The 57,066-nt window shown below is 68.0% G+C and carries 48 protein-coding genes and 1 pseudogene (1 of these 49 only partly in view); 20 read left to right on the forward strand and 29 right to left on the reverse strand.

Going from position 1 to position 57,066, the window contains the following annotated elements:
- Positions 1-42 precede the first annotated feature (42 nt).
- From Q8O26_RS00520 to Q8O26_RS00540, 5 genes are all read right to left on the reverse strand, one after another.
- Positions 43-543 carry a twin-arginine translocation pathway signal gene (locus Q8O26_RS00520; protein WP_371134407.1) on the reverse strand — a complete coding sequence of 167 codons (501 nt, stop codon included), beginning with the start codon at positions 541-543 and terminating at the stop codon, positions 43-45.
- A 318-nt stretch (positions 544-861) separates the two neighbouring features.
- Complete coding sequence (locus tag Q8O26_RS00525) at positions 862-1,824, reverse strand: tripartite tricarboxylate transporter substrate binding protein (protein WP_305572418.1); 963 nt, start codon at positions 1,822-1,824, stop codon at positions 862-864.
- Between the two features lie 77 nt (positions 1,825-1,901).
- Positions 1,902-2,951 (reverse strand): Ldh family oxidoreductase, encoded by a 1,050-nt coding sequence (locus tag Q8O26_RS00530; protein ID WP_305572420.1) that lies wholly within the window; start codon positions 2,949-2,951, stop codon positions 1,902-1,904.
- Position 2,952: 1 nt separating this feature from the next.
- On the reverse strand, positions 2,953-3,834 hold the full coding sequence (locus tag Q8O26_RS00535; protein ID WP_305572422.1) for an alpha/beta hydrolase: 882 nt from the start codon (positions 3,832-3,834) through the stop codon (positions 2,953-2,955).
- Positions 3,835-3,894: 60 nt separating this feature from the next.
- Entirely contained in the window at positions 3,895-4,797 is a 903-nt protein-coding gene (locus Q8O26_RS00540; protein ID WP_305572424.1) for a VOC family protein, read from the reverse strand.
- A 302-nt stretch (positions 4,798-5,099) separates the two neighbouring features.
- Here Q8O26_RS00540 and Q8O26_RS00545 point away from each other — a divergent pair, with 302 nt between their 5' ends.
- A complete protein-coding gene (locus Q8O26_RS00545) occupies positions 5,100-5,837 on the forward strand; it encodes a GntR family transcriptional regulator (protein WP_305572426.1) in 738 nt (245 codons plus the stop codon).
- 169 nt (positions 5,838-6,006) lie between these two features.
- On the opposite strand, the gene Q8O26_RS00550 is transcribed toward Q8O26_RS00545, so the two are convergent.
- Both Q8O26_RS00550 and Q8O26_RS00555 read right to left on the reverse strand, forming a co-directional pair.
- Positions 6,007-7,611, reverse strand: coding sequence for a PEP/pyruvate-binding domain-containing protein (locus tag Q8O26_RS00550; protein ID WP_305572428.1), 1,605 nt, complete (start codon positions 7,609-7,611; stop codon positions 6,007-6,009).
- Complete coding sequence (locus Q8O26_RS00555) at positions 7,601-9,580, reverse strand: DUF47 family protein (protein WP_305572430.1); 1,980 nt, start codon at positions 9,578-9,580, stop codon at positions 7,601-7,603. The genes Q8O26_RS00550 and Q8O26_RS00555 overlap by 11 nt, the downstream gene beginning before the upstream one ends.
- Before the next feature lie 303 nt (positions 9,581-9,883).
- On the opposite strand from Q8O26_RS00555, the gene Q8O26_RS00560 reads away from it, so the two are divergent.
- Entirely contained in the window at positions 9,884-10,141 is a 258-nt protein-coding gene (locus Q8O26_RS00560; RefSeq protein WP_305572432.1) for a response regulator, read from the forward strand.
- Positions 10,142-10,563: 422 nt separating this feature from the next.
- Here the strand turns inward: Q8O26_RS00560 and Q8O26_RS00565 are convergent, their stop codons facing one another.
- From Q8O26_RS00565 to Q8O26_RS00575, 3 genes are all read right to left on the reverse strand, one after another.
- Positions 10,564-11,121 carry a GNAT family N-acetyltransferase gene (locus tag Q8O26_RS00565; RefSeq protein WP_305572434.1) on the reverse strand — a complete coding sequence of 186 codons (558 nt, stop codon included), beginning with the start codon at positions 11,119-11,121 and terminating at the stop codon, positions 10,564-10,566.
- 12 nt (positions 11,122-11,133) lie between these two features.
- Positions 11,134-13,491, reverse strand: a complete 2,358-nt coding sequence (locus Q8O26_RS00570; RefSeq protein ID WP_305572435.1) for an Orn/Lys/Arg decarboxylase N-terminal domain-containing protein — start codon at positions 13,489-13,491, stop codon at positions 11,134-11,136.
- 223 nt (positions 13,492-13,714) lie between these two features.
- Positions 13,715-15,697, reverse strand: a complete 1,983-nt coding sequence (locus tag Q8O26_RS00575; protein ID WP_305572437.1) for a methyl-accepting chemotaxis protein — start codon at positions 15,695-15,697, stop codon at positions 13,715-13,717.
- Between the two features lie 314 nt (positions 15,698-16,011).
- Between Q8O26_RS00575 and Q8O26_RS00580 the strand changes: the two genes are divergently transcribed.
- The 3 genes from Q8O26_RS00580 (at position 16,012) to Q8O26_RS00590 (ending at position 18,840) form a co-directional block, all read left to right on the forward strand.
- The gene (locus tag Q8O26_RS00580) at positions 16,012-16,989 is read left to right on the forward strand and encodes a tripartite tricarboxylate transporter substrate-binding protein (protein WP_305572439.1); all 978 of its coding nucleotides are present in this window, start codon (positions 16,012-16,014) and stop codon (positions 16,987-16,989) included.
- A gap of 284 nt (positions 16,990-17,273) precedes the next feature.
- Positions 17,274-18,113, forward strand: coding sequence for a sugar phosphate isomerase/epimerase (locus tag Q8O26_RS00585; protein WP_305572441.1), 840 nt, complete (start codon positions 17,274-17,276; stop codon positions 18,111-18,113).
- A gap of 58 nt (positions 18,114-18,171) precedes the next feature.
- Positions 18,172-18,840, forward strand: coding sequence for a TetR/AcrR family transcriptional regulator (locus Q8O26_RS00590; RefSeq protein ID WP_305572443.1), 669 nt, complete (start codon positions 18,172-18,174; stop codon positions 18,838-18,840).
- Positions 18,841-18,849: 9 nt separating this feature from the next.
- Here Q8O26_RS00590 and Q8O26_RS00595 read toward each other — a convergent pair whose 3' ends face one another.
- From Q8O26_RS00595 to Q8O26_RS00610, 4 genes are all read right to left on the reverse strand, one after another.
- On the reverse strand, positions 18,850-19,716 hold the full coding sequence (locus tag Q8O26_RS00595; RefSeq protein ID WP_305572444.1) for a sugar phosphate isomerase/epimerase: 867 nt from the start codon (positions 19,714-19,716) through the stop codon (positions 18,850-18,852).
- Positions 19,717-19,874: 158 nt separating this feature from the next.
- Positions 19,875-21,059, reverse strand: a complete 1,185-nt coding sequence (locus tag Q8O26_RS00600; protein ID WP_305572446.1) for a dihydrodipicolinate synthase family protein — start codon at positions 21,057-21,059, stop codon at positions 19,875-19,877.
- 14 nt (positions 21,060-21,073) lie between these two features.
- The gene (locus tag Q8O26_RS00605; protein ID WP_305572448.1) at positions 21,074-22,222 is read right to left on the reverse strand and encodes a Gfo/Idh/MocA family protein; all 1,149 of its coding nucleotides are present in this window, start codon (positions 22,220-22,222) and stop codon (positions 21,074-21,076) included.
- Complete coding sequence (locus Q8O26_RS00610) at positions 22,219-23,619, reverse strand: enolase (RefSeq protein WP_305572450.1); 1,401 nt, start codon at positions 23,617-23,619, stop codon at positions 22,219-22,221. The genes Q8O26_RS00605 and Q8O26_RS00610 overlap by 4 nt, the downstream gene beginning before the upstream one ends.
- Positions 23,620-23,865: 246 nt before the next feature.
- On the opposite strand from Q8O26_RS00610, the gene Q8O26_RS00615 reads away from it, so the two are divergent.
- On the forward strand, positions 23,866-24,789 hold the full coding sequence (locus Q8O26_RS00615; protein WP_305572452.1) for a metallophosphoesterase: 924 nt from the start codon (positions 23,866-23,868) through the stop codon (positions 24,787-24,789).
- A gap of 161 nt (positions 24,790-24,950) precedes the next feature.
- Here Q8O26_RS00615 and Q8O26_RS00620 read toward each other — a convergent pair whose 3' ends face one another.
- Positions 24,951-27,377 carry a methyl-accepting chemotaxis protein gene (locus Q8O26_RS00620; RefSeq protein ID WP_305572454.1) on the reverse strand — a complete coding sequence of 809 codons (2,427 nt, stop codon included), beginning with the start codon at positions 27,375-27,377 and terminating at the stop codon, positions 24,951-24,953.
- Positions 27,378-27,536: 159 nt separating this feature from the next.
- Here Q8O26_RS00620 and Q8O26_RS00625 point away from each other — a divergent pair, with 159 nt between their 5' ends.
- Positions 27,537-28,412, forward strand: coding sequence for a GGDEF domain-containing protein (locus tag Q8O26_RS00625; RefSeq protein WP_305572456.1), 876 nt, complete (start codon positions 27,537-27,539; stop codon positions 28,410-28,412).
- 69 nt (positions 28,413-28,481) lie between these two features.
- The gene (locus Q8O26_RS00630; protein ID WP_305572458.1) at positions 28,482-29,723 is read left to right on the forward strand and encodes an APC family permease; all 1,242 of its coding nucleotides are present in this window, start codon (positions 28,482-28,484) and stop codon (positions 29,721-29,723) included.
- A 12-nt stretch (positions 29,724-29,735) separates the two neighbouring features.
- On the opposite strand, the gene fabI is transcribed toward Q8O26_RS00630, so the two are convergent.
- From fabI to Q8O26_RS00665, 7 genes and pseudogenes are all read right to left on the reverse strand, one after another.
- Positions 29,736-30,536 carry an enoyl-ACP reductase FabI gene (fabI, locus tag Q8O26_RS00635; RefSeq protein WP_305572535.1) on the reverse strand — a complete coding sequence of 267 codons (801 nt, stop codon included), beginning with the start codon at positions 30,534-30,536 and terminating at the stop codon, positions 29,736-29,738.
- A 66-nt stretch (positions 30,537-30,602) separates the two neighbouring features.
- Positions 30,603-31,031: pseudogene (locus Q8O26_RS00640) on the reverse strand (MaoC/PaaZ C-terminal domain-containing protein); the annotation flags it as partial.
- Positions 31,015-32,805 (reverse strand): alpha/beta hydrolase, encoded by a 1,791-nt coding sequence (locus Q8O26_RS00645; protein WP_305572460.1) that lies wholly within the window; start codon positions 32,803-32,805, stop codon positions 31,015-31,017. The pseudogene Q8O26_RS00640 and the gene Q8O26_RS00645, both read right to left, overlap by 17 nt.
- A 221-nt stretch (positions 32,806-33,026) precedes the next feature.
- Complete coding sequence (locus Q8O26_RS00650; protein ID WP_305572462.1) at positions 33,027-33,314, reverse strand: hypothetical protein; 288 nt, start codon at positions 33,312-33,314, stop codon at positions 33,027-33,029.
- Between the two features lie 188 nt (positions 33,315-33,502).
- Positions 33,503-33,841 carry a hypothetical protein gene (locus tag Q8O26_RS00655; protein ID WP_305572464.1) on the reverse strand — a complete coding sequence of 113 codons (339 nt, stop codon included), beginning with the start codon at positions 33,839-33,841 and terminating at the stop codon, positions 33,503-33,505.
- 346 nt (positions 33,842-34,187) lie between these two features.
- A complete protein-coding gene (locus tag Q8O26_RS00660; RefSeq protein WP_305572466.1) occupies positions 34,188-34,736 on the reverse strand; it encodes a general stress protein in 549 nt (182 codons plus the stop codon).
- Positions 34,737-34,754: 18 nt separating this feature from the next.
- On the reverse strand, positions 34,755-35,132 hold the full coding sequence (locus Q8O26_RS00665) for a hypothetical protein (RefSeq protein WP_305572468.1): 378 nt from the start codon (positions 35,130-35,132) through the stop codon (positions 34,755-34,757).
- A gap of 205 nt (positions 35,133-35,337) precedes the next feature.
- Between Q8O26_RS00665 and Q8O26_RS00670 the strand changes: the two genes are divergently transcribed.
- Both Q8O26_RS00670 and ppsR read left to right on the forward strand, forming a co-directional pair.
- On the forward strand, positions 35,338-35,733 hold the full coding sequence (locus Q8O26_RS00670; RefSeq protein WP_305572470.1) for a VOC family protein: 396 nt from the start codon (positions 35,338-35,340) through the stop codon (positions 35,731-35,733).
- Positions 35,734-36,062: 329 nt separating this feature from the next.
- Entirely contained in the window at positions 36,063-37,424 is a 1,362-nt protein-coding gene (ppsR, locus tag Q8O26_RS00675) for a transcriptional regulator PpsR (protein WP_305572473.1), read from the forward strand.
- 370 nt (positions 37,425-37,794) lie between these two features.
- Here ppsR and Q8O26_RS00680 read toward each other — a convergent pair whose 3' ends face one another.
- The 5 genes from Q8O26_RS00680 to Q8O26_RS00700 all read right to left on the reverse strand — a co-directional run bounded on the left by Q8O26_RS00680 (position 37,795) and on the right by Q8O26_RS00700 (position 42,485).
- The gene (locus Q8O26_RS00680; protein WP_305572475.1) at positions 37,795-38,718 is read right to left on the reverse strand and encodes a dihydrodipicolinate synthase family protein; all 924 of its coding nucleotides are present in this window, start codon (positions 38,716-38,718) and stop codon (positions 37,795-37,797) included.
- Between the two features lie 106 nt (positions 38,719-38,824).
- Entirely contained in the window at positions 38,825-40,021 is a 1,197-nt protein-coding gene (locus tag Q8O26_RS00685; protein WP_371134408.1) for a M20/M25/M40 family metallo-hydrolase, read from the reverse strand.
- A gap of 109 nt (positions 40,022-40,130) precedes the next feature.
- Entirely contained in the window at positions 40,131-40,583 is a 453-nt protein-coding gene (locus Q8O26_RS00690) for a DUF3237 domain-containing protein (RefSeq protein WP_305572477.1), read from the reverse strand.
- 95 nt (positions 40,584-40,678) lie between these two features.
- Positions 40,679-41,626 (reverse strand): NAD(P)/FAD-dependent oxidoreductase, encoded by a 948-nt coding sequence (locus tag Q8O26_RS00695; protein WP_305572479.1) that lies wholly within the window; start codon positions 41,624-41,626, stop codon positions 40,679-40,681.
- A 73-nt stretch (positions 41,627-41,699) separates the two neighbouring features.
- Positions 41,700-42,485: a hypothetical protein gene (locus Q8O26_RS00700; protein ID WP_305572481.1), complete on the reverse strand. Its 786-nt coding sequence runs from the start codon at positions 42,483-42,485 to the stop codon at positions 41,700-41,702.
- Between the two features lie 167 nt (positions 42,486-42,652).
- Between Q8O26_RS00700 and Q8O26_RS00705 the strand changes: the two genes are divergently transcribed.
- The 9 genes from Q8O26_RS00705 (at position 42,653) to Q8O26_RS00745 (ending at position 54,291) form a co-directional block, all read left to right on the forward strand.
- A complete protein-coding gene (locus Q8O26_RS00705; protein WP_305572483.1) occupies positions 42,653-42,994 on the forward strand; it encodes a hypothetical protein in 342 nt (113 codons plus the stop codon).
- A gap of 81 nt (positions 42,995-43,075) precedes the next feature.
- The gene (locus Q8O26_RS00710; protein WP_305572485.1) at positions 43,076-44,515 is read left to right on the forward strand and encodes an amidase; all 1,440 of its coding nucleotides are present in this window, start codon (positions 43,076-43,078) and stop codon (positions 44,513-44,515) included.
- A gap of 149 nt (positions 44,516-44,664) precedes the next feature.
- On the forward strand, positions 44,665-46,269 hold the full coding sequence (locus tag Q8O26_RS00715) for an ABC transporter substrate-binding protein (RefSeq protein WP_305572487.1): 1,605 nt from the start codon (positions 44,665-44,667) through the stop codon (positions 46,267-46,269).
- 69 nt (positions 46,270-46,338) lie between these two features.
- Positions 46,339-47,280 carry an ABC transporter permease gene (locus tag Q8O26_RS00720; RefSeq protein ID WP_305572489.1) on the forward strand — a complete coding sequence of 314 codons (942 nt, stop codon included), beginning with the start codon at positions 46,339-46,341 and terminating at the stop codon, positions 47,278-47,280.
- On the forward strand, positions 47,277-48,215 hold the full coding sequence (locus Q8O26_RS00725) for an ABC transporter permease (protein WP_305572491.1): 939 nt from the start codon (positions 47,277-47,279) through the stop codon (positions 48,213-48,215). Before Q8O26_RS00720 ends, Q8O26_RS00725 begins: the two co-directional genes overlap by 4 nt.
- The gene (locus Q8O26_RS00730; RefSeq protein ID WP_305572493.1) at positions 48,212-49,828 is read left to right on the forward strand and encodes an ABC transporter ATP-binding protein; all 1,617 of its coding nucleotides are present in this window, start codon (positions 48,212-48,214) and stop codon (positions 49,826-49,828) included. The genes Q8O26_RS00725 and Q8O26_RS00730 overlap by 4 nt, the downstream gene beginning before the upstream one ends.
- Before the next feature lie 121 nt (positions 49,829-49,949).
- Positions 49,950-51,659 carry an adenine deaminase gene (gene ade, locus Q8O26_RS00735; RefSeq protein ID WP_305572539.1) on the forward strand — a complete coding sequence of 570 codons (1,710 nt, stop codon included), beginning with the start codon at positions 49,950-49,952 and terminating at the stop codon, positions 51,657-51,659.
- Between the two features lie 98 nt (positions 51,660-51,757).
- Positions 51,758-53,002, forward strand: a complete 1,245-nt coding sequence (locus Q8O26_RS00740) for an MFS transporter (RefSeq protein WP_305572495.1) — start codon at positions 51,758-51,760, stop codon at positions 53,000-53,002.
- 71 nt (positions 53,003-53,073) lie between these two features.
- A complete protein-coding gene (locus Q8O26_RS00745; protein WP_305572496.1) occupies positions 53,074-54,291 on the forward strand; it encodes an acyl-CoA dehydrogenase in 1,218 nt (405 codons plus the stop codon).
- 236 nt (positions 54,292-54,527) lie between these two features.
- On the opposite strand, the gene Q8O26_RS00750 is transcribed toward Q8O26_RS00745, so the two are convergent.
- Both Q8O26_RS00750 and Q8O26_RS00755 read right to left on the reverse strand, forming a co-directional pair.
- Positions 54,528-54,890, reverse strand: coding sequence for a cytochrome c (locus tag Q8O26_RS00750; protein WP_305572498.1), 363 nt, complete (start codon positions 54,888-54,890; stop codon positions 54,528-54,530).
- 67 nt (positions 54,891-54,957) lie between these two features.
- Entirely contained in the window at positions 54,958-55,782 is an 825-nt protein-coding gene (locus Q8O26_RS00755) for an alpha/beta hydrolase (RefSeq protein ID WP_305572500.1), read from the reverse strand.
- A 142-nt stretch (positions 55,783-55,924) separates the two neighbouring features.
- Here Q8O26_RS00755 and Q8O26_RS00760 point away from each other — a divergent pair, with 142 nt between their 5' ends.
- Positions 55,925-57,066: the 5' portion of a cation diffusion facilitator family transporter gene (locus Q8O26_RS00760; protein ID WP_305572502.1), read on the forward strand. Its footprint extends 253 nt past the window's final position; only the first 1,142 of its 1,395 coding nucleotides appear in the window; it begins with the start codon at positions 55,925-55,927; the stop codon falls past the right edge of the window.

A 57,066-nucleotide genomic window follows, 5' to 3' on the forward strand; every position in this document is an offset into this window, starting at 1 on the left:
TGGCAGCCCAGATCAGAACGGCACGGATGGACGGCACAAGGCTCAGACCGGCTGCAGCACGAAATCGACGCTCAGGCTGGTGTCCCGCGCGCTGGCCATGACGGGACGCAGGAAGACGGTCCTGAAGCCGGCGCCCCCATAGGCGAGATGGCCGTGAGGCTGGCCGAAAATCGGAACGATCTGCGGCATCTCCAGGCGGAAGCTGCCGTCAGCGCCGGTCAGGGTCGCACCATGGCTGTGCGGATCGGACTCGCGCCCCTCGGTCGTGTGGGCCCAGATCTGGATACGGATACCGGGCAAAGGGGCGCCGTCGCCTGCGCGGCGCACGCTGCCCCTCATCCAGAAACCGCCACCGCCGATGCGGCTGACCACCGGCGCTCCGGGCATGTAATTGTTGGCGCCGCCGCGCATCGTCGGCGTCGGCGCCAGGCTCTGTGCCCTGGCCGGGACCAGAAGGCCCGACGGATGGGTCAGCAAGGCCGCGCTGGCGATGGCCGTGCTGGTGGCGAGGAAGCGGCGGCGAGTTGATCGGTTTTTCGTCAACGCAGTCTCTCCTGTCGTCGGTTCCGGAGGATGCGTGGCTGCAGGCGCCTGTATAGGTCGGCGCCCGTACCCATCAGCCATCCTGTCTTGCTGAACCATAAGGAGGGCCGGACAGTGGTTGACAAGTCGATCGCGCGGATTTGACCGGAAACGCGTCGGGGGGCGCGGGCGGCTCGAATGCCCGGGAAGGCCCCGGACACCGATAAAGGTCGACCCTGCCATCGCCAGACGTGCCTTTACACCTTTCGGCCCGGGCCGAAAGGTGTACCGAGGGCAAAGGGGCTCGCCTGCGATCGCGAGCCGGTCAGTCCGGAACGGCTACTGGGCCTGCATGCCCGCCTTGGCGGCAACGTCCTTCCACAAGGCGATCTGGGCCGCGACCTTGCGCGTCATCTCCTCGGGAGTGCTGGCGCTCGGGTAGCCGCCGAGGCTGGCGAGCCGGGCGCGAACCTCAGGCGATTCGACGGCCTGCCGGATCGCCGTGTTGAGCCTGTCGACGACGGGGCGCGGCACATTGTTCGGGGCGGCGAAACCGATCCAGGCCATCATCTCCAGGCCCGGCGAGACGCTTTCGGAGAGGGTGGGCACGGTGGGCGTGGCCGGCCAGCGCTGCGGTCCGGTGACGGCGAGCGCCCGCAGCTTTCCCCCCTCGATGGAGGACAGGACGGCGGCGCCGGGGGCGATGATGAAGTCGACCGTGTTGCCGAGAACCCCGGTGATCGAACCGGCGTCGCCCCGATAGGGCACATGGACGAACTTGACGTCGAGGGCGCTCGACATCAGTTCCAGCCCCATGTGGTGGCCCGTTCCGACACCGGCCGTCCCCGCGGTCAGGACACCCGGTTTGGCCCGCGCCTCGCTGACGAGTTCCTGGATCGTCTTGAAGCGGGACGCCTCGTTGACGACGATGAAGAAGGGAAAGTCGGTGACCATCGACAGGAACTGGAAATCGCTCATCGGATCGAAGTTCAGCGTCTTGATCAGCGCCGGCGAAATGGCGTGAGCCGTCGTCAGCAGGACGATCGTGTAGCCGTCCGCCTCCGACCGGGCCGTCGCCTGGGATGCGATGTTGCCGCCGGCGCCGGGGCGCGCCTCGACGACGAGGGTCTGGCCCAGCGTCTTGCGCATCTCCTCGGCCATGATGCGGGCGACGATGTCGGCGTTGCCGCCGGCGGCGAAGCCATGAAGGATGCGGATCGGCCGGTTGGGGAAGTCATTGGCCGCAGCGGGGGTCGCCAGAGCGACGAGGCCCATCAGAAGGGCGGCGAGATGTCTGCGCATCGTTTCCTCCAGGTCAGTTTTTGTCTTTCAGGACCCCGGGGCGGAGGATGATCCGCCCCGGGGCTGGTCGGGATTTTTCAGGCCAGTTGATCAGGCACTTGGACGCCGAGCTTCGCGGCGAGGGCGGCGAGACGTGAGGCCGTACCGTCGGCGACGGGAATGCCGTCGGCAAGCCGGCGCAGGCGCTCGCCATCGCCGCGCTCGCCCGGCAACAGCACTGAGGCTCCGGTCGCAGGCTCCAGGGCCTTGATGGCGGCGGCAAGATCGCTCACGCCTGTTGGAAACTGGTCGGCCGCGCCGAAGGCGGACGGGTCGAGCGCCACGACGATGCCGTTGCCGCCGGGCTCGATCCCGTCGCGAAGGGCCAGGGTGATCAGCGGGTTGCCCACCAGCACGCTCGCCAGGATCTCGATCATCAGGGACAGGCCCGTGCCCTTCGGCCCGGCCATCGGCAAAACCGCCTTGACCTCTGCCGGATCGGTCGTCTCCCGGCCCTCCGCATCGACCGCCCAGCCGAGCGGGATGGCGCGGCCAGCATCCTTCGCAGCGGTGATCTTGCCGGCGGCGACGGCCGCCGTCGACATGTCGAAGATCATCGGGCGGGCGGGGTCGGCCGTCGGCACCGCAATGGCCAGGGGATTGGTCGATACGCCCTCGGACCGGGCACCATGATAGATCATCAACGGCTTCGATGCCGTCATCACCATGGCGGCGAAACCCGCCGCGGCGATCTTCTCGGCATAGACGCCGATCGCGCCGGCATGGGTGATCCGCTTGACGACGCACCAGCCGACGCCGTGATCGCGGGCCTGGGCGATGGCCCTGTCGCTGGCGGCGTTCATCGCCACGGCACCCGGCGCCCGGTCTGCGTCGAGGACGCAGACAGCGCCGCGGCCGGCGACCTGGCGGACGGACGCCGTGGGATTGATCAGCCCCAGCGCGACCATCTCGACGTAGCGGGGGATCCGCAGGACACCGTGGGACTCGACGCCGCGCAGATTGGCCCAGACCAGCATCTCCGCCGTCTGGACGGCATGGTCAGGTGCAAAGCCGCCAGCCTCGAGGAGCGCGCCGGCATAACGCTCCAACGTCGATGCCGCGATGCGCTTTGCCGCGGGCTTTGCCATTTCAGACTCCCAGAGGGCTCGGGATAAACTTGTCGAGCCAGCCCTTCAGAATGGTCTTGGTGCGCGGCGCATCCTGGGGCGACAGGGGAAAATGCGAGGTGCCCGTCACGATGAGGAGTTCCGCCGGCTGCCCCGCCTTCTCGTACATCCGAAGCGACTGCTCGGTCGGCGTGATGGTGTCGTTGGCGGTATGGAAGAACAGGATCGGGCGGGGGGAGATATCGCCGACCACGTCGTCGGCCCGGAAATTGTACATGCTCCAGGCCGTCTCGACCGGGATCTCCATGATCGCCTTGGGCGATAGGTTCTTGCGCAGATGTTCAGGGATGGGCACCGCGTCGAAGCGCGAGATCCACATGCTCTCGCCGGTCTCCTGCTTGTGGCGGCGGCCCTTCTCGAGAAGGCCGGTGAACTTCGCCCAGGCCTCGGGTGTCGGATGCTGGCCGCGGAACTTGCGCTCACCGTCGCCCCAACCGCAGGACGAGATCACGCAGGCAAAACGGCTGTCGATGCCGGCGGCATAGACGGCGACCGCCGCGCCGAAGCTGTGACCGAGGACGCCGATGCGGTCGGGATCGACCTCCTCGCGGGCCTGCAGGAAGGTCAGCGCGTTCTTGGCGTCGGCGACCTGATCGAAGCAGCGGACCTGCGCCCGTTCGCCTTCGCTCTCGCCGCAGCAGCGGAAGTCGAAGCGCAGCGCCACATAGCCCATCTCTTCCAGCATGCGCGCCTGGATCTCGGCATGGGACTCGTCCTTGGAGCCGACGAAGCCGTGCAGGACGATGAAGGCCGGCAACTTCTGGCCGGGTTTACGTCCTTCGGGGACGTGCAGGACGGCGGAGAGCTTCAAGCCATCCGACTGGAACGACAGTCTTTCTTCCATGGGGCGGTCCTCGGGCAGTGCTTGGTTGTTGGCGCGGACGGTGGCGGCGGACTTTCGCCGTCAGCCGAGCTGCGCAAAGGGGAAGTTGAACTCGCGCCATTCGAGTGGCGCCGGCGTGCCCCACACGTTCATCGCGCGCACGTTCCCCGGGCGCTCCAGATTGGTGATGACATTCGCCGTGAAGTTGGCGTCATCGGCGATGATCGACATGCCGCTGGAACACTCGATCATCGCGCCGGCGGGGTCGACGTAATAGGAATATACGTTGTCGCCCGGACGATGGCGACCGGGGCCCCACAGCATCTGCTTGTCGAAGCGGTCCAGCGTGTCGCCGAGCCGGATGAACTGGCTGGCGTCAAGGAATTCGAAGGAAATGTGGTGCACGCCCACCTTGCCCTTCACCAGGCCGAGGATGTGGTGCTGGCGGTTGCCGCCATACATCCAGCTCAGGCTGTCGTTGACCAGCATCTCCGACAGCCGCAGCCCGCCGATGATCTCGAGGTGCCGGCGCGTTGCCACGGGATCGGGGGTCAGGAGATTGATGTGGTCCATCCGGTTGGCGCTGACGCCATAGGTCGGATGGCGGCGCGCCGACAGGTCATCGCGGATCGGGGTGTGGATCTCGAAGCGCAGACCCTCCGGCGTGACGAAGGTGAACCCGGCCGCGAAGCAGGACAGGCTCGGCTCGCGGCTGACGACGGTGCAGCCGGCCGAAGCGACATTGGCTTCGGCGGCGCGGACCGCATCGACCGTCAGGGCCTCGAGCCCGATCGTATGGGCGGAATTCTCGGCGGCGTGGACCAGCACGAGCTCGGCGGCGCGGCCGTTCGAACTCAGCCATGTCTGCCCGTCGCCCCTGTAGGTGACCTTCAGACCGAGGATCTCGGTCGCCTCGCGGACGACGGCGTCGACCACGTTGGTGTTGATCTTCATATGGCCGATGGCGTGCACCAGGTGCGTCATCCGTGCGCCCTCCCGCTGGGTCTATTTGCGATTTTGGTAGCGCAGTCCGAAGCCGGGATCAATGCATTTTCGACTGATAGTCACATTTTCGAAAATCCTTAGAATCGCTCTGTCAGGGCCTGCTTCGGTCACCGTTCCGCCCGCACGCTAACGCCGCGCAGACACCCACATGCACGCGCATTTTCGATATTCCTCGGGATTTGCGCTAAGCTCGCGAAGCTGCGATACAGGGCGCGGTCGCCGCATGCCGCATCGCCTCCGCGATGCCGTGCAGCCCGCCGCTTGGCCCACGGAGCCGTTCGATGGCCGCGAAGTCAGAACCCAGGGGAGCCGAGGAGACACGGGCGGGAGACGTTCTCCACCGTATGCGCCTCGACATCATCAGTTGCGCTCTGAAGCCTGGAACGCGAATGCGTTTCGAGACGCTGAAGGAGCTTTACGCGGTCAGTTTCTCGACCTTGCGGGAAGCCCTGCAGCGCCTCGTCGCCGAAGGCCTGGTCGTCAGCGAGGGGCAGCGCGGCTTCATGGTCGCGCCCCTCTACCTCTCCGATCTCCAGGACCTCACAAACGTCCGTGTGCTCGTCGACCAGGAATGCATCGCACGGTCCATCCTTCATGGGGATGACGATTGGGAAGCGCAGATCATCGCCGCCTTCCACCGCATGGATCGCCTCAAGGCGCGGTTGAACGATCTCTATTTCATGTCGGACGAGTGGGCGGTTCTGCATGGTGATTTTCATCGCTCGCTGGTCAGTGCCTGCCAATCTCCGACGCTGCTCGATTTTCGAGACAAGCTGTTCCAGCGCGCCCATCGCTACCGCCGCATGTCCTGCCAGTTCCGGACGAAGTGGCGGCCGAAGGACGTCGAGCACCGCACATTGATGGAGACGGTCATTGCGCGCGACGCGCCCGCCGCCAAGAACCTGATCGAGCGCCACATTCGCGAAACGACGGAAAACGTCATCCAGAATGCCGGCCAGTTCCTCAGCACGGAACCCACCGCGTTCCCCGGCATCATCAAGAGCATGGCCGCCGAGTAGCGGTGGAGGCGGCGGATACCTGCGCTTGTCCGAAGTCGGTGCCCCCGAGTCTCGGCCTTCCGACGAATACCGGCGCTCACCGTCGCAACTGCTCGACGATGGCGGCATCACGACGGGCTGCGCGCCTCGGGACGATCGGTATCTCGATCCCGCGAGGATCGGCGGCACTTCAGCCGGCGTCCGTCTCGTTCCGCAGGGCCTGGAGTCGCTCCCAAAGACCAGCCGGCGGCACGCGTTCGATGGCCAGCCGGCCGCGATAGATCCGGCCGTCGTTGCCGTCGATCGTCAGCTCCGCGCCTTCCGGAAATGACCAGCCGGCGATCGCGATGGAGCGCGCCGGCTCGTCGATGCTGAGGGCCCCGCAGCCGACGAGGCAGACCTTGCCCAGTTGGCGCGCGACGACGGCGGCGTGGGACGTGCGCGACCCGTTCTGCGTCAGCAGGCCGGCGGCATGATCGAGCGCCGCGATATCGCTGGTCTCCGCGTCCCGGCGCACCAGGATGACGGCCTCGCCTCCCTGCGCCAGGCGAAGCGAGGCCGCCTCGTCGAGCGCGATCCTGCCACTGACCGCGCCGGCCGACGCCGACGCCGCGGTCGCGATGGGAGTGGCGGCCTCCGCCCCCCCGCCGAGCCGCGTGACGGCGAGCCCCTCGGGCGTCAGGTCGCCCGTGCGCCGGAGCGCCGTCTGCCGGTCGATCAGCCCCTCCTCCGCCATGTCGAGCGCGATCCGCGCCGCCGCCTGGGGCGTTCGCTTTCCGTTGCGCGTCTGGAGCAGGAACAGGCGCCCGTCCTGCACGGTGAACTCGAAATCCTGCATGTCGCGAAACGCGATCTCCAGTGCCCGCGTCGCGGCGACGAGGTCGTTCCAGACGCCGGGGGCCACGGCGCCGAGGATCTCGCCGGATCCCGCATTGCGCCGGCCGCTGACCACGTCCTCGCCCTGCGCGTTGAACAGGAAGTCCACCCAGGGGGCCGGCGTTCCGTCGGTCGGATCACGGGTGAAGCCAACGCCGGCGCCCGACAGCCCGCCGGCATTGCCGAAGACCATCTGCTGCACCGTGACTGCGGTTCCGAGCGTATCCGGAAGGCCGCGCATGGTCCGGTACGATGAGGCCCTGGCGCTGGACCAGGACCCGAAGACGGCGGCGATCGCCCGGTCGAGCTGCTCGTAGGGATCCTGCGGGAATGGCGCCCCCGCTTCCCGGCGATAGGTCGCGAGATGACGGCGGGCGAGCTCGCGCAGGGCGAGGTGGTCGAGATCCCGGTCGGCCTGGTCGCCGGCGACGGCGGCGAGATCGGCCTCGAAGGCGGCTGCATCGACACCCGCCACCACCTCCCCGAAGGCCGCAACCAGTCGTCGATAGGCATCCCAGGCCAGCCGCGGGTTGCCGCTGGTGCGGATGATGCCGGCCAGGGTGTGGTCCGACAGTCCGATGTTGAGCAGCGTCTCCATCATGCCCGGCATGGACACAGGGGCCCCGGACCGGACGGAGAGGAGCAGCGGCTTGCGAGGGTCGTTGAAGGCGAGACCCGTGGCGCTCTCCAGCCAAGCCAGATGATCGTGCCAGACCGCGACGGTCGCTTCCGCCGGTACGGCGCAGAACCCGGTGCCGATGACGAAGGCTGGCGGAACGTTCAATCCGAGCTCGGCCATCCGCGCGAGGTTGAAGGCCTTGAAGCCGACGACATCGGCCCCGACGTCCCGTTCGAGGGCCCCATGGCGGGCGATGCGGTGAACCGAACGCGCCGCGTCGCTGCGGAGATCAGCGCTCATGCGCGGCACCCATGGCGATCGGATCGATGCTCGTGAAGACCACGTCGCGCATCAGGTAGCCGGCGCGAAGCAGGGCATCCGACGCGCCCTCGAGGGCGGCCGCGAAATCCGTTACGAGGCTCACCAGATTGGGCTTCCCGCCGTCACGGGCCAGTTGCCGTCTCACGTCGCGGGCGAGGTCGTCGCAGGCCTGCTCGGCCGAGACGACCCGCCAACAGGCCGCGAGGAACGCGTCCTGGTCTTCGACCCGCGCGGTGTCGGAACCGGCGCTGGACAACGAGTCGGCAATGGCGAGGCTGCGGACGTGGTCCTGCGCAGCCTCGAGCACTTTGCCGGCGAGGGCGCCGAGCCGCCCCGTCAGGTCATCCGACCAGTCGCCGGACTGGCTTTCGGCGATCACCGACAGCAGAAACGCCGCCTCCTCCAGATGATCGGCACAGTCGTCGCTGACCGAAGCGAGCTCGAAAAAGGGGCGCAGCCGCGCCGAGGCCGACGCCGCCTCGCGCAGGCCGACCACGATGTCGTCCGCCAGACGTTCCCATCGCTTGGCACGATCGGCGAGTTTGCGCGCCGCCCCCGGGTGCTTCTGGGTGCCGTGGGCCAGGGCGTCGCGCAGCCCTTCGGAGAGCGCATGGCAGAGGGCGGCATGCTCGGCCACCCGTGAGAAGGCGTCGCGGTGGTGAGACAGATGGCGCATCAGCAGCAGGCGCACCTGGTCGGCGACCTGTTGCGGCCGGCGCCGCGCCAGGGCGGCTTCGTGGGCGAGGCCGAAACAATCCAGCAGGAAGAGCCGCGCCCACTCCTCGCCCAGTACATCGTCCAGCCTCTCGCCCATACGGAACTGCTGCCCGCCCGCCGCCTCCATCGCGGCGAAGACCAGCCGGTCCCCGCCCATGGCGAGCCAGCCCATGTGACCCAGCGGCCGCCGTGCCGCTTCGTTCAGCGTCGCCAACGCCACCCGCCGCCGGACCAGGCGTTCCAGCTGCTTGCGGGCGCGGTTCCAGTCGATGAGGAAGACGATGCGGGAGCCGAGATCGGCCAGTCGCCCCACGAGGGCCTCGCGGTCGACGCAGGCGATGCACGCGACCCCGACGACGTAGCTGGCCCCTTGATTGAGGCCTTCGCTCGTCCGCGCGCCGACGCCCGACCACTCGGCGCCCATGTCGGCGAGAAGTTGCTGGAAGAAGGTGAAGCGACGCCGGCGCAGGTCCGAATAGACAAGCGAGATGGTGGTGTCCGCAATCTCGATCACGAGGACATGGGCGTCGTTCGTGCCAATATCGTTCTGAATCAGCAAGCGGTCGCCGTCCCGCGTCGCCGCGGTGTCGAGACCGGGATGGTCGAGCTTCAGGCCCTTCGTCCTGTCGAGCCCCGCCATGAAGGCGGCGATCAGCGGCCGGTCGTCGGGCCCGATATCCCAGACATGGGCCCCCTCGACCGTCTCGGCGGCCTGCGCCGCGGCGAGGCGGTTGAGGGCCTTGTGCAGGTCCATCACGAGGATATGGAGCGTGTCCTCGCCATGGCGGTCGCCGCCGGCGAGATGCTCCACGTCCGCAGCCGTCAGGGTCTCTCCGCGCACGGTGGCGAGACGCTCGCGCCAGCTCTCCATGCGCTTCAGCAGGGCCATGGCGCCGGGCGAGCCCTCGCCGGCCAGCGGACGCGCCATGACGGCGATGTCGGCGGCGAGAAGCTGGCTGATCCGCTCGAGGGACGGGATATGAATCCGGCTGTCGCCAGCCCAGCTCTTGTCCACCGCCTCGAGCAGCCAGGGCGCGTTCATGTGGGCCGCCGCGTATTCGGCCTCGAGGCCTATGCGAGGGCCTTCCGGGCGCAACGCCCGGGCCGCGGCGGCCTGCACGGCCGTTAGGGCGAATTTCAACCTGTCGTTGGCGGCGAGTGCCGATTTCAACAGGGCGGGACCGAGCAGCTTCGCCTTGCCTAGCGCCGCGACCGCATCCGCCTTTTCCATGGACCGAGCCCTCCAGCCGGGCGCCGTGACGGCACCCTCGCCAGCGGCGCTAGGCGGTCCGTGTGACAATCGGATGATGAACCGCCCGCTTCGGCGCTCCGGCCCGCCGGAACTCCGTTCTGCTTGATCTGGCTCAAATTCACCGACTTTGCCGCCGCCTTGGGGGGCTCCTCGCCGGCGTGGCGGCATAGATTGCCACTTAGCTCGTCTAAGCTGGTGAAGCAGCCTCGGGAGTATCCCATGGACCAGACGCAGCCCCCTTCGGCGCCGCTGTTTTAAATATACAGCGAAAGCGCTCTCCCCATGAACTCACCTATACCAATCTTGATCGTCGAGGATGAGACGATTTTGTTGATCGATCTCCAGACGGGCCTCGAAGATGGCGGCTATTCGGTTCTGACCGCGCAGACCGCCGAGGAGGCACTGTCCGTTCTCTCATCCGAACTGGAGAAAATCAGGGCGCTCGTCACAGACATCAATCTCGGTGCGTCCGGCGTCAGTGGGTGGGACATCGCGCAACGGGCCCGCGCGGGAAAACCCGAACTGCCAGTCGTCAAATGACCGGAGCCAGCGCGGACGAATAGGCATCGCGCGGCGTCCCCCAGAGCATTCCGCTAGCGAAGCCACGCGATGGCGCAGATCACCGCCGCCTTATCGAAGCTTCTCAACAAGAGCCCCGACCCGCCCGCACAGACATGACGCGCCGCGGCAGGGCCGCGTCTCCGCCCTCGCGCTCCGCGCCGGTGCGCCGGAGGACCTGGCGCGCTGGGCAGCGGGTGCGGGAGCGATGCAGATCGTCACGCCAGGGCCGCTCCATGACTGGCTGCGACGCGCGGTCCCTGCCCTCGCCGCGCGCGACATAACCGTCTGCGAGTGGCGGCGCGACTGGGACACGGAGATCTGGCCCACGCGACGGCGGGGTTCTTCAAGGTCAAGCAGAAGATCCCCGAAGCCCTGTCGGTGCTCGGTGTCGGCGGGCCCGCCTAGCGCGATAGCGGCAGCGGCGGCGGAGGTGTGGTCGTGCCGGGTCCGAGCGAGCGCTGCACCATGACGCTGTCTGCCCAGCGCCCATAACGATAGGCGACGCCGGGGAGATGGGCGACGCGGACGAAGCCGAAGGAATCGTGCAAGCCGAGCGAGGCGGCATTGTCGGCATCGACATAGCCGATCATCTGCCGGAAGCCGGCAGCGGCGCATGCATCGATCATGTCCTTCAGCAGCGCCCTCCCGACGCCCCGACCGAGGTGGTCGTGGTGGACGTAGATCGAGTGCTTGACGGTGTAGCGATAGGCCGGCCGCTTGCGGAACAGCACGACATAGGCATAGCCGACGACGCGGCCCTCGATGGTCGCGGCGAGATGCGGATAGCGCCGGGTGCGGAAGTTCTTGCGCCGCTCGCGGAGATCGTCGGGCTCCGGCGTTTCCGCGTCGTCGACGCCTTCCTCGACGCCGCGGCGGATGTGATGCCGGTATATCGCCAGCATGTCCTCGACGTCGGAGTCACGTGACGGTCTGACGGTGATCGGGAAGAGTTCGGCCATGGTGATCCCTCCCTATTCCGACGCGACATAGGTGTGGAGGCGGATGCGCCCGGCTTCGTCGATCTCGCGATAGACGCCCTGGATCTCGACCTCGAAGCCCGGGAAGGTGTTGAAACAGGCCTCGAACATCTTGAGATAGTCGATCATCGGCTGCGCCTTTTCGGTCAGCCGCTCGCCCGGTACCACGGTCGCGATGCCCGGAGGATAGACCACGAAGGGCGTCGTCGCGACGCGTCCGGCGATCTGGTCAATCGGCAGGTAGTCGACATCGTTGCGCACCAGACACCGCGCGGCATCGTGCGGCGACATCGCCATGTCGGGCAGGTGCTCGATCGAGAACTGCCGCGCCTGCAGGGCGCTCACGTCCGCCTCGCGGAAGAAGCGATGCATGTCGGCGCACAGGTCGCGCAGGCGCACGCCCGCATAGCGCTGCGGCCGGCGGCGGAAAAATTCCGGGATCGCCTCCTCGATGGTGACGTTGTCGTCGTGCAGCCTCTTGAAGGCGACGAGCCCGCTGACGAGCGTGCCGGCCTTGCTCGCCTCGACACCGGGGGTCAGCAGGAAGAGCAGCGAGTTGAGGTCGTTCTTTTCCGGCACGATGCGGTTCTCGCGCAGGAACTGGGCGACGATCGGCGCGGGAATCCCGTGATCGGCATAGGCGCCCGTGGCGCGGTCGAAGCCGGGAGTCAGGAGCGTCAGCTTGTTGGGATCAGTCATGGCGAAGCCGGGCGCCATGTCGGGAAAGCCGTGCCAACCGGCCCCCGGCGCCAGTTCCCAGAAGGACGGATCGGCAACGAGCTGATCGGTGCTGACCGATTCCCAGGCAACATCGTGGGACGCACCCGGGCGGGCCGCGTCCGGAATCGTCACCCGGTCCGGCACGAAGGGCTCGAAGAACCAGCGGCGCTCCGGGCGCTGTTCCTTTTCCTCGAACTCGCGCCTGACGGCCCGGATCTTCTTGCGCAGCTCGATGCCGAGCCGGATCGTGTCGTCCCAGAGGACCACGCCGGAGCGACCCTTCATCATCTGCGCGCCGACGTCGAGCGAGGCGAACAGCGGGTAGAAGGGCGAGGTCGAGGCGTGCTGCATGAAGCTCTCGTTGAAACGACGATGCTCGACGCGCCGCTTCTGGCCCTTGATGTGGCGATCCTTCATGTGGATCTGCGAGGCCTGCGAAAAACTGGCGAGCTGCTTGTGGGTCGACTGGGTGGCGATGATACCCGGCGCATCCGGCCCGAGCTCGCCGAGGCCCATGGCGAAGCGGCCCGCATAGAGGGGGTGGAACTTCATGAAGCCCGCCCAGGCCTCGTCGAACAGGATGTAGTCGCAAAGGTGGCCGATGCGCTCAAGGATGATCTCGGCGTTGTGGATCGTGCCGTCATAGGTGCATTGCTCGATGACGGCGACGCGGAACGGCCGCGGCTTCTTCCACGCCTCGGGATCCTTGACCAGCGGATGGGTGCGGATGCGTTCGCGCAGCGCGTCCTCGTCGAAGGCGTCATGGCGCATCGGGCCGATCAGTCCCCAGGCATTGCGCACCGTCGGGATGTAGACGGGGAGGCCACCCGCCATCATCAGGGCGCCATGGTGGGCGGCCTTGTGGTTGTTGCGATCGAAGAGGACGAGGTCGCCGTCTGTCACCAGCGCCCCGAGGGCGATCTTGTTGGACGAAGAGGTGCCGTTCAGCACGAAATAGGTCTTCTCGGCGCCGAAGATCTTGGCCGCTTCCTTCTGCGCATGCAGGGCGGGGCCCTCATGGGTCAGGAGGTCGCCGAGATCGAGGACGGAATTGTCGAGATCGTCGCGAAACACCGCCTCGCCCAGATGCTCCATGAACACCCGGCCGATCGGGCTACGGCTGTAGAAGACGCCGCCGTTGTGACCCGGGCAGGTCCAGAGCTGGTTGCCCTCCTCGGCATAGTCGACGAGCTGGCCGAAGAAGGGCGTCTTCAGCGTCTCGGCATATTGCTTCAGCCGGCTGATCAGGTTCTTGGCGATGAAGGCCGGCGTCTCCTCGGACAGGAAGACGTATCCGTCGATGAAGTCCAGAACCTCCACCGGCAGGTCCTCGAAACGCTTGCGGCGGATCAGCAGGATGATCGGGAAGTCGAGGCCGCGCCTCCGCATGAGGTTGATCAGCGCGGAGGTGCGACCCTCCAGGCCCTTCTTGCCCCAGTCGACCACCATGCAGCCGATGGCGGCGTCGGTCTGGACCGCGATTTCCGCATCTTCCAGCTTCGGCGCCCTGACCACCTCGAAACCGGACTTTTCGATCTGGTCGACGATCTGGTGGAAGCGCTGGCCCTCCAGATCCTCCTCGTCGAAGGCGGGCGTGGCGAAGAGGAAGTTGAAGCGCTTGAAATAGTCCATCAGGGTCCTGCTCCGGTTCGGCCGATCTGTCGAAGCCTTTCATGACAACAGGGTGACGCAGACCGGCGACACGCGATACCACGGTCATGCGCCCTTGTCCGGGGACTGGAGTACGGGGGCTTCAAACGCGGGCGTTTTCGGCGCACCAGGCGGCTCGTCGCCCCGCCGAGCGCCGCGAGCGTCATGCTGAACCGCCGAAGCGGCCGCGGTCGCCCTCGCGATGTCAGGCCACTTTCGCGATGAACGAATCAACCGTGCCCTGCACGGCGCTGAGCGTCTGCCTGACCCGGTCGACATTGCCGACGACCGCCTTCGACGTTTGTCCCGATTCTCCGACGATCGCGCGCAGTTCTTCGGTGGCCGCGACGCTCCGGGCGGAACTCTCTGCCGCCAGAGTGACGCTGACGTTGATCTCCCCCGTGCCGGCGATCTGCTGTTCGATCGCGCCGGCCATCGACACGGTCCCGTCGCGGACCACTTCGATCACCCGACCGATCTCCGACATGGCGTTCACGGTCGCGGCGGTGGAGCCCTGGATGGTGTTGATCTGGTCGCGGATGATCTCGGTCGCGCGCGCGGTCTGCCCGGCGAGCGCCTTCACCTCGGCTGCGACGACGGCAAAGCCGCGGCCTGCCTCGCCGGCGCGGGCCGCCTCGATCGTGGCGTTGAGAGCGAGGAGATTGGTCTGCGAAGCCAGGCCCTCGATCAACTCGACCGCGCCGCCGATGGCGCGCGCCGAGGCTTCGAGTTCGTTGACCTGGCGACCGGCCCTCTCGGCCTTCTCCGCGACATCGGAAACGATCGTGCGCGACTGGGTCACCTCGGCCGAGACGCGCCTGATCGCGTGCGACAGTTCTCCGGACGAGCGTGCCACCGACCGCACCTGATCGGCGGCGGAGCCGGCGCCCTCGAGCGCGGAAGCAGCCTGGCTGTTCGCCCGACGCGCGTCCTCGGCGAGGGTGGTCCCCATCACGCCGAACTCGCTCATGCATGTGTCGACTTCCGACAGCGCGGCAATGACACCGGTCCGAAAACGCTCGATCTCCCGTTCGAGGTCGCGCTGGCGCTCGGCCTTGCGCTCCGCATCGGCCGAGGCCTCGGCGACCGCCTGCTGGCGTTCGATCAGGACACTGCGGAATTGCTCCACCGACCGTGCGACGGCGCCGATCTCGTCGCGCCTCTCGGCGCCGTCGATCCGTGTGTCGGCCCGACCACTGGCGATCTCGGCCATGGCATGGCTGAGCCCGGCCACCGGACGTGTCAGAAGCCGGTTGATGCCGAAGGCCGAGCCGGCCAGGACGATGAGGAAGAGCAGAACGGCAGACAAGGTGACCTGCAGGTCGGAATTGACCCGCGTCACCAGCGCATCCGCCAGGGTGCGGAGGGTCGCGACATTCTCCGTGCTCATGGTGCCGAGGATCGTTTCGATCCGCTGTTCCGTATCCTGGAAACGTCGGTTCGCCGCACTGCTCCGCTCGATGGCCCCGTGCAACTGCATCACCAGCTGCGCCGTCCGGAAGCGTCCGCTTTCCGCTGCACGGGAGATCTGCCGGTGATTGGCGACATTCGCCTGGCGGAGAACCCGCGACGCGCCATCGAGGAGGGTGCTGAGCCGATTGATCGCCGCGCGTGCTGGTTCGACGTCTTCCAGCCGCAAGCTGAAGACCAGCCGGGCGAAGGCCTCGCTGATGGCGCCCTCGGCCGCCTCGATCTGCTGCGCCAGGTCCTTGCCGGACCCATCCTCGATCCCCTGAAGCACCATGCGGATCGAACCGATCGTCGCGCCGAAGCCGACCAGCGTGCTGGGCGCGAGGAATTTCACGTCGTCGATGCGCGTGCGGGCGAGGATCGAATCGCGCAACGGCTCCTCGAGCGCGGCGATGGTCGTCTGGATTTCGCTCGCCTGCGCCGCCGACACATGGGTCCCCAAGGCCGCCATGGCGGGACGAACCGGCGCGAGGATGGACTGGACCACCGCGGGCAGGCGGCTCTCGTTGTCTTCCGAGGTGGCCCTGCCGATGATCAGAGCCTTGCGGACAGCGACGTCCAGGTTTTGCATGGGAGCGATGCGCCCGCCGGTTTCCAGGAGATGGCGCGAATCCCGCCCCATCGACAACCCGGTCAGCACGAACCAGGCCGAGATGGCCAGCATGATGAGCGCCAGCGGCAAGCCGAAAAACGCCGCAAATTTGGTCCGCAGTGTCACGTGGCCGCCCCTTGCATTCCCCAACGGAACCTAGGCCCGCCTGGTAAATGCCGTGCTAACGGCCGCGCATCGCGCGGCGGCCTCCCGGAGGTCGGAAAGCGGCGGCTGTTCCGGCCGCGGCACGGCGCCCCCACCGGCAGCCGGCGCCGCCAAACGGTACCGTGATCGACCCACTCCAACCTGTCACGGCAGGGGGAACGAAGCGCGACGCTTAGTCACCCACTGGTTACATACTTGATTGACGCTGGCTGAGCCTCTGGCTATCGTCCGTTGCAAGAGATGCGCTGGACGCATCCGGCATTGGGAGGAAGAACGTGATCACCAAAAGGCTGGCGCTCGCCGCCCTTCTCGCAAGTGTCGCGGCGGCCCCGGCAGCCGCCCAGACCTATCCCTCGCGCCCCGTCATCATGGTGGTGCCCTTCGCCCCCGGCGGCCCGACCGATATCGTGGCGCGGCTCGTCGCGGAGCGCATGTCGCAGACGCTCGGCCAGCAGGTCGTGGTGGAAAACGTCGCAGGCGCCGCCGGCACGACCGGCGCCGCCCGCGTGGCCCGGGCCGACCCCGACGGCCACACCATCCTCATGGGGCCGATGAGCACCATGAGCTTCTCGCCGGCGCTCTATCCCAACCTCGCCTTCAATCCGCTGACCGATTTCGAACCCGTCGGCATCGCCGCCTCAGCCCCCATGATGCTGGTCGCGGCCAAGAAGCTGCCGGTGACGACGCTCGCCGAGTTTTCCGCCCACCTGAAGGCCAATGCGACCACCGTCAACAATGGCAATGCCGGGGTGGGGTCGACCTCGCATCTTGCCTGCACATTGCTCAACCAGCGCCTCGGCGTCACACCGACCCTCGTGCCCTATCGCGGCACAGGACCGGCTATCCAGGACCTCGTCGCTGGCAATGTTGGCTATATCTGCGATCAGGTGACGAGCCTGATGAGCCAGGTCCAGGGCGGCACGATCACGCCGCTGGCCATGCTTGCGCCGACCCGATCGCCGGTCCTTCCCAACGTCCCGACAGCGACCGAGGCCGGCATGGCCGGTATCGACATGGTCGCCTGGAACGCTGTCTTCGCGCCGAAGGGAACGCCTGCTCCGGTGATTGCGGCGCTCAACGCCGCCCTCCGCAAGGCCATCGATGACCCGACTGCCAAGGCGCGTTTCCTCCAGCTCGGGGCCGAGGCTCCCGCGGAGGCGCAGCGCACGCCCGAGGCCCTGCGTGCCGTCCATGCCGCCGATGTGAAGAAGTGGGGCGACGTCATCCGTGCGGCGGATATCCGCATCCAGTGAGACGGGGCTACACCATCGCCCTGCATCAGCGGCGGGTGTCCTTCGGATCGCTTTCCCTCGCACCCCAGGAAGGGGGAGGATGGCGATCCGCCCGCGGCACCGCGTGCGACCAAAAGGGTGTCGCGCGCAGCAGGAGGCGGGATGCACACCACCTCCATCGTCATCATCAGGAGCGAGCGCCTAGCTAAAGTGCGAACGCGTTCGCGTTCCTAGAGGCTTTGGCGAGCCTCGACGGACGCACGGCCCTGATGCCGGGCATCCATGCCGCCGGAGTTCCGCCCCTCATGCGTCTATCCCTCTGCAACGAAGTGCTCCGGCCCTTTGATCTCGTCCGCCAATGCGCCTTTGCGAAGGCTGTCGGCTATGACGGGCTGGAGATCGCGCCCTTCACTCTGTCGGAAGCCCCCCATCGGCTGGCGGCCGGCGAGGTGAACGCGATGCGCCGGACGGTGGAGGACCACGGCCTCGCCGTCACCAGCCTGCACTGGCTGCTGGTGACGCCGGAGGGCCTTTCGATCACCAGCCCCGAGGCTGCCGTGCGCAACCGGACCCGCGACGTCATCCTCGGCCTCCTCGATCTCGCGGCGGGGCTCGGCGCCCTTGTCATGGTCCACGGCTCGCCGGCCCAGCGCCGCCCGACGGCGGACCAGTCCCAGGACGATGCCTGGGCGCGGGCGCGCGATCTCCTCGCCGACATCGCGCCGGCGGCGGAAGCGCGCGGACTGACCTATTGCCTCGAGCCGCTCGCCCCTCCGGACAATGTCTTCATCCAGACCGTCGCCGAGGCCGCCCGCATGGTCGCGGCCATCGGCCATCCCGCCCTGCGCACCATGATCGACACCTCGGCGGCCTCCGCACACGAGGCGGAGCCGGTCGCCGATCTCATCCGCCGCTGGGTGCCGACCGGACTGATCGGCCATGTGCAGCTCAACGATGCCAATCGCCGCGGTCCGGGCGACGGCGAAGACCGTTTCGCCGGCGTGCTCAGGACGCTGCGGGACACCGGCTATGGCGGCGACATCGCCATCGAGCCCTTCATCTACGAGCCCGATGGACCCGCCTGCGCAGCGCGGGCGGCAGGCTATGTCCGCGGCCTGCTGGAGGCCCTGGACGCTGCGCTATGACGGGGCTGGCGCGGCGTGCCAGTGTCGGACTTCAGGCGAATCGGGCAAGGACCAGCGGATGCCCGACGGCAAGAGCGTGACGGACGACACGACCGAACCGGCGAAGCTGGTTCGCAAGCGCGACAGCGCCGGAACGCGTGCGCGCATCCTCAACGTCGCCACCCGCGAATTCGCCAACAAGGGCTACGAGGGGGCCAAGACCGACGATATCGCAGACCGTGCGCGCATCAACAAGCGCATGATCTACCACTATTTTTCGTCGAAGGAGCAGCTTTACCTCGCGGTTCTCGAAGCCGCCTATGACCGGGCACGTTCGGCCGAGCAGAAGCTGGAGCTCGAGCAGCTCGCGCCGCTCGAGGCCCTGACCCGGTTCACGGAATTCACCTTCGACAGTTTCGTCCGCGACCGCACCTTCATCAACCTGCTGGCCACCGAGAACCGCCAGCGCGCCAAGGTGCTGAAGAAATCCGCGCAGGTGAACACGATGAACTCGCCGGTGATCGATGCCATCGGCCGCATCATCGCCCGTGGTACTGCCGACGGCTCGATCCGGGGCGGCCTCGATGCCCGCCACCTCTGGGTGACGATCATCGGCATCTGCTATTTTTTCTTCTCCAACATCTACACCTTGTCGGTGATCTTCGACGCCGACATGGAGGATCCCGTCTCCATCGCCGCTCGGCGGGCACATGTGGTGGATTTCGTGCTCAGGGGCGTCAGGGCTTAGGGGCCGCCTTCACACCACGCTTCGGTGCCGCGCGATGCAGGTCTGCAGCACCTCGTCCATCGGACGCTGCCACCAGTCGAGCTCGGAGAAGATCTCGACCTCGGAGAAACCGGAAAAACCCTCGGCGTCGACCGCCGCCCGGATCTTCTTCAGTTCTATCACCCCGTCACCCATCATGCCGCGATCAGTGAGGAGGTCGCGGGTCGGCACCAGCCAGTCGCAGACATGGTAGGCGAGGAGCCGCTCCCGCCCTGCCCGGCGGATATCCCGGAAGAGATTGGGGTCCCACCAGATGTGATAGACGTCCGCCGCCACGCCGAGTGCACCGGTCTTTCCCGGGTCGAGCCGGTCGCAGATGTCGAGGGCCTGTTCGAGCGTGTTCACGCAGGCCCGGTCGGCGGCATACATCGGATGCAGCGGCTCGATGGCGAGCGGCATGCCAGCGGGCCTCGCGTATTCGAGCAACTCGCCGATGCCGTCCTCGACCTGGCGGCGCGCCGCACCGAGATCGTGCGAGACCCCCGAGCCCGGTCGCGAAAACTGCGGCAGGCCGCCCACCACCAGCACCAGGCAGACGGCGCCCAGCGCGGCGGCCTCGTCGACGGCACGGCGGTTGTCGTCGCGCGCCTCCTGCCGCCGTGCCGCATCGGCCGGGAACATGCCGCCACGGCAATAACCGGACAGCTTCAGGCCATGGGCCTTTACCGCCTTGACCGCGGCGTCGAGACCCACGGTCGCCACCTGGTCGCGCCAGGGCGCGATTGCCTGGATGCCATGGCGGGCGCAGGCCGCGATGATGGCGAGGAGGTCGCCCTGCTTCCTCACCGTGGCTGTATTGATGGAGAGGAGCGAATGGTCGGTGGAAAAGTCGCGCATGGGAGCGTCCGCGGGTCAGGCCGTGTTCCTCATCGCGTCATGCCCGGGCTCGTCCCGGGCATCCATGACTTGAACACGGCGCCAAAGGAATTCGTGGATGCCCGGCCCAAGGCCGGGCATGACGGCGAGACGGGCGGCGCCTCGTCTCGAAACGGCCCTCACGCCACGCCGCGCGTCGCCATCACCGCGGCCATCCGCGCCGCGGCCATGTCGGGGTCGCGGAATATCCCGGCCTGGTCGGCGAGGCGGAACAGCTCGGCGAGGTGCTGCGTCGAACGCGTGCTCTCCTGGCCGCCGACCATGGTGAAATGGTCCTGGTGGCCGTTGAGATAGGCGACGAAGACGACGCCGGTCTTGTAGAACCGCGTCGGCGCCTTGAAGATGTGCCGCGACAGCGGAACCGTCGGTGCGAAAATTTCGTGGAAGGTGGCGGTGTCGCCGTCCGCCAGCGCCGAGAGCGCCCCCGCCGCGGCGGGGGCGATGGCGTCGAAGATGCCGAGCAGGGCGTGGGAGAAGCCCTTCTCGTCGCCGGCGATCAGCTCCGCATAGTTGAAGTCGTCGCCGGTATACATCTTGATGCCGGGCGCCAGGCGCCGCCGCATTGCGACCTCCTTGTCCTTGTCGAGGAGGGAGATCTTGACGCCGTCCACCTTGGCGGCGTTGCGGTTGATCACGTCCACCGCGGTGTCCATGGCGGCGTCGAGATCGGGCGTACCCCAATAGCCGGACAGGGCGGGATCGAACATGTCGCCGAGCCAGTGGATGATCACCGGCTGTGCCGACTGCGACAGGATTCGGTCATAGACGCGACCGTAATCGTCGGGGCTCTTCGCGACGCGCGCGAGCGCCCGCGAGGCCATGAGGATGATCCTCCCGCCGAGCGCCTCGATGGCCTCGAACTGGGTCTCGTAGGCGCGGATGACGTCGTCGACCGAACGCGCCGCGGCGAGGTCGAGATGGTCGGTCCCCGCCCCCGAAAACACCACCGCCCCCGGCGTCGCCTTGGCCTGCCGCACCGAACGCCCGATCAGGTCGAGCGCTCCGGCCCAGTCGAGACCCATGCCGCGCTGGGCGGTGTCCATGGCTTCGGCGACGCCGAGGCCGAGGCCCCAGAGATAGTCGCGGTAGGCGATGGTGCGGTCCCAGTCGATGGCGTTGGTCAGCCAGGGATCATTGTCGGCGAGTGGATCGGCGACCATGTGGGTCGCCGCCAGCGCCACGCGGTTCAGCGGCCGGGTGATCTTGTCGGGGAAGTTCCTCGGCACCGAGAGCCGATAGGTCTCGATCCCGCGATCGACGGTCGGCAAGCGCACCGCGGCGGCTGTCTTCGGCTTGTCGAGCATGGTCGCCTCCCTCCTCAAACCGTCAGTTTCGGAACGTCGATCCAGCGACGCTCCTTCGAGCTCTGCAGCGCGCATTCGACCAGTTGCACGCCCTTGGCGCCTTCCATCAGCGTGTAGGAATAGGGTGCGTCCTCCACCACGTGGCGGATGAACATCTCCCACTGGGTCTTGAAGCCGTTGTCGTAGACCTGGTTGTCCGGCATCTTCTGCCAGGTCGAGCGGAAGTCGATGGTCTGTTTCTGATCCGGATTCCACACCGGGCGCGGCGTCGCGTTGCGCGGCTGGATCACGCAGTCATGGAGGCCGGCGACGGCCGAGCCGAGCGTCCCGTCGACATTGAAGGTGACGAGGTCGTCGCGATAGACGCGCGTCACCCAGCTCATGTTCATATGGGCGATGACGCCGCCGTCGAGCTCGAAGGTCGCATAGGCCGAGTCGTCGGCTGTCGCCTTGTAGGGCTTGCCGTTCTCGTCCCAACGCTCGGGAATGTGGGTGGCGCCGAGGCAGGAGACGGATTTCACCTCGCCGAAGAGGTTGTCCAGCACATAGCGCCAGTGGCAGACCATATCGAGGATCATGCCGCCGCCGTCCTCGCTGCGGTAGTTCCACGAGGGCCGCTGGGCCGCCTGCCAGTCGCCCTCGAAGACCCAGTAGCCGAACTCGCCTCGGACCGAGAGCATCTTGCCGAAGAAGCCGCTGTCGCGCAGCGACTTCAGCTTCATGAGGCCCGGCAGGAACAGCTTGTCCTGCACCGTGCCGTTCTTGACGCCCTTGTCGCGGGCGAGCCGCACGATCCTGAGGGCCTCCGGCAGGTTGGTCGAGATCGGCTTCTCGCAATAGATGTGCTTGCCGGCATGGATCGCCTGTTCCAGCAGGGTCGGGCGCATCTGCGTCGTCGCCGCGTCGAAGAAGATCTGGTTCTGCGGATCGGCGATCGCCGCATCGAGATCGGTCGACCAGCGCTCGACGCCGTTGGCCTTGGCGAGTTGCGCCACCTTGTCGGCGTTCCGCCCGATGAGGATCGGGTCGAGCTGGACGCGGCTGCCATCCGACATCAGCACGCCGCCCTGGGCGCGGATGGCGGCGACGGAGCGCACGAGGTGCTGGTTGGTGCCCATGCGGCCGGTCACGCCGTGCATCACGACACCGAGGGTCCTGGTCATGCGGGTTGTCCTTCTGGGGAGAGCATCGAAAGAGGCAGGAGAGACGAAAGGTCCGGCACGGCGCCCGAGGCGAAGCCCGGTCCGTCGAGGCCGGCGAGGTTGAGGTTGCCGCTGCCGACGGCGAGACGCACGCGGTCGGTGCGGGCATAGAGGCCGGGATGGGCCGCGAGGAAACCATCCGCCTCCGCCTCGGGCGCCGGTCCGAAACCATCGACATAATGATGGCCGTTGCGCTCGACGTGGGTCAGGCCGAGGGCGGCGACGAAAGCCGTGTCCTGCTGCACGGCGAGCCCCGGCTGGCAGGTCAGATCCTCCGCGGAGACGAGGTAGCGGGGCTCAACCGCCTCGCCGTTCCAGACCGCGACGCGCGCGGCATTGAGCAGCGCCTTGTAGAAGCCCTTGCAGCATTTCGACGACACGCCGCGGTAGCCGAGCGCCCGCGCGCGCGGGAAGGCGTCGTAGCTGTCGTCGGCCTCGTCGATGATGACGCCGCGGGCAGCGACCAAGGGGTCGAGCGCATTCTCGAAGGTGACCCGCCGGTCATAGGGCTGCTCGATGAAGAGAAGGCGGGAATTCAGGGTGCCGAGACGGGGCTCGGCATCCACCATCTCGAGAAGGGCGAGGAGATCGCCGGGCGCATATTGCTCGTTGGCGTCGACGGTCACGCGATAGTCCGCGCAACGCCGGTCCAGCAGCGCCGCGATCTCGACGAGCCGCCGGCAGTCGGCCTGCGGGTCGCCGCCGAGCTTGATCTTGAAGTAGCGGAGGGCTGCGGCATCGAGTTCACCGGCGAGGCTATCGGCCCCCTCGATCCGGTCCATCAGACCGACCGTGTGGCGCAAGGCGATGCTGCGGCCGGGCGAAAGCGCCGCCAGCCGCGCGTCGATCGCGGCCTGGTCGAGATCCGGCGTCAGCCGTGCGTCGAGCCCCACACCGTTGCCCGCCAGCACGGTGACGAAGCTCCGGCCCATGGCCTTCGACAGGCCGTCCAGCACGGCCTTGTCGATCTGCGCGACGCCGAATGCGGCGGAGAGCGGCGTGACGTCCGCCTCGCGGGCCCAGGCGAGCTGCCGCCCGTGGAGGTCGCCATGGAGGCCGAAGGCTGTATCGCGGCCGCGGAGGCTGCCCGCCTGGTCGACCGCATGGGCGAGGCTCGCCGCGAGGTCGCGAACCGTCTGGTCGGTCATGCGCTCGGGCCGCTTGTCGAACCATTTCGGCGGCATGAGCTCGGCCGTCATGCCGGTGGCCCGGCCATGGCCCTCGACCTCCAGGTCCACGGTGACGAAGGCCTGGTAGGCTCCCTCCACCGTCACGGCGCCGAAGCGGAACGGCCGGACGAACGGCGTCCAGCGCACAAAGGCGCGGAGGTCGTCGAGGCGGATGAAAGGTGCGCTCATCGCGCCCCCGATCCCGTCGTCACCCGGACCATGAGCTTCTCTCCCGGCGGCCCTCTGGTGGAGCCGTAATTCACTCACTGGTTACTTACAAAGAGGGGCAGGGCGAAGTCAAGCGGGGGCGCCGACCGAAACGCGCGCGGCCACCGGGCCGCGCCTGCGTAACGTTCCGACCCCGCAGGACGAAAACACCGCGAGCCGAACGGGGTCGTCACCCTGATCACACCGGATCGGCAGGAGAGAACCGCGATGACTGCCTCCGTTCGGTTGTCGCGGCAGATCGGAATTCTGATGATCGCCCCTGACAGCCTCGCCCTTTTGCCGACCGCCCCGCTCCTCGTCTTCGGCGGGCCCTATTCCAACCTCCAGGCGATGCAGGCTCTGCTCGCCGAAGCCGCCCGCCTCGGCATTTCCGGCGACAGGATCGTCTGCACCGGCGACATCGTCGCCTATGGCGCCGATCCCGCCGCCTGCTGTGACCTGGCGATGGCCAGCGGCATGCATGTGCTGATGGGCAATTGCGAGCAGAACCTTGCGGCCGGCAGTGCCGATTGCGGGTGCGGCTTCGACGAGGGGACGGAATGCGACCGCCTGTCGAGCGCCTGGTATGCCTATGCGGCCGGACAGATCTCGTCTGCCCACCAGCAGTTCATGGCTGCCTGTCCGCAGCGGATCACCATCGGCTTGCCGGATGGGCGTCGGCTCGCGGTGATCCACGGCGGCGCCTCGGACATCAGCCGCTTCCTGTTCGCTTCGACGGACGACGCGGTGCTGGCGGACGAGATCGCCGATACCGGCTGCGACGGCGTCATTGCCGGCCATTGCGGCATCCCTTTCGTCCGCGAAGTCGGGGCCGGCCTCTGGCTCAATGCCGGAGCCATCGGCATGCCGGCCCATGACGGCACCCCGCGCGTCTGGTTTTCCGTTCTGACGCTGGAGCCGGACGGACTGCGCGTGGACATCCGCCCTCTGTCCTATGATCAGGCGGGCGCCGCAGCGGCGATGCGCGCCGCGCGGCTCCCCGAGGGCTATGCCGCCGGACTGGAGACTGGTCTCTGGCCCTCGGAGGATGTCCTTCCCCCGGCCGAGAAGGCCAGCCGCGGCGTGCCGTTGCAGCCGGTCACGCATCTCTGGCGGGCGGAGGTTGCGACAAGACGGTCAGGCACCGGCTGAGCCGTACACGGTGCAGCCGGCGCTGCCTGTCCGGGGTCGAGGTCCTGCGACCTTTTCCGCCACCCTGCCGAACCGCTCGTCGAGAAGCATCTCGATGTTGCGGCAGCCGTGGGTGGCACGATCGCGCGATGGGTCGGGGGGCGGTGTCGCCTCCCTCAGGATCAGGCGGCCAGGACCGTCTCGATGCTGCGCGGCAGCTTGGCGAGCGGGGTGTCGAAGGCGATTCCGGTTCCGCCGTCATTGACCCAGATGACGCGGCCCTTGGCGGCAATGCCGTCCAGAACCAGCACGAGGGCGCTGCCCGGGGCAGCGTCGATCACCGCATCGAGCCGGGCGCCCTCACGGCTGATGTCGACGACCTCCACATCGAGCTGACGACCCTTGAGTTCGATCGTGCCGGGTTCACACAGGGTCGTGCGGCTGGTCCGGCGCCGTTCGGACAGGTCGGCGTTGACGCTGTCGAGGAAGCCCGCAACCGAATTCGCCAGGGCATCGGAGGCCTCCCCAAGCGACTGGGCCGTGTTCATGACACGAGTCACCTCCCCGGTGGTGTCGGAAGCCGACGAGGCGACACCTTCCACATTGGCCGTCACGATCTGGCTGCCGTCTGCGGCACGCGCCACGTTCTGGGCGATCTCGCGGGTCGCCGCATCCTGTTCCTCGACCGCGGCTGCAATGGCAGCGTTCAGGGACGAGATGTCGGCGATGCGGACCGCCATCGCGCCAATGGCACTGACCGCAGTATCGGTCGACGACTGGATGGCGAAGATCTGCGCGGCGATCTCGTCCGTGGCGCGCGCCGTCTGCGTGGCGAGGCTCTTCACCTCGCTCGCCACGACCGCGAAGCCGCGTCCTGCTTCGCCGGCACGGGCCGCCTCGATCGTGGCGTTGAGCGCCAGGAGGTTGGTCTGGTCGGCGATGCTGCGGATCAGTTCGACAACCCGGCCGATGGACTTGGCACCCTCGGCGAGGGTGGTCACGTCGTCATTGGTGGCGAGCGCCTGCTGGCGGACCTCGTTGACGATGGCGCTGGCCTTGTGGGCCTGGCCGGCGATCTCACGGATCGAGACGCCGAGTTCTTCGGAGGCGGCAGCGATCGTCTGGGTGTTGCCGTTGGCGTCCGTCGAGGCGGAGCTGGCTCGCGTGGCCTGATCGAGCGTCGTCGCGGCGACACGGGACAGGACCGCCGCGGCCGACCGCATGGACGTGGTGCCGTTCGACAGATTGGAGATGACGCCGGACACCTCGCCTTTGAACTGCTCGACCAGCATTTCCATATTGGTCCGGCGGGCCATGTCGCGATCGCGTTGGCGGCGCGCCTGCGCCTCCAGCCTCTCGCGGCGGATGGCGTTTTCGCGAAACACGCCGACGGCACGCGACATCAGGCCGATCTCGTCGCCGCGATCGAGCCCCACGAGGGAGATGTCGTGCTTGCCGCGGGCGAGAGCCCCCATGTCGGCCACCAGAGCGACGATCGGCCGGGTCAACGTCTGGGCGACGAGATAGCCGAGCACGCCGACAGCCAGAAGGACGAGCAGGGCGATGACGATCAGGTTCTGGCGAAGCGCGTTGACGGGCGCCAGGGCCTCGCTTTCGGCCTGCGTGGCCGTGACCGCCCAGCGCAGGTCGCCGAACTTGAACGGGACCGAAGCCACCAGGCTCGCCCCGTCCCGGTAGGTCATGTCGCCGCTGCCGGCCTGACCGCGCAGGGACTGGGTGATAACAGGCGCCTGGACGCTGGTCTTCAGGATGTCGCTGGAACCGGTCGCGGTGAAACGGGAATTGGACCTCATCAGCCCGTCCTGTCCAACGATGATCGCATCGCCGGTGGTGCCGAGACCATGGGGAGCGTTCATCACCGCGTTGATGCGGTCGACGGGCATCTGATAGGCGAAAACGCCGATCGTCTTGCCGTTCTCGTCGGTGATGGGCGTGGAAATGAACGAGGCGGGAACATTGTCGGACGGCGCATAGGCGCGGAAGTCGGTCACATGAACGGCACCGGCAGCCAGAGCGAGGCCGTTGCGGAAGGCGACGCCGAGATCGCTGTCGCGCCACTCGCCCGAAACGAGATTGGTCGCGTAATCACGCTCCTTGAACACGGAATAGACGAGGTTGCCCGCCGTGTCGAAGACGAAGACGTCGTAATAGCCGCGCTCGCGCTGGAGACGATGGAACCAGGGGTGCAGCCGGGCGTGGTTGCGGGAATAGGCAGAACCGTCGCCGGCATCGGCGAGTTCGTCCTTCTTGCCGGTCGGATGAGGATTGGCGTCGATGTAGAGCCGCTGCAGACTGGCCTCGGCGTTCGGACCCAGGTCGCGCCAGGACGAGGAAAAGCTGCGCACCGCATCGCGCGCCATGTCGCTCCCGGCAATGAGCAACGTGTCTTCGCGAATCGCGCTGAAATAGCTCTCGAGTGCCTTTTGGCGCTCGGTCGCCACTGCGACCATCGACTGCTGGATCATCGCGATCGAATTCGTGCGTGCCGCCATGAAAGACGATATGCCCATCACGGCTGCCGTCGTCATTGCAGCCGCGACGACCAGCGCGGGGATCTTGACGCTCATGCGTATGCTGGCCAAGGTCATGGGTCGGCACTCTCGATTGATCTCATCGCAATTTATCGATAGCGCTTAAATTTTTTGTAAATCGTGAGCCTAGATATTCCCTTGCGGCGTCAAGACCATCTAAAGTGACGTTAGGGCATTATTGTCGAAGTCCCCTCGCCGACGGATGTGACAAATTTGATGCCGAAGAAGATGGACGGCATATTGCTGGTGACGCTCGCCTGGCTGGTCAGGATCGGCCTGTTCCGCAGCGTCATCGCGGTCACGGCCGTGTCCATCGCCCTGTCGCTGGCGTTCACGGGCCTGCATCTGCAGGTCTTCCTGGCCGAACCGGTACCTTACGACCAATGGGTCTTTACAGCGATCGCCGTGCCGTCGATCGTCGCGCCGCTGGTCTCCTCGGCCGTCCTGTCTCTCGCCTACCGCCTCATAGCGGCGCAGACGGCCCTCGAACTTGCGGTGCGCACTGACCACCTGACCGGCATCGGCAATCGTCGGGCCTTCTTCGACCTCGCAGAGCGTGAGCTCGCGCGTTTCGTCCGCGGCGGGAAGTCCTTCAGCATCCTCATCGTCGACGTCGATCACTTCAAGACGCTGAACGACCGGCATGGCCATGCCGCGGGTGATGAGGCGCTCATTGCGATCGCGACGCTGTGCGCGTCCATCCTCCGACGCTCCGACCTGTTCTGCCGGTGGGGAGGCGAGGAGTTCATCGCCCTGCTCCCCGATACGGAAATGGGCGATGCCGTCAAGGTCGCCGAGAAACTCAGGACGGCGATGCACGGTCTGGTTCCGGCGAGCGGCCATGAATTGACCTGCAGCATCGGCGCCGCCACCAGTACGACAGGCCGGCACAAGCTCGACGAGATCATCCGGGAGGCCGATCGGCAACTCTATCTGGCAAAGGCCCAGGGCCGCGACCGGACGATGCCGCAGCCGCCCGGCCTGCCCGCCCACCCTATGGCGGCCCGAGGCCGGTCGGCGATCGAGGGGAATGCAACCAGCAGGCGCGGCGGACCGGATCCCGTCCTCGACGGTGGCCTCCCCTCCGTCTAGTGCCGGCTCCGCGGCGCGCTTGATCCGCAACAAAGCAGGCACGACGTGGATCTGGGAGGAGAGAGCGTCATGCACCCGCCCTCCCCCGCAACTCCGCCCGCCGGCAAGCTCGCGCGCGAGCTGACCCTCGCGCACGCTGTGCTCTACGGCCTCGGCATCACGATAGGCGCCGGCATCTACGTGCTGGTCGGCCTCGCGGCCGGCCGCAGCGGCATGCATGCGCCCCTCGCCTTTGTGCTGGCGGCACTGGTGATGGGCTTTTCGGCTGCCACCTTCGCCGAACTCGGCACCCGCATGCCGGTCGCGGCCAGCGAGGCGGCCTATGTCGAGGAAGCCTTCCGGCGGCGACGCCTCGCACTGGCTGTCGGCTTGCTCAGTGTCGCGACCTCGGTGGTCTCGGCGGCCACGATCAGTTCCGGCGCCGCCGGTTATATCGCCGTCTTCCTGCCTCTCCCCGGGCCTGTCCTGATCGCCGGAGCGATCCTCGTCATGGGCGCCATCGCCATGCGCTCCACGGTGCAGTCGGTCAGCTTCGCCGGAGTGATGACCATCGTCGAGGTGGCGGGGCTCGCCGTCATCGTGGCTGCCGGTATGACGCACCCAGACGTCGTCACGCGGCTGCCTGAAATGACCGCCGATCTCGGCAGCGGCCTCGTCTGGGCCGGCATCAGTTCGACGGCGCTGCTCGCCGTCTTCGCCTTCATCGGGTTCGAGCATCTCGTCAACATTTCCGAGGAGATGAAGGACCAGCGGCGGACCCTGCCGCGCGCCCTGTTCGCGACGCTGGGCCTGAGCGCGGTTCTCTATGCGCTGGTCGTCTGGATCGCGGTCGTCGCCGTGCCGCCGCAGGAACTGGCGGCCTCGGGCGCGCCGCTGGCGCTCGTCTTCGAGCGGCTGACCGGCTGGCCCTTCGCCGTCATGAGCGCGGTGGCGGTTGCGGCGACCCTCAACGGGGTGATCGTCAACATGATCATCATTGCCCGCGTCTTTTACGGGCTCGCCGACCGCGGACAATTGCCCGCGGCTCTCGCGCGCGTCCACCCCCGCAGCCAAGCCCCGGTGATGGCGACGGCGGTCGGTGTCGCCCTTATCCTGGTCCTGGCCCTCGCCATTCCGCTCGCCGGGCTCGCGGATCTCGCCTCCAAGGGCACGATCCTGATCTTCGTCATCGTCAATGTCGCGCTCGTCCGCATCAAGCTGCGCGAGGAGCGACCGCCGGAAGGCGTCTTCGTCTGCCCAATCTGGGTTCCGGTCTGCGGCGTCCTCGCCAATCTCGGTCTGCTCGCCGCCGATTTCGCCGCACGATCGTGACGAGGATCCGTCTCAGCCGAGGACGTGGCGTCCGCCGTCGACGGGGATGACCGTGCCGGTGATGCGGCGCGCCGCATCGCTGACGAGGAAGCGGGCGAGCGCGCCGACATCGGCGATGTCGGCCAGGTGGCGCTGCGGCGCGACGGCCGCCTCGCGCGCCATCAGTTCGTCGAAGCGGTCGATGCCGCTGGCTGCGCGGGTGCGGATCGGGCCCGGCGAGATCGCGTGGACACGAATGTCATGCGGACCGAGTTCGGCCGCGAGATAGCGGACGCTGCTCTCCAGCGCAGCCTTGACCGGTCCCATCAGATTGTAGTGCTCGACCACCCGCGACGACCCGTAGAAGGTCACGGTCAGGAGGGTGCCTCCCTCGCTCATCAGCGGCTCGGCGAGACGCGCCATGCGCAGAAAGGAATGGCAGGAAACGTCCATCGCGGTGGCGAAACCTGCGGCCGACGTATCGGTCAGCCGACCGTGAAGGTCCTCGCGCGGTGCATAGGCGATGGAATGGAGCACGAAGTCGAGGCGCCCCCATGCCTTCGCCACAGACGCGAAGGTCTCTTCCAGCTGGCCCGGCTCGCGCACGTCGCAGGGCAGGACGAGGCTGCACCCCAGTTGCTCGGCAAGGGGGCGCACATGCGGCTGCGCCTTGTCGTTCAGATAGGTGACGGCGAGCTCGGCGCCGGCCTGGCGCATGGCGCGGGCGCAGCCATAGGCGATCGACTGATCGTTGGCGATGCCGATGACGAGGCCCCGCTTGCCAGTGAGGTCCTGCGGGTCGGGACCGCCGTCATGGAGCGCGACGCTCGGCAGGGCGACGCGTGGCCGGACGACCTTTTCCGTCGGGGCCTTCACATGAGCGCGGCCCTCGACGACGGTCTCTCCGAACTGATTGGTCAACTGGCAGTCGAAGACGGCGACGACCTTGTCGGCGTGCTTCTCGACGAGCGTGACGCGTGCCGTCACCGCGTCGCCGAGCTTCACCGGACGCCGAAACTTCAGCTCCTGGCCGAGATAGATCGTGCCGGGGCCGGGCAGCACGGTGCCGAGAACGGCGGACACCAGGGCGCCGCCCCACATGCCGTGGGCGATGACCTCATGGAACATGTCGGTCTCGGCATAGGCCGGGTCGAGATGCGCCGGGTTCACATCCCCCGAGACGATGGCGAAAAGCGCGATATCACGCTGGGTCAGCACGCGCGACAGGCTGGCGGCGTCGCCGATTTCCAGTTCGTCGAAGGTGCGGTTTTCGATGAGGGCATGATCGGATACGGGCGGCATGGTCATGTTTTCAGCGGCCGAAGACATAGGTACCGGGAGCCGGCATCAGGGCTGGGTAGCCCTTGTCGGGCGCGCCGATGGCCGGCGGCGCGACGAGCGTCTCAGACCCGCGCTCGGCGAGCCAGCCGAACCATTCCGGCCACCAGGAGCCGGCACGCGGTTCATGGTGCGCAATCCAGGCATCCGGACTGACATAGGGCTCGCCGGGACGGCGCGTGGCGATGCGGTGCCGGCGGTTCCTGTGGCCCGGCTCCGAGACGATGCCGGCATTGTGGCCCCCGCTGGTCAGGACGAAGGTCGTCTCGGCATCGGTGAACAGCTGGATCTTGTACACCGAGCGCCAGGGCGCGATGTGATCGGTTTCGGTCCCGACGACGAAGAGCGGACAGCGGATGTCCTTAAGCGCCACGGTGGCGCCATCGACGGCGAAGCGGCCGGCGGTGAGGCGGTTCTCGAGGAAGAGGCCGCGCAGATATTCCGAGTGCATGCGATAGGGCAGGCGCGTCTGATCGGCATTCCAGGCGGTGAGATCGGATTCCAGCGCCTGTTCGCCCAGCCAGTAGGCCTTGATGGCCTGTGCCCAGACGAGGTCGTCGGAGCGCAGGGAGCGGAAGGCCGCTCCCATCTGGTCGGTCTGGAGCACGCCCTGCCCCCACATCAGGTCCTCGAGCGCGGTCACCTGGCTCTCGTCGATGAACATCATGAGCTCGCCGGCCTCGCTGAAATCCACCTGAGCGGCGAGAAGGGTGACGCTGGCGAAGGGCGACTTGCCCTCGCGGGCAGCGACGGCCGCAGCGATGGCGAGCATGGTCCCGCCGAGACAATAGCCGCAGGCATGCACGGGCGTGTCTGGCACGATGGCTTCGACGACCTGCAGCGCCTCGAGAAGGCCGCGGCGGCGATAGTCGTCGAAGACGTTGTCGCGGTCCTCGGCCGTCGGGTTCTTCCACGACATGACGAAGACAGTGTGGCCCTGCTGCACGAGATGGCGGATCAGCGACCGGTCGGGCGCGAGATCCAGGATGTAGTATTTCATGATCCAGGCCGGAACGATCAGGACGGGCTCGCGTCTGACCTCGGCGGTCGCAGGCGCATACTGGATCAGTTCCATCAACGCGTTGCGGTACACGACCGTGCCCGGCGTCGCGGCGGTGTCGATCCCCACGCGAATGGTTGCCGCGGCCGTCTCGCCCGAGGCGCTGCGCACAAGTTCATCCTTCAGTGCCTTCGCTCCGCGGACGAGGTTGGCGCCGTTCTCGACGCGGGTCTTGCGCAGGACCTCGGGGTTGGTGGCCGGCCAGTGGGCGGGCGATGCGATGGCCATGGCCTGGCGCATCATGAAGCCGACGCGGCGGGCATTGCCGGGCTGCATGCCGGGGACCGGCTCGGTGGACTTGGCGACGATCCGCTCGGCGGCGAGGAAGCCGTCGCGCCAGGCCCGGAAAGGCTGGTTCTGCCAACCGGGATCGACGAAGCGGTGATCGACAGGGCTGGCCTCGTCCGGGCCGCCGGCGACGACCGGCTGGCTGAGATTCGCCAGCTCGCGTGCAGCCTCCAGCGCGATCTCGATCCGCCGGCCGGGAGCGATGGTCATGTGCCAGGCCCAGTCGAGCCAGGCCGAAGCCATCGAATAGGCCGAGACGCCCCCGGACGCATGTGCCGCGAGCGCCCGGAGCGACTGGTCGAACGTCGCAAGCGCCGACAGGGCGGGAGGTCCAGTGGAGGCAGCGGCCGGCGGCACCGTGGCCGAAGGCAAGGATGGCGGGATGGCCGGTGCGGTGCCGCTCGTGGTCTCGGTCATGGTCGGGTTTTCCTCGGGTTGTCCGCGGCACTAGACCCGCCATGTGACAAACACATCGCGACCTGGTGGTCCGAGCCGCCGATCGGCGTCCCGGAGCCTTCGTGTTTGCGCCAGATCAATCATTTCAGGGACTTCGACCCCGCGAGAGGCGCTGGCGGCCCATCATCGCAACGTCATGGTCGCGGCAACATGCGAGGGCCGCGGAGCCCCAGTCAGCCGGTCTACCGGGCCCCCGGCGCCTTGTTGGGGCGGTCCATCAGATCGTCCCGGGGGCCGCCGGGCTGGCTTTCGACATAGTCGTCGCGACCGCCCTTGGCGACGATCTCCTCCCGGGCTGCCAACAGGTCGTGAAGGCGCCCTTCCTGCGTCGAGAGCATGTCCGCCAGACGCTCCTCCGTCGCGCTGCCGGCGGCGCTCGCAGCACGCTCGCTGATGTCCCTGAGGTCGGCGCGCAACCGCTCGATCATCTGGTCGATCTCGGCGAGGTGGTAGACTGAGGCGGAAGCCATGCAGGGAGCTTTGGGTCGGAGTTGCGCTGACAGTCGGTAACCCGTAGGCCCGGATATGGTTCCAAAACGGAGCGGCAGGACAGGACGGCGCGTCGGCGATCAAGGGCGTAACTTATGGCTGCGTTCACCCGCTGCGGGACGGCGAGGCTAGCTTCGCGAGGCCGGCGCGGCGGTTCGATCGGGACACGCTATTGTTTGGCGGGACGGCCGGAAACAGCCTCCGGCGGTCCGGCCGTCCCGGCGAGAGCCGGTTCGGGTGCCGGGAGCTTGGCCGGACTGATTCCAGGCTTGCGGCCGCGCCGCTGCGGCTTGTCACTCACCGGGCGCAGGAGGAGTTGCGGCATGGCGAAGGTCCTGTCGCCCAACCGGCAGAGCGCATCGCCGTTGCCCTCGTAGCCGACGACCTGCATCGGCGCGCCGCCCGAGCGGACCTGGACCCAATCGCCGGCATCGTAACGGCGATCCCGCATCGCGGGGGCGATCAAGGTCTTCGGCGGCGGGTCGCGCGGTTTTTGATTCAAGCTCATGGAAAGACGTCTGCCCTTCATCCGTGCCGGCTGAACTCACCCCGGAAGGTCCGGAACCCGGGGGCGTCGGAACCGCGTGGGGACCGCCGCCCGCCCCCTCCGTGACCCCGACGCGCCGCGTCGGCGCAATGTCTTGAAACGTCTCGCGGCAATCTCGTGGATGGCATCGGGCGCATCGGCCGTCACGAACCCCCCGGTTTCGCGGCAGCGTGCCTGGACAACTGTTCGGGCCCGTGGACGTTCCTAAACGCGATTCTCGCGTGCGACGGGGCGGCGGAGGCCCCGGTGCCACCCTGACCCGGAGGATGTCTTTGCCCCCGTGTCAGGATCGTCGGTCGCGGGGATGTCAGGACGCGCGGCCCTGCCAGCCTTCGCTCCGCCAGGTCTGCGAACGCTCGTTGACGTCATAGGCGCCCTCGTCGAGCAACTGGCGGATCCGGGCGGGATCGCCATTGCGAACGCGGACCGTCACGACGGTGCCGCCGCGGCGCAGGCCCTCGGCATAGCCATGCGCGTCGTCCTCGGACAGGCCGGAGCCCACGAGTGCACCGACGAGGCCGCCGGCAACGCCACCGGCGCCGGCACCGACGAGCGTCGCGGCGAGCCAGCCGGCTGCGACCACCGGGCCGAGGCCCGGAATGGCGAGGAGCCCCATGCCGGCGAGCAGACCTGCGGCACCACCTGCGACGGCGCCCATGGTGGCACCGGTGCCGGCACCAGTGCCTTCATCGGCCGCCTCGTTGTGTGAATAGTTCCGGTAGGACGACCGCTCCATCGTCGTGTCGTTCGACATGACGGACACATCGCGATCGGCGATGCCCTCTCGCCTCACCCGATCGATGGCGTTGGAGGCGGCGGCATAGGTGTCGAAGATTGCCGTGACTGATTGATCCATGAGTTTCTTCCTTGCTGTTCAGTGCGCCTGGATGTTGCCGCGGTAGTCGATGCCGATCTCGACGGCCCGGCCCTGCCACTGGCCGCGGCCGCGCCAGATCCCGTTGGCGTCCTTGGCCAGCCCGGTCATGGCGGTGATCCCGGCTTCGAGGAAGCGCTCGCTCGCCTGGCCTTCGGTGAAGCTGTTGGCGCCGTTCTCGAGGGGTGAGGCGTTGACGGTGCGCGCCGTGGTGGTGGCCGCCGGTGCCGTCGGGGCGGTGGTGCGGGGAGCCGTGGTCGGCGCAGTGCCGGAGGGGGGCGCCGTCGGCGTGGTTCCTGCGGGCGGGTTCGTCGTCTGGGCCAGCGCGCCGGTACTCACCAGCGCCAGGACGGCCACTGCGGATAGGATCGTCTTCATGTGTCATGCCTCCGTTGACAGTGAGGGCTCAACGGAGAGGGCTTGGGACAGGTTCCTAACCGCGGGGCCGGCTGAGGACGGGTCGACGACCGACAGGCGGCGGCGAGGCGAACGCCTTGGCCGGGCCTTGCGGCGGGCGCCGCCGGATGCTGCTCTCCCGTCGTTCCGAACCGCGACCCGACGCGCGATGCCCGAGGAGAGGCCCATGGCGAAGATGATCCACACGATGATCCGTGTGCTCGACGAGGCGCGATCCCTCGCCTTCTACCGGACGGCTTTCGGGCTTGAAGTGGCAGAAAGGCTCGACTTCGAGACCTTCACGCTGGTCTATCTCGCCAATCGCGAGACCGGGTTCGAGCTCGAACTCACTATCAACAAGGGCCGGACCGAGCCCTATCAGCGCGGCGACGGCTACGGTCATCTCGCCGTTTCGGTCGACGATTTGGATGGGGAACACATGCGGCTGACCGCCGCCGGCCTGGCGCCACGCAAGCTCGTCGACTTCGCCCCCGGCGGACAGGTGCTGGCCCGCTTCTTCTTCATCGCCGATCCCGACGGCTATGAGATCGAGGTGCTGCAGAGGTCCGGCCGCTATCTGTGACGCCGCCGAGTTGATAGAGAAGTTGACATCAGCCATAAGCCAGATGCGTCGCAGGTCACGGAATCGGTCGATCGGCGTTCTGGTTGGAGGAGCCACTTTCAACGGCAATTCTGAACGCTACGCCTTAGTTGGCGCCAATGCCTCTGCATCCGACGGCCGGGAAGCCCTTAAGATCGCGGAGGGTCTGGTGGGATTGGTGCCGCGATCCCACGCAGGCAATTGAACCGTGACCTTGACGCCCGCATTCCCGAAGCGAACGACCAACAGCGAAGCTTCTCATGTCAACGCCTGATCCCAACGCATTGGTCGGTCTTGATGGAAAGACGGCGATGGCTATCGCCTCGATCGTCGCAGATATCGTCCTCGTGGTCGACAGCGACGGTATCGTTCGCGACCTGCAGACCAGTACCGACACGGCGATCGCCGGCGACGCGCGGACCTGGATGGGGCAGCCGTGGATCGACACGATCGCCCCGGACAGCCGGCAAAAGGCCGCCGCCCTGCTGAGCGAGGCCACCAGGGGAGCCGCCTCGGCGCTGCGCGAGATCAATCACAAGGGTGCGGACCCGCAGGCGACCATTCCCATCCGCTACTCCGCCGCCAAGGGAAAATCCCCGGGCAACGTCGTGATCGTCGGCCGCGACCTCAGCGCCCTGTCCGGTCTGCAGCAGCAGCTGGTCAAGGCACAGCAGGCAATGGAACGCGACTACGTCAGGTTGCGGGCCGCGGAGACGCGCTACCGTGCCCTGTTCCAGATGACGAGCGAGCCCATCCTGATCGCCGAGATCACCTCGCGAAAGGTGGTCGAGGCCAATCCTGCGGCGCTCGAAGCCCTCGCGCCCTCCTCCGGGCGCCTCATCGGACGCGCGCTCGGCCAGTTGTTCGACGACAAGGGCGCAAGCGACATTGAGGCGCTGCTGTCGCGGTCGGCAGGCGGGCAGACCTCCGTCACCGTGCGCGTCGCCAGCGCCGCCAACGGGCGCCATTTCGACGCGACCGCATCGCTGTTCCGCAACGATGGCACGACCCTCGTCCTGGTGCGCCTGATCGCGCTCGAAGAGGCCGGCAGCAAGGCACAGTCTTCCGGTTCGACGCGCTATCTCGACCTGATCGAGAAACTGCCCGACGGTTTCGTCGTCACCGACCTGGAAGGCAATGTCGTGGAGGCCAATCCGGCCTTCCTCGAAGTCGTCCAGCTCGCCACGATCGACCAGGCCCGCGGCCACCAGCTGGGCGAGTGGCTCGGGCGGATGGGGATCGACTTTCCGACCCTGACCTCGACGCTGCGCGACTTCGGGTCGGTGCGCAACTTCTCGACCATCATACGCGGCGCCTTCGGTGTCACCGAGACGGTGGAAGTCTCGGCGGTCCTGGTCGAAGCCTCGGATTTCCCCTGCTACGGCTTCGTCATTCGTTCCACGGCGAGGCCCGCACCCGCGGCGAGCGGCAAGAACCAGCTGCTGCCGCGGTCGGTGGACCAGTTCACTGAACTCGTCGGGCGCGTCTCGCTGAAGGAACTCGTGCGCGAGACGACCGATATCATCGAGAGGCTGTGCATCGAGGCCGCGCTCGAAATGACCCACGACAACCGCGCCACAGCGGCGGAACTCCTCGGCCTGAGCCGCCAGAGTCTCTATCTCAAGATGCGTCGCTTCGGGATCATGGACGATCCGACTCTCGATTCCGATTGACATTTTTTAATGTAAAGAAAAATTGACACTTCGGCGAGGCGATCCTACGCTGCCGGAATGAACAATCCGGGTGCGCCTGACGTTCTCGCCCTGTCCAAGCCCATCGCCTGGTGGCCGGCGATCGGCCGCCCTTGGTCTCGTCCTTGTCGACGGCTATGTCCCTACCCTGCTGTTGGTGGTGTCTGGCGGTGTTGTCTCCACCATCGCCACGCTTCTCGGCGTCACCGCACCAGGCGTGCATGCGCGCTCCCGGACCACGCGCGGCCGCGCGGCCCGCCTCTCCCCGCGATCGACTATGCGCGCATACCGATGCCGTCGTCCTGGCGCAGCACCGGCACGCCCTATACGGCCTGACGGAACCGCTTGGTGCTCACCGGCCCCAGGTGAGCACCATCGCTCCCCGCTCGCGTGCGAGTTCGATCAGCCCCTCCTGCGCCGCCGGATGCGGCAGAGCGAGGGGGTGGCGGAGCGCGGCGGATGCGATGACGCCACCCTCCTGCATCAGGATCTTGGCGGCGGCGAGCCCGCATTGCCGGTTCTCGTAATTGATCAGCGGCAGCCAGCGCTCATAGGCGGCCTTGGCCGCGGCGCGGTCTCCGGCGAGATAGGGGTCGATGATGGTGCGGATCCCGTCGGGATAACCGCCCCCCGTCATCGAGCCGGTGGCGCCGGCATCGAGATCGGCCATCAGCGTGATCGCCTCCTCGCCGTCCCATGGGCCCTCGATGGCGTCGCCGCCGAGTTCGAGGAGCGTCCGCAGCTTGGCGGCGGCCTGGGCCACCTCGATCTTGAAATAGGCGACGTTCTCGATCTCGCGCGCCAGTTTCGCCAGGAAGGCGGGCGACAGCGGCGTGCCGGCGACCGGCGCATCCTGGATCATGATCGGGATGGAGATCGCGTTGGACACGGTGCGGAAGAACGCCTCGATGGCCGGCTCGCCGACGCGGAATGTCGCGCCGTGATAGGGCGGCATGATCATCACCATGGCGGCGCCGAGATCCTGTGCCCGCCGCGAACGCTCGGCGCAGATGTGGCTGGCGAAATGCGTCGTCGTGACGATGACCGGCACGCGCCCGGCCACATGAGCGAGCACGGCCTGCATCACCGTCTCGCGCTCATCGTCGGTCAGGACGAACTGCTCGGAGAAATTGGCGAGGATGCACAGGCCCTGCGAGCCAGCATCGATCATGAAATCGACGCAGCGGCGCTGACCGTCGAGGTCGAGCGTCCCGTCGGCGTGGAAGATGGTGGGCACGACGGGAAAGACGCCGCGATAGGGGCGCGGATGGGGCATGGACGGTCTCCCTCACGGCCGCGCATCCGGCGGCTCTGTTGTGGTTGTGGCGGGCCCGCCGGCAAGGCCGGCAGCGCCCTTCTCGTCAAGACGCCGATCGTTCTTGCTAGCGCGCGGTGGCCAGCGCGACGGCCAGCCGGCAGGCGTTCTGGAAGGCGGGGATGTCGACCCATTCGTCGACGGTATGGGCCTCGTTCTGCCCGGCGCCGAAGGTCACGGTCTGGATGCCGTGCAGCGTCAGGTAATTGGCGTCGAGGCCGCCGTTGACGAGGCGCGGATTGGGGGTGAGGCCGATGGCCTCGACCGCCTGGATGCCGCGCTGCACGACGGGCGCATTCCGGTCGATGGCGAAGGAATGGTACTTGCGCTGGCGCTTGAAGACGACGCGGCCGGTCTTGCCCTCGCTGCTGATGAGGGTCGCGGCAGCCTTGTGGAAGGCGGCCTCGAAGGCATCGGTGATGGCGTCGACGAAGGCCATGTCGTGGCTGCGGCTCTCGCCCTCGACATAGCAATAGTCGGTGACGACATTGGTGGCGTCGCCGGCGCCGCGGCCGTCGCGGCCGGCGACGGTGCCGACATTGCTGGTGCCGGTCTTGTCGCCCTTGACGACCTTGCCGAACCAGCCGCCGGCCTGGGCATCGGCGAGCGCCATGGCGGCGATCATGCTGGCGGAGATGCCGCGCTCGGGCGCGACCCCGGCATGCGAGGCGCGGCCGAAGATCTCCACCGACCAGCCGTCGCCTCCGACCGCGCCGGTGACGACGTCGGCCGGGCGCGAACCGTCATAGTTGAAGCCCATGGCCACGGGGCCGACCATGTCGAGATCGATGTAACGGGCGCCCCACAGGCCGCTCTCCTCGCGGACGCAGAAGACCAGCACCAGCGGCGGATGGTCGAGGTTCTGCCGGGCGAGTTCGGCCGCCAGCGAGACGAGCACGGCGCAGCCGGTGCGGTTGTCGCCGCCGAGCGCGGTGTCGCCGCCGGAGACGATCCTGTCGCCGACGATGCGCGCCTTGGCGCCGGCGCAGAGCGGCACCGTGTCGAGATGGGTCGAGAACAGGAGGGGCTCGCCGTTGCTGAGGCTGCCCCGGCCCGGGATCTTGACGATGAGGTTGCCCGTCTCGGTGGGCACGGGAATGCGCGTGTTGGCATCGTCATAGGCGATGGCCTCGGCCGGCACGCCGGCCTCCACCAGCGCCCGGGCGACATCCTCGGCAATGGCCTTTTCCTGGCCGGTCACGCCCTCGACGGCGAGGAAGCGCATCAGGCGGTCGAGCGCGGCTTGGGAATCGTGGGTGATCATGTCGGTCTGGCCTGCCGTGGAATGGAGCGGGCATCATGCCGATCGCCGCGCCGAGGAACAGTGCGCCAGCGGCAAGGCCGCCCTGCCGGCGCCGCGGGAGGGGCGCCCGTCAGGTCACCTCATAGACGTCGAGGACGACGCGATCGGGGTGCCGCGTCCCCGCGCAGAGGAAGAGCGAGCGCATCAGCCAGGCATGTTCGGGCGCCGTCGCCTCGAAGCGCGGCACGGTGCGGAAATAGATCTGCGCCGCATCCACCGGCTCGCCACGCCGCAGCCGGGCGATCAGGTCGGGCGGTCCGCGGCGGATGCCGGTGTTCTCGACATAGATGCGCGCCCCGTTCGGGGTCTCGATGACATAGCGCGCATGGATCTCGGCGAGGCCGGCATCGCGGACCAGCTGGTAGTCGGTGCCGCCCGGCAGGATGATCCCCGACAGGCGTGGCCCCGCGACCGTGCCGCCGGTGATCGGTATGAGGCGGCGCTCGCCGAGGGGTGTCGGCCCGACCTCGATCGCGGGCTCCACCGCGGCGGTGATCGTGAATGCCCGTTCCAGTCCGGCCATGATGATCAGCGTCTCCTTGCCCGCTGCCGGTTGACGGGCAATGGACCGGAAGCATCCGGTGCCGGGGCCTGCGGGTCAACGGCCCGCCGCGGCGCTCACACCTCCATCGCCACGATGGCGGCACCGAGCTGGTCGCCACTGTCGAAGGCCGCCTCGACCCGCGCGCCGATGCACCCGTCGCCGCAGGCGCCGATGCGGTGCGCCGCCTCCCACAGGAAGGGCTCGCCCAGGGCCTCCTCGACGAGGGCGTAGCGCCAGCGTTGGGCGACGGCATGGACGGGCTCGGCGGTGGTGCCGGTGAGGGCGCGGAAGGCCTGGAGCAGCAGGACGGCGATCGCCTCCGGCGGCATCTCCAGATGGGCCCTGGACCAGTCCGGCGTCGCGTGGACGACGAGGGTTTCCCACCCGGCGGGGCGGCCGGGCTTGGTGTCGTCGCGGGCGATCCAGCCGATGGCTACGTCGCCGACGGGGCGCAGGCTCGCGCCCATCTCAACCGATCCCGCCGCGAAGGCCAGCATCAGTGCACAGCAGGGTGCATAGCGGACGCGGGCGAGGCCCGGCCAGTCGATGCCGGCGCTCGTCGCCAGCGGCACGGCCTGCGGCGCCGGCACGGCAATGACGACGCCGTCGAAGGCGCCGTTGCCGTCGACGGTCGCCGACCCTTCCGCCGTCGACAGGGTCCAGCCCTGCGGGCCGCGGCGCAGCGCCGTGATCTCCTGGTTGCCGACCAGGGTCAGGCCGGCCGCGAGACCCTTGGCGAAAGAGCTCATGCCGGGGGTGCCGACATAGCCCTGTTCTCCCCAGAACGCCGCCTGCCCGCTCGCCACCAGTGCGGCGACGGCGTCGGAGAAGGCCGCGCCCCGGGCGGTGAAGAACTGGGCGCCGTGGTCGAACTGGAAATCCCCGGCGCGGCGCGTCGCCATGCGTCCACCGATGCCGCGACTCTTGTCGAGGACGGTGACGCGGTAGCCCGCCGCGACGAGGCGGCGCGCGGCGGCAATCCCTGCGATCCCCGCCCCGACGACCGCCCAATGCTTCTGCATGTCCGAAACCCCGGTTTCACTCTGTGCCACAGCTTACGCCGGAGGTAGCTGTTGCGATCAGTCGCCTGCGCCATCAGCCGCGCAGGAGGATCCCGTAGCCGTCGCGACGGGCCTCCACGCCGGTCACCTTAAGGGCGTGCCACAGGCTCGCCTGGTTGGCGGTAACGACGGGCCGGCCGAGGGCCTGCTCCAGTGCCGCGATGATGGAGACGCAGCGCAGTCCGGTGCCGGCCAGCAGAATGGAATCGGCGTCGGGCGGGCATTCCGCGACGATCTGCTCGAACAGCAGGACGGTCTCCTGATCGGTCGCCATGCCGGCCGCGTAGAGTCCGTCCGGCGCCACCGCCTGCCATTTCGCCAAAGGACGGTAGCGCCAGGCATGGGGGACGGCGAGCCCGAAGGCCGCGTAGTAGCCGACAGCCGCCGCGATGATGCCATCGCTCATCCAGGCCGGCATGATCAGGAAGGGACGCTTCGCGCCGAGAGCCGCCAGCGCCAGGCGGATGTCGAGCCCGTTGGTGGTGGCGGTCGTTCCCGCCGGCAGGTGTTCGGCGAGAGCCGCCACCGCCGCCTCGTCCCAGCCGGGGCCGCCAACGAAGCTGCTGGAGGAATGGGCGAGGACCGCGACATCGACGGCGATCGCCGCGAAATCGCGGCAGCCGCGTGCGAGATCGGGGGTAAGGGTCGCGCCGCCGCGATCGGCGTTCCAGGGCGCCCAGGGCGAGGCCGCCGTGACGCGCGCGGCATGGACCGAGACGCCGTCGGGCCGCATGGCCCACCACTCGGCCTCGGGCACCACTTCACGGCCGACCACGAAAAGGCCGATGCGGGCGCGATCGCCCCAATTGTCCGCCGCCATGACACGCTGCCCTCGGCGGGGTGGCCGCACCTGCGGCTACTCCCACCATCCCTGCCTACACCATCGCGCGGTCCGGATCGAAGGCCGGCTGTCGCCGCGAGACTGATGCTTGCGCGTATTCCATGATGATGGAATTATGGTCCATCACGTAAGAATGGATGACCGCCATGCGTCTCAGGAGGACCTCCACCCATGGCGCCGCTGCCGCTCCGCCGGACCTCGCGCCGCGGCATAACGGCGGCCCGCCGATCGAGGATTATGAGGGTCCGCCCTGGGGCAAGGGCGACCCGCATGTGTTCCTGCACTGGCAGCGAGCGCACCGGGCCGCCTGGAAGAGCGTGCCGCGGGAGGTCATGTTGTTCCGCATGGCGAAGGCCGACAGGCTGGGGCTGACCTACGCCGAATACACGGTCGAGATCATGGAGCGGGGTCGCCACCTGCAGGTGGAGGACGCGGCGCGGATCGCCGAGATCAAGGCCTTGCGCAGGAGGCGGCGGCGGCCGGCATGACGGTCTGCATGCCACATGGCCTCTGCACCCCCTTACTGTGACGGGGCCGGTCGTGGCAGCTTCTGCGGCGGGAGCGCCTCCATGACCATCTATTCCACCGCCATCTCGGAACTCGATGCCTTCGCCCTCGCCGATGCCTTCCGGCGGCGGACGCTGTCGCCCGTCGAGGCCGCCAACGACGCCCTCGACCGCGCCGAGGCGAGCCAGGCGAGCATCAACGCCTTCGCCCTGATCGACCGCGAGCGGACGCTCGCATGGGCCCGTGAATCAGAAGCGCGCTGGGCGAAGGGCGAGCCGCTCAGTCCGGTGGACGGCATCGGCGTCACCGTGAAGGACAATATGGCGGTGGCTGGCTGGCCGTCCCTCAAGGGCTCGAAAGCCGTCTCACGCGATCCCGCGACCTTCGATGCGCCGGTCACGGCGCGCTGCAAGGAGGCGGGCCTCGTCATCCTCGGCACCACGACCATGCCGGAATTCGGCTGGATCGGCCTGTCCACCTCGCCGCTCACCGGCCATACGCGCAACCCCTGGAACCGCGAGCGCACCGCCGGCGGCTCGACCTCGGGGGGCGCCGCCGCGGCCGCCCTCGGCATCGGCCGCTTCCACCTCGGCTCCGACGGTCTCGGCTCCATCCGCATTCCCGCCGCCTTCTGCGGCGTCGCCGGCATCAAGGCGACCTATGGGCGGGTGCCGGCCTATCCGATCTCGGTCATGGGCGAGCTCGCCCATCTCGGCCCGATCGCCCGCGACGTCAGGGAGGTGGCGGCCCTCCTTACCATCCTGTCCGGTCCCGATGCCCGCGATCCGATGGCCTGGAACACTCCGGCTCCGGACTACCGGATCGGCCTCGACGAGGGCGTGCGCGGCCTGCGCATCGCCTATTCGCCGCGCCTCGGATTCGTGAAGAAGCTCGATCCGCAGGTGGAGCGGGCGGTGGCCGCCGCCGCCGCGACCTTCGCGTCCATGGGCGCCGTCGTCGAGGAGGTGGATCCGCCGATCGAGGACCCCGCCCCCATCGCCTGGGACATCTGGAACGCCGGCGCGGCGCTGGCGCTGTCCTCCTTCTCCGAGGCCCAGCGCCAGGCGATGGACCCCGGCCTCGTCGGCTGCGCCGAAACGGGGGCGCGCTTCTCGGCTGCCCAGCTCATCGACGCCCTGCTCTACCGCCGCACCAGGACCGTCATCGCCATGGCGGAATTCTTCACCCGCTACGACCTGTTGATCACGCCGACCATGCCGACCGGCGCCATCCCGCTCGGCGCCGACCTGCCGCCGGCCGGGTTCGCCGGCCAGGACCAGTGGGGCCCGCTCTGGACGGACTGGTGCCCCTATACGCCGCCGTTCAATGTCACGCAGCAGCCGGCAGGAACGGTGCCCTGCGGCCTCGACGGCGACGGGCTGCCGATCGGCCTGCAGATCGTCGGCTGGAAGCGCCAGGAGGCCCTCGTGCTAAGGGCGATGCGGGCCTTCGAGTCGGAACGTCCCCCGGCACGCGTCCCGATGTCGCATACGCGCGCCTAAGTCTCAGCCGGCTGCCCGGAATTTGCGCGACAGTTGCCTGCGCTTCGGGATTGACACCCTCGGATCAAGCATCGTCTGATCCAGTCTTCTCGCGGCCAGGGGTCGAACAGGGATCGGACCCGGTTGCGAAGTTCCAGGGGAGAGTGATCATGAAATCCGTCAAATTGTCCCGCCGCACCGTGATGGCCGGCGCCGCCGCCGCCGGCGCGCTGGCGAGTTCCACGGGCGCCTCCGCCCAGGGCTCGGCCAATGTGCTGCGCGTCGTGATGCACTCGGATCTGCGCATCATCGATCCGATCTGGACGACTGCCTATATCGTCCGCAACTACGGCTACATGATCTACGACACGCTGTTCGCCCTCGATGCCAAGGGCGAGGTGCAGCCGCAGATGGTCGACAAGTATACCGTCAGCGACGACAAGCTGACCTATACGTTCACGCTGCGCGACGGCCTGATGTGGCACGACAACCAGCCCGTCACGAGCGCCGACATCATTCCCTCGATCCGCCGCTGGGCCGCCCGCGACCCGCTCGGCCAGACCGTCATGGGCTTCATCGGCTCGATGGAGGCCAAGGACGCCAAGACCTTCGAGATCAAGCTGAAGGAAGCCACCGGCCTCCTCATCTTCGCCCTCGGCAAGCCGTCCTCGAACGTGCCCTTCATGATGCCGAAGCGCGTCGCGGAGACCGATCCGAACACCCAGATCACCGAGTTCATCGGCTCGGGTCCGTTCGTGTTCATGCGTGACGAGTGGAAGCCGGGTGACCGGGCCGTCTACACGAAATTCGCCGGCTACAAGCCGCGTTCCGAGCCCGCATCGGGCCTCGCCGGCGGCAAGGTTGCCAAGGTCGACCGCGTCGAGTGGCGCGTCATCACCGACCAGCAGCAGGCCGTCAACGCCCTGCAGGCCGGCGAGATCGACCTCATCGAAGCGCCGAGCCACGATCTGCTGCCGCTGCTGAAGGCCGACAGGAACATCAAGCTGTTCAACTGGAACGTGCTGGGCAACCAGTACACGATGCGCTTCAACCACACGACGGCGCCCTTCAACAATCCGAAGATCCGCCAGGCGGTGCTCTATGCGCTGAACCAGGAGGACTTCCTGAAGGCGACCATCGGCGACCCGGAATATTACAAGGTCTGCAAGGCCATGTTCGTCTGCGGCTCGCCGCTGGAGACGATGGCCGGCATGGAAGACAAGCTGGAATCGAACTTCGCCAAGGCGCGCCAGCTCCTCCAGGAAGCCGGCTACAACCGCGAGCCGGTCGTGCTCCTGCACTCCACCGACCTGCAGGTGCTCACCAACCTCGCACCGGTCGCCAAGTCGCTTCTCGAGCGCGCCGGCTTCGTCGTCGACATGCAGTCCATGGACTGGCAGACGGTCGTCGCCCGCCGCGTGAAGCGCGATCCGCCGACCCAGGGCGGCTGGAGCGCCATGCTCACCTCATGGGTGGCCGCCGACATCCTCAACCCGGTCATGGCCGGCTTCTTCAACGCTTCCGGCGACCGGGCGGCCTTCGGCTGGCCGACCGACCCGGAGATCGAGACGCTGCGTGCCCGCTTCGCCCGCGCCAACACGGCGGCCGAGCAGAAGCAGATCGCCGAGGCGATCCAGCGCCGCGTGTCGGAAGCCCCGACCCACGTCCATCTGGGTCAGTGGTACTCGCCAGGCGCCCACCGCGGCAACATCTCCGGCTGGCTCGAGGCACCGGCTCCGGTGTTCTGGAACATGGAGAAGGGCCGCGGCGCGTGAGATTCTGACGATCGGCGGCCGGACCCGTTCCGGCCGCCGCCTTCTCATTGCAGTCAGGCCTAAGGTCCAATGATTTCCTATATTCTCCGACGCCTAGCGGCGACCGTCCCTGTATTGTTCACCGTCGCCGTGATGGTGTTCCTGATGCTGCGGCTGACGCCGGGCGATCCCGCCGCGATCATCGCCGGCGACAACGCCACGACGCAGCAGATCCTCGACATCCGCACCAAGCTGGGCCTCGAACAGCCCATCCTGCAGCAGTTCTTCATCTGGCTCGGCGGCCTGATGCGCGGCGATCTCGGCGAGAGCTTCTTTTTCCGCAAGACCGTGTTCGAACTGATCTCGGAACGCATCGAGCCGACGCTGTCGCTCGCCTTCCTGACCATCGTGCTCGCCGTCGCCGTCGCCATTCCGCTCGGCGTGCTCGCCGCCTACAGGCAGGGCACCTGGATCGACCGCGTCGTCATGGGCTTCTCGGTGATCGGCTTTTCGGTGCCGGTCTTCGTGATCGGCTACCTGCTCGTCTATATCTTCGCCATCCAGCTCGGCTGGTTCCCGGTGCAGGGTTATCAGCGCATCGGCAACGGCCTCGGCCCGTGGTTCCGCAGCCTGGTCCTGCCGGCCGTCACCCTCTCGGTCATCTATATCGCGCTGATCGCCCGCATGACCCGCACCAGCGTGCTGGAGGTCCTCTCGGAGGACTACATCCGCACGGCCCGCGCCAAGGGGCAGACGGAAATGAAGGTGCTGTTCCAGCATGCGCTGAAGAACGCCGCCGTGCCGATCGTCACCGTCGTGGGCATCGGCGTCGCCCTGCTGATCGGCGGCGTCGTCGTCACAGAGAGCGTCTATTCGATCCCGGGGCTCGGCCGTCTCACGGTCGATGCCGTGCTCGCCCGTGACTTCCCCGTCATACAGGCGATCATCCTCGCCTTTTCCTTCGTCTATGTCATGATCAACCTGCTGGTTGACCTGTCCTATACGATCTTCGATCCGAGGATCCGCTATTGACCGCCCCCGCCTCCTCCGAGCCGATCGCGAGCGCTGACGCGCCGATCGCCGCCCCCGCCAAGCCGACGGTCTGGCGCAAGCTGTTCCGCAGCCCCAGCGTGGTCATCGGCCTCGCCATCGTCCTGGTCATGATGTTCATCGGCCTGATCGCGCCGCTGATCGCCACCTCCGACCCCTCCGCCATCAATCCCGGCGCACGCAACCGCGTGCCGATGGCGACCAGCACCATGCGCCTCGACGACGGGACGCGGGTGACGGTGACGCACTACATGGGCACCGACACGCTCGGCCGTGACGTGTTCTCGCGCGTCGTCTACGGCGCCCGGGTCTCGATCTTCATCGGTGTCGCCGTGGCGCTGCTGTCGGTGAGCATCGGCCTCGTCGTCGGCATGATCGCCGGCTATATCCGCTGGCTCGACGGCATCATCATGCGGATCATGGACGGGTTGATGGCGATTCCAGCCATCCTGCTCGCCATCGCCGTGGTCTCGCTGTCCCGAGCCGGCATCGTGTCGGTCATCATCGCCATCGTCGTGCCGGAGGTTCCACGCGTCGTGCGTCTCGTGCGCTCGGTCGTGCTCTCGGTGCGAGAGGAGCCCTATGTCGAGGCCGCGGTGGTCTCCGGAACGCCGACGGTGAAGCTCGTCGTCCGCCACATCCTGCCGAACACCGTGGCGCCGCTGATCGTCCAGGGCACCTTCATCTGCGCCTCCGCCATCCTGGTCGAGGCCATCCTGTCCTTCCTCGGCATCGGCATCCCGCCGGATATCCCGACCTGGGGCAACATCATGGCCGAGGGGCGACAGCTCTTCCGCATCTTCCCGCACAACATCCTTTATCCGGGCATCTTCCTCGCCCTCACGGTTCTCGCCGTGAACATGCTGGGCGACGGGCTTCGCGACACGCTCGATCCGAAAATGGAGAAGCGCGGATGAGCGCCCCTATCCTCGACATCCGGAACCTCACCGTCGAACTGCCGAAGGGCGCCGACCGCAAGAACGCGGTGGAGAACGTCTCCTTCGCCGTCTATCCCGGCGAGATCGTCTGCGTGGTCGGTGAATCCGGCTCGGGCAAGTCCGTCTCCTCCCATGCGGTGATGGGGCTGCTGCCCAAGGGCCAGCTGAAGGCCACCGACGGGGAAATCCTGCTGGAGGGCGAGGATGTCCTGCAGGCGACATCGAGCCGCCTCAGGGCCCTGCGCGGCACGCGCATGTCGATGATCTTCCAGGAGCCGATGACGGCACTCAATCCTGTCGTCACCTGCGGCGCGCAGATCGACGAGGTGCTGCAGATCCACACCGACCTCGGTGCCGCCGAGCGCAAGGAGAAGGTGCTGGCGGTGATGGAATCGGTGCGCCTGCCCGATCCGACCAAGCTGTTCGACGCCTATCCGCACCAGCTTTCCGGCGGCCAGCGCCAGCGCATCATGATCGCCCAGGCCCTGGTGCTCGACCCCGTGTTGCTGATCGCCGACGAGCCGACCACGGCCCTCGACGTGACGACGCAGGCGCAGATCCTCAAGCTCATCGCGGAAATGCAGGAGCGCCGCGGCACCGGCGTGCTCTTCATCACCCATGACTTCGGCGTCGTCGCCGAGATCGCCCACCGTGTCGTCGTCATGCAGCGCGGCAAGGTCGTCGAGACCGGCACCGCCATGGAAGTGCTGAAGAACCCGCAGCATCCCTATACCAAGATGCTGATCAACGCGGTGCCCACCCTCACCCCACCGGTGCGCGAGGAGCGGACCGGTGCGCTGGCGCTGGAAACCGTCAAGCTCTGCAAGGTCTATGGAGGCGGCGGCTTCTTCCAGAAGAAGCGCGAGGTGCGTGCAGCATCCGATGTCGAGATCCGCGTCCGGCGCGGCGAGACGCTCGGCATCGTCGGCGAATCGGGTTCGGGCAAGTCGACCGTCGCCCGCTGCATAGCCCGGCTGATCCAGCCGACCTCCGGCGGCATCGTCGTCAGCAACATCGACATCGCCAACCTCCCCGAGCGCCAGCTCCGGCCGCACCGCAAGCACTGCCAGATCGTCTTCCAAGATCCCTACCGCTCGCTCAACCCGCGCCGGTCGGTCGGGGCCTCGATCATCGAGGGGCCGATGAATTTCGGCATGAGCGAGGCTGCCGCCATCGCCAAGTCGCGCGACCTGATGAACCTCGTGGGACTGTCGCCCGATGCCCTCGACCGCTATCCGCACCAGTTCTCGGGCGGCCAGCGCCAGCGCATCTGCATCGCCCGGGCGCTGGCGATGGAGCCGGAGATCCTGATCGCCGACGAGGCGGTCTCGGCCCTCGACGTCTCGGTCCAGGCGCAGGTTCTCGATCTCCTCGACGACGTGCGCAAGAAGTTCGACCTCGCCGTGCTCTTCATCACCCATGACCTCAGGGTCGCGGCGCAGATCTGCGACCGCATCGCGGTGATGCAGAACGGCGTCGTCGTCGAACACGGCAAGACCGCCGACATCTTCGCCGCGCCCCAGCACGAATATACGCGGGCGCTGTTCGAGGCGGCACCGGGCCGCAACTTCCAGTTCGCGCGGGTGGCCTGACAAATCGGCGGCGGCGTGGGATCATCCGACATGATCCACGCCGTCCTGACGCCCCTTCCGACATCCTCCGGCGCCGGTCGACCGACCGTCCTCCGACGGGCGGCGGGGTAGCACCATGACCATGACCCGCCTCACCCCCGATCTCATCGCCCGGCGCATCGGCCAGGGACGCGGCGCCGGCGAGGCCGACCTCGTGGTGAAGAACGTCCGGCTCTTCGACCTCGTCACCGGCAATCTCTTCGTCACCGACATCGCCATCTGCGGCGACACCATCGTCGGCACCTATGGCGGCTATCGCGGCGCCCGCGAGATCGACGGACGCGGCCGCATCGCGGTTCCCGGCTTCATCGACACCCATCTCCATGTCGAGAGTTCGCTGGTCACGCCGATGGAGTTCGATCGCTGCGTGACGCGCCACGGCGTCACCACGGCCATCTGCGATCCGCACGAGATCGCCAATGTGCTGGGACCCGCCGCCCTCGACTACATGCTGGAAGGGGCGAGCCGCACGGTCATGGACCTGCGCGTGCAGCTGTCGTCCTGCGTTCCCGCGACGCACCTTGAGACGGCCGGCGGGCGGCTCGACGTCGCCGATCTCGTCGCCCGGCGCGACCATCCCAAGGTGATAGGCCTCGCCGAGTTCATGAACTTTCCCGGCGTGATCCATGCCGATCCCGGCTGCCTCGGCAAGCTCGCCGCCTTCTCGGACCGCCATATCGACGGCCATGCGCCGCTGCTCGGCGGGTTCGACCTCAACGGCTACATCGCCGCCGGCATCCGCACCGACCACGAGACGACCACGTCCGACGAGGCGCTCGAAAAGATCCAGAAGGGCATGACCGTGCTGATCCGCGAGGGCTCGGTGTCGAAAGACCTGCATGCCCTCGCGCCGCTGCTGACGGTGGCGACCTCGCCCTTCCTCGCCTTCTGCACCGATGATCGCAACCCCCTCGACATCGCCGAGGAGGGCCATCTCGACTTCCTCATCCGGACCGCCATCCGTCTCGGCGTGCCGCCGCTGGCCGCCTATCGCTCGGCCTCGCTGACCGCCGCCACCGCTTTCGGTCTGAGCGATCGCGGCCTGATCGCGCCGGGCAAGCGCGCCGACATCGTGCTGATCGACGATCTCGAGGTCTGCGCCGTCTCCGACGTCATCGCCGGCGGCGTGCTGGTCGGGCCGGAGGCCTATGCCGGCCGCGCGCCGGTCCCCCCCGTCGGGCTCGACAGCATGAAGGCGCGGCGGGTTTCGGCGGAGGATTTCCAGGTACCGGCGAGCGGCGCCACCGCTCATGTCATCGGCGTCATCCCCGGCAAGATCATCACCGCGCACCTCACCCTCGACCTGCCGGTCGTCGACGGCGCCATGCAGCCCGACCTCGACCAGGATGCGGTGAAGGTCGCGGTCGTCGCCCGCCACGGTATCAATGACAATATCGGCCGCGGCTTCGTCCACGGCTTCGGCCTGAAGCGCGGGGCGATCGCTTCCTCGGTCGGGCACGACAGCCACAATGTCTGCGTGGTCGGGGTCGACGACGCCGACATGGCGACGGCCGTCAACCGGCTCGTCGCGATCCGCGGCGGCTTCGTCGTGGTCGAGGGTGGCCGCGTCCTCGCCGAGCTCGCGCTGCCCATCGCCGGCCTGATGAGCGACAGGGCGTTCGAGGAGCTGATCCAGCCGCTGAAGGACCTGCGGACTGCTGCGACGGGCCTCGGGGTGGTGCTGGCCGAGCCCTTCCTGCAGGTGGCCTTCCTGCCGCTGCCGGTGATCCCGCACCTGAAGATCAGCGACCGCGGCCTGGTCGACGTCGACCGGTTCGAACTGATCGGGTGACGGCGCCGCCGCATCGGCACCGATCGCAGAGAACGGGCGGAGAGATCGGGTGTCGGGCGGTATCCGCCCCTGTCACGAAGGGTCATGGAGAACGCCCCGTGACCGAACCCCGCGACGTCCCGCCCCCGACCCTTTTCCCCCGGCTCCTCGCCACGGCCGGCCTCGTCCAGGCCGCCGACCAGATCGCGCTGGCGGCGCTGCCCATCACCGCCGTCCTGGTGCTCGGCGCTGGCCCCGGCCTTGTCGGCGCGCTGGTGGCGGCGCAGACCGCCGCCTGGCTTCTCGTCTCGCTCCCCGCCGGCGTGCTCGTCGACCGCCTGCCGCGCCGCGCGGTGCTGCTCACAGCGCTCGCGATCAGCCTCGCGGGATCGCTCGCAGCGCTGGCGGCAGCAGCCTTCGACCAGGGGGTTCTGCTGGGTGCGGCCGCCTTTCTCGCCGCGTCCGGCACGGTGACCTTCGTCCTCGTCCAGATCGGGCTGGTGCCGCAGGTCGTACCCTTGGCGGCGCTGCCGCGGGCCAATGCGCGCATCGAACTGGCACGTGCCCTCGCCAGCACCGCCGCACCCCTCGTGGTCGGGTTCCTCGCCACCCGCGTGTCGCCCCTCGCCGGCTATCCCCTGGCCGCGTTCCTGGCATTCGCGGCCCTCGCCTGCGCGGCGACGCTGCGTTTCGAAGCCATGCCGGCGCCGGCCGCAAGACCTCCCGTCCTCGCAGCCATCGCCGAGGGCGCTCGCTTTGTCGTCGCCGATCCCCTGCTCAGGGCGATCGGGCTCTGCGCCATCTTCTGGAACTTCGCCTTCGTCGCCCTGCTCGCCGTCTTCGTGCCCTTCGCGCTGTCGCGGCTGGGCACCGATGCGGCGGGGGCGGGCCTCGCCCAGGGGATCAACGGCCTCGGCATGATCGCCGGTGCGGCGGCAGCGCCCTTCATCTTCGCGCGGGTGCAGCCGCGCGCCGTGCTGCTGTTCGGGCCGCTCTCGTCTGCTCTCGGCGCCGTGCTGATGGCCCTTTCACCCATCACGGGCGGCATCGCCATGGCTGCCCTCGCCTTCGGCCTCATCGGCTTCGGCCCCATGCTCTGGCTGGTCATGCAGACCTCCGTCCGCCAGATCGTCACCCCGCCGGCGCTGATGGGACGGGTCACGGCCACCATCCAGGTGGCGATCTACGGCGTCCGCCCGCTCGGGGCTCTCGCCGGGGGCGGCGTGGCGCAGGCTTTCGGCCTGGAGGCGGCGCTGGGGCTCGTCGCCGCGGCCTTTGCCGCATCGGCCCTGGTGTCCATCGCCTCGCCGCTGGCACGCCTCGCGACCATGCCGAATCCCGCATCGGCGGCAGGCGGGATATGACGATCATGTGCTTGGCGCTGTGCCGGCTTTGGCCTAAGACAGCCCCATCATTCGCTTGAAGGATCATTGCCATGGCCGTCGCCGCGCTCACCCCCGCTTCGGGCTCCTACGTGAAGGACAACGAGGAATTCAACTGGGAAGACCCGCTGAACCTCGACGGTCTGCTGACGGAAGAAGAACGCATGGTGCAGGAAACCGCCCGCACCTATTGCCAGGAGAAGCTGCTGCCGCGCGTCACCTCGGCCTTCCTCGACGAGCGCTTCGACCGCGAGATCATGACCGAGATGGGCGAGCTCGGCCTGCTCGGCTCGACGCTGCCCGCCGAATATGGCGGCGCCGACCTCGGCTATGTCTCCTACGGCCTCATCGCCCGCGAAGTGGAGCGGGTCGATTCCGGCTATCGCTCGGCCTGTTCGGTCCAGTCCTCGCTCGTGATGTACCCGATCCATGCCTATGGCTCGGAAGAGCAGCGCAGGAAGTACCTGCCGAAGCTCGCCTCGGGCGAGTGGGTCGGCTGCTTCGGCCTGACCGAGCCCGATGCCGGTTCGGATCCCGCCGGCATGAAGACCCGCGCGGTCAAGGTCGACGGCGGCTACATCCTCAAGGGCTCGAAGATGTGGATCACCAATTCGCCCATCTCGGATGTGGCGGTGGTCTGGGCCAAGACCGACGAGGCCATCCGCGGCTTCATCGTCGAACGCGGCATGAAGGGCTTCACCACCCCGAAGATCGAGGGCAAGGTCAGCCTGCGCGCATCGATCACCGGCGAGATCGTCCTCGACGACGTCTTCGTCCCGGCCGAGAACATGCTGCCCAATGCGAAGGGCCTGTCCGGCCCCTTCGGCTGCCTCAACCGCGCCCGCTACGGCATCGCCTGGGGCACCATGGGTGCGGCCGAGGATTGCTGGCACCGTGCCCGCCAGTACACGCTCGACCGCAAGCAGTTTGGCCGGCCGCTGGCCGCCACACAGCTGGTGCAGAAGAAGCTCGCCGACATGCAGACCGAGATCACCCTCGGCCTGCACGGCGTGCTGCGCCTCGGCCGGCTGATGGAGGACCACAACTTCGCGCCCCAGGCCATCTCGCTGATGAAGCGCAACAATTGCGGCAAGGCGCTCGACATCGCCCGCATGGCCCGCGACATGCACGGCGGCAACGGCATCTCGGCCGAGTATCACGTCATCCGCCACATGGTGAACCTCGAGACGGTCAACACCTATGAGGGCGCCCACGACGTCCACGCGCTGATCCTCGGCCGCGCCCAGACCGGCATCCAGGCGTTCTTCTGAGCCCTGGCGACCGTATCGTTCACGCAGAGCCCGGCCATCGTGCCGGGCTTTTGCTTATGGGGCGGCAGCGCACTCACACCCGCCACCTCTGGCGATCCGGGTGCCAGAGGAAGGAGCCCGGGAGCGACGGGCGCCAGCTTCACCTCTCCCCGGCGGGGAGAGGTGAAGCTGGCGCCTCATGCGGAGAACAAGGGGCGCCTCATGTGGAGATTCGCGGCGATGAGGGCACGTCCCCCTCACCTTCTCTGCGGGCGGGCGTTCGGCTCGGTCTGGATCGCCGAGAGATAGGCGACGATGGCCGCCGCCCGGTCGGCGGAAAAGGTGAATTCCGGCATGGCGGGATGGCCGGCGGTGAAGCCCTCCGCCAGCGCCTCCTCCAGCACGTCGACCGGGTAGCGCTTGCTCAGATCGCGGAACAGCGGCGCCCCGGGATAGGGGCTGGCGCCGTCGCGCCCGACGGCGTGGCACAGGGCGCAATGCTGGCGCACCAGCGTCTCGCCGCGCTGGACGAGGACGCGCTGGCTCTGCGCCGCGGTCTCAGTGGCGACAAGGCCGGCCAGAGCGGCGGCGAGGAGGGTCGGCAGACGGCGGGGGAGCATGGCGGCCTCACGGGATCGGGGATGCCGTCAGGGTCTCATGGGCGCCGCCGCGCGGCCTTGCGGTCGATCAACCCGCCAGACGCACCAGCTCCGTCGTGAGGGCCGAGCCGGGAACGGCGAAGGGCGCGATGACCGTGAAATGGTTGGCGCCGGGCACGACGATCTCCCGCGCCTCGGCGCCGAGGGCACCCCAGCATTCCACCAGCATGCGGGTCTGACGGTGATATTCGCCCGATTCGTCACCGCCGACGACGGCCGTCACCTTCAGGCCCTTCGGCGGCGTCCAGACGAGGGGGGAGAGGGCGGCGGCCTCACCTGCATCCATGCCCATCGCCCTGTTGACGAAGGTCGGCACCAGCGGCGCGAGGTGGAACAGGCCCGAGATCGGCATGGCCGCGGTGACGATGTCGGCGGCCTCGCCGATGCGCGGCCAGTCGGCGGCGGCCATGCAGGCGGTGAGGTGACCGCCGGCGGAATGGCCGAAAGGCAGGACGCGGCGGCCGGTGCGCTCGCGCAACTGCCGGATGCAGGCGATGACATTGTCGACGATGACGGCGAGCTTCACCTCGGGGCAGAGGTCGTAGCTCATCACCGCGACGTCGAGGCCATGGGCATTGGCCCCCGCAGCCATGTGGCTGAAGGCGGTCTTGTCGAGCGCCTGCCAGTAGCCGCCGTGGATGAACAGCGCCACCGGCGCGCCCGGGCGCGGCGCGGCGGCCGGAAACAGGTCGTAACGGTGCCGCTCGCCGGCGCCATAGGCCTGGTCGAGGACGGCATCGGGCCGCGCCGTCCGGAAGGCGGCGGCATCGGCGGCCCAGCCGGCCATGAGGGCGGGGTGGTCCGGCACCATGGCGCGGTTGTTGTACTGGGCGTCGAGGTCGATGGCGGGCATGGCTGCGGGTCCGGATGGGGCCGGCGCCCAACGGACCCTGCCCGCCGCCCAGCGTCAAGGCCGGCCGATCGGTCGGCGCAGGGCGATTGACCCGCCGCGGAGCAGGGACTAGGCCTCCCTCTCAGACTCAGAGGTGCCGGCCATGGTCTCCATCAAGCAGAAGGCGGCGCTCGTCTCGATCCTGGTCACGATCGTGCTGACGGCGGCCAAGGCCGCGGTCGGTTTCACCAGCGGCTCCATCGCGATCCTCGCCGAGGCGGCCCACGGACTGGTCGACACCGCCGCGACCCTGCTGACCTTCTACGCCGTGCGCCTGGCCGACAAGCCGGCCGACGACGACCACCAATACGGCCACGGCAAGGTCGAATCGATCGCCGCCCTCGCCGAGACGGCCTTCCTCTTCCTCGTTTCCGGCATCGTCGTCACCGAGGCCGTCAGGCGGCTGACCGGCGACGGCCATCCCGTCGAGGTCACCCCGATCATGGCAGGGCTGATGGTCGCCGTCATCGCCGTGGACTACTGGCGCGTGCGGATCCTCGGCCGCCTCGCCCGGGAAACCGGCAGCCATGCGCTCGAATCCGGCGCGCTGCATTTCGCCGCCGACATGGCGGGCTCCGCCGTCGTGCTGGCCGGCCTTTTCTTCGTCTGGATGGGCTATCCCCAGGCCGACGCCGTCGCCGCCATCGGCGTGGCGGTCATCATCTGCGTGATGAGCTGGAATCTCGGCCGCCGCACCATCGACACGCTGATGGACCGGGCCCCGAAGGGCGCGACCTCGGCCGTCCTCGAGGCGGTCGAAGCGGTTCCCGGCGTCGTCGCGGTGGAGAGTGTCCGGCTGCGCGAGGTCGGCACCGACACGCTGGCCGAGATCACCGTCAAGGTGAACCGCACGCTGCCGCTGGAACGGGTGGCCGAGATCAAGACCGCCATCGGTGCGGCGGCGGCCGGCGCCCATGCCGGAACCGTGCCGACGGTGACCACCGAACCCGTCGCCCTCGACGACGAGACCGTGATGGAACGCGTCCACCTGACGGCGCGGCGCCATGCGCTGGCGGTCCACCACGTCACGGTGCAGCATCTCGGCGAGCGGCTCTGTGTCGGTCTCGACCTGGAGGTCGACGGTGCTCTCACCCTCGGCGAGGCGCATGACATCGCCAGCCGGCTGGAAGCGGCCATCGGCGGCGAGCTCGGCACCGATGTGGAGGTCGAGACCCATATCGAACCCTTGCAGGTGGAGATGCTGGTCGGCAGCGACGCCGCGCCGGCGCAGGTCGCGCAGATGGG

The sequence above is a fragment of the Phreatobacter sp. genome (genome assembly GCF_030691135.1).
Taxonomy (GTDB): Bacteria; Pseudomonadota; Alphaproteobacteria; order Rhizobiales; family Phreatobacteraceae; genus Phreatobacter.

What these genes read in the sequence shown, in the direction of transcription:
- Q8O26_RS00525 (WP_305572418.1), bottom strand. Translation starts at nt 1,824, where the DNA reads ATGCGCAGACATCTCGCCGCCCTTCTGATGGGCCTCGTCGCTCTGGCG.
- Q8O26_RS00530 (WP_305572420.1), bottom strand. Translation starts at nt 2,951, where the DNA reads ATGGCAAAGCCCGCGGCAAAGCGCATCGCGGCATCGACGTTGGAGCGT.
- Q8O26_RS00535 (WP_305572422.1), bottom strand. Translation starts at nt 3,834, where the DNA reads ATGGAAGAAAGACTGTCGTTCCAGTCGGATGGCTTGAAGCTCTCCGCC.
- Q8O26_RS00540 (WP_305572424.1), bottom strand. Translation starts at nt 4,797, where the DNA reads ATGACGCACCTGGTGCACGCCATCGGCCATATGAAGATCAACACCAAC.
- Q8O26_RS00545 (WP_305572426.1), top strand. Translation starts at nt 5,100, where the DNA reads ATGGCCGCGAAGTCAGAACCCAGGGGAGCCGAGGAGACACGGGCGGGA.
- Q8O26_RS00550 (WP_305572428.1), bottom strand. Translation starts at nt 7,611, where the DNA reads ATGAGCGCTGATCTCCGCAGCGACGCGGCGCGTTCGGTTCACCGCATC.
- Q8O26_RS00555 (WP_305572430.1), bottom strand. Translation starts at nt 9,580, where the DNA reads ATGGAAAAGGCGGATGCGGTCGCGGCGCTAGGCAAGGCGAAGCTGCTC.
- Q8O26_RS00560 (WP_305572432.1), top strand. Translation starts at nt 9,884, where the DNA reads ATGAACTCACCTATACCAATCTTGATCGTCGAGGATGAGACGATTTTG.
- Q8O26_RS00565 (WP_305572434.1), bottom strand. Translation starts at nt 11,121, where the DNA reads ATGGCCGAACTCTTCCCGATCACCGTCAGACCGTCACGTGACTCCGAC.
- Q8O26_RS00570 (WP_305572435.1), bottom strand. Translation starts at nt 13,491, where the DNA reads ATGGACTATTTCAAGCGCTTCAACTTCCTCTTCGCCACGCCCGCCTTC.
- Q8O26_RS00585 (WP_305572441.1), top strand. Translation starts at nt 17,274, where the DNA reads ATGCGTCTATCCCTCTGCAACGAAGTGCTCCGGCCCTTTGATCTCGTC.
- Q8O26_RS00590 (WP_305572443.1), top strand. Translation starts at nt 18,172, where the DNA reads ATGCCCGACGGCAAGAGCGTGACGGACGACACGACCGAACCGGCGAAG.
- Q8O26_RS00595 (WP_305572444.1), bottom strand. Translation starts at nt 19,716, where the DNA reads ATGCGCGACTTTTCCACCGACCATTCGCTCCTCTCCATCAATACAGCC.
- Q8O26_RS00600 (WP_305572446.1), bottom strand. Translation starts at nt 21,059, where the DNA reads ATGCTCGACAAGCCGAAGACAGCCGCCGCGGTGCGCTTGCCGACCGTC.
- Q8O26_RS00605 (WP_305572448.1), bottom strand. Translation starts at nt 22,222, where the DNA reads ATGACCAGGACCCTCGGTGTCGTGATGCACGGCGTGACCGGCCGCATG.
- Q8O26_RS00610 (WP_305572450.1), bottom strand. Translation starts at nt 23,619, where the DNA reads ATGAGCGCACCTTTCATCCGCCTCGACGACCTCCGCGCCTTTGTGCGC.
- Q8O26_RS00615 (WP_305572452.1), top strand. Translation starts at nt 23,866, where the DNA reads ATGACTGCCTCCGTTCGGTTGTCGCGGCAGATCGGAATTCTGATGATC.
- Q8O26_RS00620 (WP_305572454.1), bottom strand. Translation starts at nt 27,377, where the DNA reads ATGACCTTGGCCAGCATACGCATGAGCGTCAAGATCCCCGCGCTGGTC.
- Q8O26_RS00625 (WP_305572456.1), top strand. Translation starts at nt 27,537, where the DNA reads ATGCCGAAGAAGATGGACGGCATATTGCTGGTGACGCTCGCCTGGCTG.
- Q8O26_RS00630 (WP_305572458.1), top strand. Translation starts at nt 28,482, where the DNA reads ATGCACCCGCCCTCCCCCGCAACTCCGCCCGCCGGCAAGCTCGCGCGC.
- Q8O26_RS00645 (WP_305572460.1), bottom strand. Translation starts at nt 32,805, where the DNA reads ATGACCGAGACCACGAGCGGCACCGCACCGGCCATCCCGCCATCCTTG.
- Q8O26_RS00650 (WP_305572462.1), bottom strand. Translation starts at nt 33,314, where the DNA reads ATGGCTTCCGCCTCAGTCTACCACCTCGCCGAGATCGACCAGATGATC.
- Q8O26_RS00655 (WP_305572464.1), bottom strand. Translation starts at nt 33,841, where the DNA reads ATGAGCTTGAATCAAAAACCGCGCGACCCGCCGCCGAAGACCTTGATC.
- Q8O26_RS00660 (WP_305572466.1), bottom strand. Translation starts at nt 34,736, where the DNA reads ATGGATCAATCAGTCACGGCAATCTTCGACACCTATGCCGCCGCCTCC.
- Q8O26_RS00665 (WP_305572468.1), bottom strand. Translation starts at nt 35,132, where the DNA reads ATGAAGACGATCCTATCCGCAGTGGCCGTCCTGGCGCTGGTGAGTACC.
- Q8O26_RS00670 (WP_305572470.1), top strand. Translation starts at nt 35,338, where the DNA reads ATGGCGAAGATGATCCACACGATGATCCGTGTGCTCGACGAGGCGCGA.
- ppsR (WP_305572473.1), top strand. Translation starts at nt 36,063, where the DNA reads ATGGCTATCGCCTCGATCGTCGCAGATATCGTCCTCGTGGTCGACAGC.
- Q8O26_RS00680 (WP_305572475.1), bottom strand. Translation starts at nt 38,718, where the DNA reads ATGCCCCATCCGCGCCCCTATCGCGGCGTCTTTCCCGTCGTGCCCACC.
- Q8O26_RS00685 (WP_371134408.1), bottom strand. Translation starts at nt 40,021, where the DNA reads ATGATCACCCACGATTCCCAAGCCGCGCTCGACCGCCTGATGCGCTTC.
- Q8O26_RS00690 (WP_305572477.1), bottom strand. Translation starts at nt 40,583, where the DNA reads ATGGCCGGACTGGAACGGGCATTCACGATCACCGCCGCGGTGGAGCCC.
- Q8O26_RS00695 (WP_305572479.1), bottom strand. Translation starts at nt 41,626, where the DNA reads ATGCAGAAGCATTGGGCGGTCGTCGGGGCGGGGATCGCAGGGATTGCC.
- Q8O26_RS00700 (WP_305572481.1), bottom strand. Translation starts at nt 42,485, where the DNA reads ATGGCGGCGGACAATTGGGGCGATCGCGCCCGCATCGGCCTTTTCGTG.
- Q8O26_RS00705 (WP_305572483.1), top strand. Translation starts at nt 42,653, where the DNA reads ATGCGTCTCAGGAGGACCTCCACCCATGGCGCCGCTGCCGCTCCGCCG.
- Q8O26_RS00710 (WP_305572485.1), top strand. Translation starts at nt 43,076, where the DNA reads ATGACCATCTATTCCACCGCCATCTCGGAACTCGATGCCTTCGCCCTC.
- Q8O26_RS00715 (WP_305572487.1), top strand. Translation starts at nt 44,665, where the DNA reads ATGAAATCCGTCAAATTGTCCCGCCGCACCGTGATGGCCGGCGCCGCC.
- Q8O26_RS00720 (WP_305572489.1), top strand. Translation starts at nt 46,339, where the DNA reads ATGATTTCCTATATTCTCCGACGCCTAGCGGCGACCGTCCCTGTATTG.
- Q8O26_RS00730 (WP_305572493.1), top strand. Translation starts at nt 48,212, where the DNA reads ATGAGCGCCCCTATCCTCGACATCCGGAACCTCACCGTCGAACTGCCG.
- ade (WP_305572539.1), top strand. Translation starts at nt 49,950, where the DNA reads ATGACCCGCCTCACCCCCGATCTCATCGCCCGGCGCATCGGCCAGGGA.
- Q8O26_RS00745 (WP_305572496.1), top strand. Translation starts at nt 53,074, where the DNA reads ATGGCCGTCGCCGCGCTCACCCCCGCTTCGGGCTCCTACGTGAAGGAC.
- Q8O26_RS00750 (WP_305572498.1), bottom strand. Translation starts at nt 54,890, where the DNA reads ATGCTCCCCCGCCGTCTGCCGACCCTCCTCGCCGCCGCTCTGGCCGGC.
- Q8O26_RS00755 (WP_305572500.1), bottom strand. Translation starts at nt 55,782, where the DNA reads ATGCCCGCCATCGACCTCGACGCCCAGTACAACAACCGCGCCATGGTG.